Raw genomic sequence first — 57,671 nt, 5'->3', positions numbered from 1 at the left:
CCTATCAGTTTTCGAAAAAAGTAGATATGGGCGTTACCTGGACTTTTGGAACGGGTAATCCGATAACTCTTCCTGAGACCAAATACTATGCTCCCCAGTTGCCTACTGCTGAAGCCAATGGTAATGCAACCTATAATCAATTGATTAATGAGCGTAATAGTTATCGCATGCCTAACTTTCATCGCCTGGATATTGGGTTTAATTTTAAGAAGGAGAAACGATGGGGGAGTCGGTTATGGAGTGTTGGTGTCATGAATAGTTATGGCCGTCAGAATCCATTCTTTTTGTATTTTGCGGACAGTGAGAATGAGCAAACAGGAGAGGTTACGCGTTCATTAAAGCAGTTTAGTCTCTTTCCAATCCCAATTCCTTATGTCAGATATACCGTAAAATTTTAAAATGTTGCTGAAGCGCTTATATATAATATTACTAACTATCGGCGTATTAGCCTGTGAAAAGGACATTGAACTTGACCTTAATACACAGTCTGATAAGTTGGTTATGTATGCTTTTATTTATCCGGATAGTACGCTTAACTTTCATTTAAGTAAAAGCCGAAGTATTCTTTCAGTAGAGGATTTTGGGCAGGTTGAAAAAGGTCGCTTTCAGCTTTTTGTTAATGATAACTTTCAGGGTGCTTACATTCTGCCATCGGATACCACCTGGAGTAAATGGCCTGAATTTACGTTTAGGTCCGGGGATAATTTGCGAATCAATGCGTATGAGCTAAATGGTGACACAGTGAAGGCTGAGTCATACATACCACAAGCAATAAATATTCTGGATCTAGATACATTATCGGTTGTGCAGGATGTGGCTGATAATGGCACAGTACAGATGCTTAAGTCAAAAGTTCGGTTTCAGGATCCTGGAGGTCAGAATAATTTCTATCAGTTATTGGTTATCAGAGAAGGGTGGGGGACAATTGGAAGCGATCCTTATTATACCCGTAAAACCATCATTTACGACAAGGATGATGCTGTGTTTAGCCAGGGCGATCAAAGTGGAAGTCTTTTGCCAGGAATTGATTTTCAGGGTTTATTTACAGATGCGATTATAGACGGTAAAACGTATGAACTAACAATCTATATACCTCGCGACAACTTGTTTTTTGACTATTACGAAGATAAGATACGCATAACTTATTATCTCTATCACCATACATTTGATTACTACAGCTATTTTCGTTCCATTATTTTAGCAGATGGCTATGGGGGATTTTACGAGGGACTGCCGGTATTTGAACCTGTTAAAATTCATACCAACATCCAAAATGGATTAGGTTTAGTATCCGGAATGAACTTTGATAGTGACTCGTTGGTTTTTGAAAAGTGACTTTGCCAATACATCGATTCTAAGTGTCAGTTAGCAGAAGGATTAACTGTCATTATTGCGTGTGAAATGTCATATTTAAGATACGGCACATCTTTTGAAAGGGATGTGTAAAATTTGTAGTTTTACAACTTATTCAGAAATATTAATAATTAGATATTATGGCTCTTTTTGGAAAAATGGAAAACCTGGATGCCCCACAAGATGAGAATAAAGTAATGGGTGAAACAGAAAAGGTTAAAGTATTAATAATTGGTTCTGGCCCGGCTGGTTATACAGCTGCTATATACGCTGCACGCGCCAACTTAAATCCGGTTATGTATGAAGGACTGCAGCCGGGAGGACAGTTAACCACTACTACAGAAGTAGAAAACTATCCTGGATATCCTGAGGGAGTAACGGGGCCGGAAATGATGGAAGACCTAAAAAAGCAAGCAGCGCGATTTGGTACCGATATACGCTTTGGTATGGCTACTGCTGCTGATTTAAGCGAGCGTCCTTTTAAAATTACAATCGATGGTAACAAAGTAGTGGAAGCTGAGGCTTTGATTATTGCTACCGGGGCAACAGCCAAATATCTTGGATTACCTGATGAAACTAAATACGCAGGGTCTGGCGTATCTGCTTGTGCTACCTGTGATGGTTTCTTCTATCGCGGCAAAGATGTAGCTGTAGTGGGTGGTGGAGATACTGCACTTGAAGAGGCCATGTACCTGGCTGGTTTGTGTAATAAAGTATATCTGATTGTACGCCGTGATGTTTTCAGGGCATCAAAAGTAATGCAGGAAAGAGCTTTAAAGACGCCTAATATTGAGGTGTTATGGAAGCATCAAACAAAAGGATTGTTTGGAGACGGAGTGGTAGAAGGTGCTACCTTGGTTAAAAATATGGGTACGCCAGAAGAGGAAGAGGTGAAAATTGCAATTGATGGTTTCTTCCTGGGTATTGGTCATAAACCAAACTCTGACATTTTTGCAGATTACATTGATACGAATGATGTAGGTTATATTCAAACTGTACCGGGAACATCAAAAACAAACGTTCCTGGCGTATTTGCCTGTGGTGATGTGCAAGATGATCAGTATCGCCAGGCTGTTACTGCAGCTGGTTCTGGCTGTATGGCAGCTATCGATGCAGAGCGATTCCTTGCTGAGCAAGAGTAATTGAAGCACTATATATTATGAAAGGGGATGGGTTGTCATCCCTTTTTTTTGTGCGACATTCTTAAGCACAACTGGTATTTCACAATAATTGAATAGATTTTGTGAACAAATGAACAGTATTTATGAAGTATTTTGCTCCTAAAAAGTGATGAATGCAACATTTTGTGTGGTGAATTTTACAGAATTTATTCTAGATTTGTATGATGTATTAAGAAGATTATACTGATGGACGATATTTTTGGAAAAATTGGCACCAGTCAAACGCTCAGTCAAAAGATAGAACGAAAAATAGAGGAAGCAATTCGCACCAAGCGGCTTATACCTGGTACGAAGTTGCCTTCAGAGAAAGAGCTGTGTGAAAGTTTTGCAGTGAGTCGAACTGCACTGCGTGAAGCTTTAAGGCGTTTAAGTGCGCGGGGCCTGATAGAAATTAAGAAGGGCAGCGGAATGTACGTTTCTGAGTTGAAGATTGAGGACGCAATTAAGTCGCTGAATCTTTATTACGATATGAAATTTGATTCGAATCTTATACGCCAGATTATAGAAGTTCGCCGGATTTTTGAGCCTGAAATAGGCCGATTGGCAGCTACTAACAGAACTGATGAGGATGTAAAGATTTTGCAGGCCAATGTGAGGGAGTTGGAATTGTGTAATCCGGATAATACACAGCTTGAAGTGGACTTGATAAATCGCTTTCATATGAATATGGCCAAGGCAACAGGTAATCCCATTGTGATTATTTCAATGGAGCCTATTTATTCTTTATTGCCGCGTATGCGTAATATGATCTACGCTAATATTGAAGGGGAGAAAGAATATACTTTACGCCTGCAGAAAGAAATACTGAACGCGCTTATTGATAAAGATGCTGATCGTTCGTACCAGTATACTGTGGAGCTTTTGGAAAGAAACATGGAGGTATACGATAAGTATTTTAAAAACGTATAGTAGCGAAATAGCATAACCTAAAAAGAAAAGCGGGCTATCAAAGTGATAACCCGCTTTTTGTATGGTATTTATTTAGTGTTCATGAAGCTTTGTGTGCCTCAATGGCTTTTTTAACCGATCCTTGTTTTAGTAGTAGTGCCCGGGCATCTTCATAGGATAATTTAAGCTCTTCCATAATCATGCGCGCGCCTCTGTCAACCAGTTTCTTATTGGTTAGTTGCATATTAACCATCTTGTTTCCCTTAACGCGCCCGAGCTTAATCATGATGGTCGTCGTGATCATGTTAAGAATCATCTTCTGAGCAGTGCCGGCCTTTAGTCGGGTGCTACCTGTCACAAACTCTGGACCAACAATGGCTTCTATTGGAAATTCAGTTACTTCAGCTACTTTACTGTTGGGATTGCAGGTGATGCATCCGGTAAGTAAACCGTTTCTGCGGGCATGTTCAATGCCGCCAATTACATAGGGTGTAGTGCCGGATGCCGCAATACCTATAACAGTGTCTAATTCGTCAACTTTATACGCACTCAGTTCATTCCAGGCTTTATTGGCATCATCCTCGGCCGACTCAACAGCTTGACGAAGGGCTTTCTCTCCACCGGCTATGAGCCCAATCACCATGTTGTTAGGTACGCCAAAGGTAGGAGGTAGCTCAGAGGCATCCAATACACCTAACCGACCACTGGTGCCTGCACCCAGGTAAAAGACCCGGCCGCCTTGTTCCATTCTTTTTACAATGCGCTCAACCAGTTCTTTAATCTGCGGAAGTGCTTTTTGCACAGCCAGGTGCACATTGGCATCCTCTTTATTAATATTGGTAATCAGTTCTTCAACTGACATTTTTTCAAGGTTGTCAAAATGCGATGGGGATTCGGTTATGCTGATTTTCTTGCTCTTCTTTGTCTTTGCTATCATTATTAATGCTTTAATTCATTGTGGTATTGAATAAGTCCCTCCATGGGAGCCTGGTTAACGCTTCCTAAATTTAGCTTATAGCTGGCTAAGGCTTTTCTTAGTTGTTTTGTAAAGTGGAATGCAATGCTGCCTGTAAAATGTATCTCAAGCTGTTCAATATTATTGTATTGTAGTAGGTTACGTTCAATGAACTCTTTAAATGAAACAATTACGAGGCTTTCAAGTTCTGGAATCGCTATATTTTCAGAGATGAATTTAGTGTATTGTGCCAGATATCGGTTAGGAAAAGGCTTTTTGTAAATGTTATCCAGTATTTCAGCCGGTGTTGTATTGTACTTACTAAAGAATAACTCAATAGCAGCCAGAGGGAGCTGCTTCTTTAATATGTCTGCAATCAATTTTTTGCCTAAAACTGCGCCACTACCTTCGTCACCAATAATGAATCCGAGTGGTGAAACATTGTTGATAATGTTCTGTCCATCGTAGTGGCATGAGTTGGAGCCGGTTCCTAATATGCATGCTATGCCTTCATTATTCTGACAGAGCGAATGAGCTGCTGCCATCAAATCGCTGTTAATGTTTATAGGCATTTCGCCAAAGAACTCAAGCAAAGCGTTGTGCACAATATTGTTTTTTTCTTCGTTGGCACAACCGGCTCCATAAAAATGAATGGCTTGAGGCTTCGTATTATTTAATGTATATTCCTCTCTTAAACTTTGCAGGATGTCGGTTGAGCTTTGATAAAACGGATTTATGCCTTTTGTAATACATTTGCCTAAAATGCTGCCATTTGATAGTAAGCACCATTCAGTTTTGGTTGATCCGCTGTCTGCAATTAGTACCATATTGTATATGTATGATATGTATTATAAGTTCGTGTTTAAGCTTATGAATCGCTTGTAGGGTTAGTGTTCTTGATGTATTGAGCAGGTGTTTTTGCCTGAATACGTTGCAAATGTATAAATAAAATAAAAGCAAATCAAGAATAATACGTAAGATGTATGACAAAAATTTGAAACTTTGTAAAATCTTCCTATTTTTGGTTCGTCAAATTGCTATAGAAATGAAGAATAGATATTTGAAAAATATAGTTGCTATTTTAATGATGTGCCTTAATATGATATCTGCCTGGGCACAGGATGTTGAAGTCAAAGACGTTCATGAGTACATTGTTGAGGCTAACAAGAATTGGCAAAATCCTTTAACAGAATGGGCGCATTTAGGTGTTGTAACTCTGGATTCCTTGCAGGTTGATAAGGCAAAGCAAAGTATCAACTACTTTTTTAATAAGCAGTTGTCATACCTCCCTTGGCGTGAAGCAATGGTGGATACTTTTTTTATGAGTTTGCAGGCTAATCATAAAGAGATTGCCGAGGGGTATGAAGCCCAGGTTTATACTAATGGCTATTTACTAAGCGAATTAATTCCTAACCTTTATCGGCATAATTTATCAATAGATGCCCACAGACAGGTAGGTAATAAGAATGCCGGGAGTTATATTAAAAGAGCCGGTGCTGATAATTATACGAGTGGCTTAAGTGGTAATCATATTGCCTTATGGCACAGTCACGGGTGGTATTATGAGTCAAAGCTGGACCGTTGGGAGTGGCAGCGTGCTCGTTTGTATGGTTCGGTGGAGGATTTATCACCAATGCTGTATGTATTACCTTACTTAGCACCTATGCTCGAGAATGCCGGGGCGAATGTGTTTTTACCACGCGAACGGTGCTTTAATCGTAATGAAGTAATTATTGACAATGACTGGTCAACAGAAGGTGCAAAGCTTGAGCTGGCAAAGAGACTTGATTATCAACTGGAAAGTGGCTTTGCCTGGAAAGATACCTTATATAATGGTGATAATCCATTTTTATCAGGAAACTCTTACTTAGTTAGTAATGCTAACGGCAAGGTAGCTGAGTTTAATGCAAGGGTGCCTGAAGCTGGCGAGTATGCAGTGCATGTTGCCTATAAGAGCGATGAAGCCAATAGTGAAGCTGTGACCTATAAAGTGCAGCATAACGGCGGAACAACCAGTTTTGTGCTAAATCAATCTATGGGTGGAGATACCTGGGCCTACTTAGGAACTTTTTATTTTACACCGGAGCAAGAAGCTTTGGTGGAAGTAAGCGGCGATGGCCAGGTATCGGTTGATGCAGTGCGACTGGGTGGTGGCATGGGCAATGTGGCCCGACGTCCGGCAACGGAATTGATGCCCAACAAATGGTCACTCAATAATGACAATCGGAAAGCGGAAAAAGGCGAGACGATTAACCCTGAGCATTTTGAATGGAAAACATCAGAACGTCCGCGTTACATGGAGGCCGCCCGCTATTGGTTACAGTATGCTGGCATGCCTGATACTTTGGTGTATAGCCTTAACGAAAATAAAAACGATTATAACGACGACTATCAGAGCCGGGGTGAGTGGGTTGATTACCTGATGGGAGAACCTAACGGACCAACTAAAGACAGAGAGGCAGCTGGGCTGGGTATTCCCATTGATTTAGCTTTTGCCTTTCATACCGATGCGGGCATCACACCTAATGATTCAATTATTGGAACGCTAGGTATCTACAGCTCGCAACGCGACAGTGGTTATTTTCCTAACGGACAATCAAAGCTGTCAAGTCGCGATTTGACGGATATTATTCAATCGCAGATTGTAAATGATATTCGGGCTAAATACAATGCTGACTGGACACGTCGAGGTATGTGGGATAAGCAATACTCAGAGGCATGGCGGCCTAATGTGCCTACCATGTTACTCGAGTTGCTATCACATCAAAACCTGGCCGATATGCGCTATGGACTTGATCCACATTTTCGATTTGACGTAAGCCGGGCGATTTATAAGGGCATGCTCAGGTTCCTGGCTTTTCAGGAAGGGCGTGATTATGTAGTGCAGCCACTGCCGGTAAGCCACATGGCTATTACAGAAACGGACAAAAGCTATCGCCTGAGCTGGCAGCCGATAATTGACTCACTTGAGGCAACGGCAGTGCCAACTAAGTATAAAGTATATCGCCGGATTGGTACTGGCGGATTTGACAATGGCACTTTGGTGGATGCACCTTATTACGATTTACCCAAGGTTAAAAAAGGCCAGCTGGTGAGCTACAAAGTAACGGCCATCAACTGTGGAGGAGAGAGCTTTGCAAGTGAAATACTGTCAATGGGAATTGCCGGCCGAAAAGCCGAGAAGGTGTTGGTGGTAAATGCCTTCGATCGCATCAGTGCGCCTGCTATTATCGATGAAGGTGATTTTGCCGGTGTTGCTTGGTGGAACGATATGGGCATACCCGATGGTATCGACTATGGCTTTACCGGTAATCAATATGATTTCAACCGTCAGTCACCCTGGCTCGATGATGACAGTCCGGGTTGGGGAGCCAGCTATGCCTCCTGCGAAGGAACTGGTGTTAAGGGTAACACTTTCGATAATGTGATTATTCATGGTCAGGCCATTATGCAGGCAGGTTATTCATTTGTGTCGGTGAGTGATGAGGTATTCGAAGGTAGTAGTTATGATGCGTCAGCTTATAAGGCCATTGACATCATATTGGGTGAAGAAAAGGCCACCTTATCCTACAAGGGGACTGAGGTAAAATATCAGATATACACGCCTGCTTTCATGGAACAGCTTAGGAAAGTGACTTCCAACAAGCAGCATGTATTTATGAGTGGTGCTTATGTGGGCTCCGACTTTCATTTAACACGTGATACGCTGGCCAAAGATTTTGCGGCCGATGTGTTACGCTTCAGGTGGCGAACTAACCACGCGGTGCGAAATGGCCAGGTATATACTACAGATTATGCGCATCCGGTGTTGAAAGGGCATTACACATTTAATACGCAACCTGGACCCGATTATTATGCGGTTGAGGCACCAGATGCCATTGAGCCAATTGGTATTCATGCTGTAACGGCCATCCGCTATGAAGAGAATAACGCCAGTGCAGGCACTCTGTACGATGGAGAATTTAAAACGGTCATACTTGGCTTTCCGTTTGAAACAGTAATGGGGGAGCAGGAGCGTACACAGTTAATGAAGCAGATACTTAGATTCTTTTATATGGAATAGCTATTTTGACTATAGACGAGAATTATATATTAAAAACTAACAAACTGATTAATAAGACTAAATCATAATAAAGATGGGTGAAAATATGACATGCATACTGCCTTATGCTGGTAAGGAAGAGATGATGCCAACACTAAAGGCGTTTCAGGACGCAGGTGTAACAAACATTATTGTGGTGGCCAAAGAGGCTTGTGAAGTAGAAGGTGCTAACGTAATAGTGGCCACTGGCGGCCTGGATGCAACAGCTACCTGGAATCAGCTGTTGAGCGAGGTGAGCGGCGACTATGTGGCTGTTTATACCAAAACAATGGCCTTGAATATTGGGCTGAATGCCTTGGAGCGCATGGCCCGTTGTGGCGATGATGCCGGTGCCGGTATGGTGTATGCCGATTATTACGAGAAGAAAGAAGGTAAATTATCAGCACATCCGGTGATTGAATACCAGGCTGGTAGTTTGCGTGATGATTTTAATTTCGGCTCCTTGCTGCTCTACAAAGCGTCGGCTCTGAAAGAGGCTGTGGAAGCCATGGATGCGGATTATAAGCATGCTGCCTTGTACGATTTACGCCTGCGTGTGTCGCAAAAGCACGAACTGATGCACTTACCCGAATTGCTTTACACCGAGGTGGAGCTGGATACTCGCAAGTCGGGCGAGAAGATGTTCGACTATGTGGATCCGCGTAACCGCGACCGCCAGATTGAGATGGAGCTGGCCTGTACGGCTCACCTGAAAGCTGTTGGTGCTTACCTGAAGCCCGAATTTAAACAGATTGAATTTGCTGAAGGTAACTACCCGGTGGAAGCATCTGTGATTATACCTGTACGCAATCGTGAAAAAACCATTGGCGATGCCATCGAATCAGTATTGAAGCAGCAAACCTCTTTTGCCTTCAACCTGATTATTGTGGATAACCACTCAACTGATAAAACCTCTGAAATTATCCGGTCGTTTAACGATGAGCGTTTGATTCACATCATCCCTGAACGCGATGATTTGGGTATTGGTGGGTGCTGGAATGCGGCAGTAGCCGATGAGCGATGTGGTAAGTTTGCCATCCAGCTTGATAGTGACGATTTGTACATTGACGAAACCGTAATTGAACGTGTAGTGAAGGCCTTCTATGAGCAAAATTGCGCCATGGTGGTGGGTAGCTACCAAATGGTGAACTTCAAGCTCGAAGAGATTCCTCCTGGATTGATTGACCACAGGGAATGGACACCAGATAACGGACGTAACAATGCCTTACGTATTAACGGACTGGGGGCGCCACGTGCCTTCTATACGCCTGTGCTGCGCGATGTAAAAGTACCAAACACCAGCTATGGCGAGGACTATGCGCTGGGTTTGAACATCAGTCGTCAATACCAGATTGGTCGTATCTACGATCCCTTGTACTTGTGTCGTCGCTGGGACGATAACTCTGATGCATCGCTGGATATCGCGAAGATGAATGCGCACAACTTTTATAAGGACAAGATTAGAACCATGGAATTTAAAGCGCGTCAGCAATTTGTGAAAAACAGTCAGTAATAAATAGTCCGCAATCCGGAGTACAAAGTCCGCTGCCGTACGAATTCTTATGCTTAGGGTGTATGAAAATTTATAAATAGTAATATAATACCTCACCTCAATCCTCTCCTTCAAGGAGAGGAAGCAATAACTTAGCAATGATATTATTTTATTAGAGGAATTGCTATGTAAGTAAGGGCACCTTCTCAAGGAGAAGGCCGGGATGAGGTGATGAAGTTATAGATTGTTAGTTTGAACCTTATGCTGCCGCACGAATCCTTTCGTGTGGAATGAATGTCTTCGGACTAAGGGCGCCGAGCTTCGGACTTTAAAAAATAACCAAGCTGTAAATAGCTATCAGCTATCAGTTAAATGCCAGAAGTTAAATAAAATGACCACGTCTCTCAAAACCAAAAAACTAATACAAGGCCAGCTCCGCAATTGGAGCCTGGCCGCCAATAACTACGCCGGTCTTCAAAAGGTGAAAACCAAAAGTGTGCAACTGGATGGCGGCAGCGAAATAAAGGTACAGTTCAATCCCGAGCGGATACGCTCATCGGCGGCCAAGGTCGATACGAAATCCATTCAGGAGCGTCCGTGCTTTTTATGCGAAAAAAATCGTCCGGCCGAACAGGAGGGCATTGATTATGGCGATTATACCATTCTAATCAACCCGTTCCCAATTTTTACCGAGCACCTGACGATTCCGCATAAGGAGCATACATTGCAGTTGATAGCTCCTTATTTTCCATCGATGCTGGAGCTGGCTAAAGAGCTGGATGAATTCACCTTGTTCTATAACGGACCAAAGTGTGGAGCCTCGGCGCCTGACCATTTTCATTTTCAGGCGGGTATTAAAGGTTTTATGCCGCTTGAAGCCGATTTCAGGGGAAAACGATTTGCGCAGCTGCATACTATTCATAATGGGGTGGAGGTGTTTAACTGGGCAGGCTACAATCGTGGTGTGATCACCTTTAAAGGAAGTCATAAAGAGGCTATTGAAAGCTTGTTTGGTAAGCTTCATAAGATGCTGGCTGACAGTCAACCCGATGAGGTGGAGCCCATGCTCAACGTGTTGGCCTATTTTGAAGAGGGGCAGTATGTGGTGCATGTATTTCCACGTATATTGCACCGTCCGGCCTGCTATTTTGCCGAGGGAGATGAACAGATACTCATCAGTCCGGCTTCTGTGGATATGGGAGGTGTATTTATTACGCCTCGTCCCGAAGATTTTGAGAAAATAAGCGCAAAGGATGTAGCGAATATCCTTAAACAGGTGTGCCTGTCAGAAGAGGCGTGCAAAGAATTATTAAATAAGCTGATGGCTAAATAAAAAGTCCCCCATCGCCTGGCGGCACTTCCCCAAGGGGAAGATTGTTTTCGGGAGTTGCTCCGCCATTCTCCCCTTGGGGAGAGACCCGCAGGGAGAGGGGGATGAAGAAAGTAAAGTTAATAAACAAGCTGATGGCTGATAGCTAGCGGCTAGTAGCTAAAATACACTGAGAGATAAACCTTAAAGTCTTGTATCTTTTGTCTTAAATCTTAAGTCTACAATGATGAAATACCCAATTACCCTTTATAACCCCGCCGAAAGAGCTGAACTAACAGCCTTTCTCAATCAAAACTGGGAGTACGATACCATAACAGAAGAGTTGTTGAGCGAAAAGCTCGAAGGCGACCCCTATTGGATGCCCAAAGCCACCTTTGTTTGTAAGGACAAAGAGCGCATCATCGGATTTATGCAAGGCGTAATGCGGCATATCCGCGGGGTTAATTATGCCTATATAAAGCTCATGGCTGTGGATAAGGAGTATCGCCGTCAGGGCATGGCAACCGCCATGTACAAGCAGCTGCAGGAAGTATTTAAGGTCCATAAGGCAGATGTGGTGCGCATCTATGATGTGCCACTCAACTATTTTATGCCGGGTATCGACCCGCGCTATACACCGGCTTTGTGCTGGGCCATGCGAAGTGGCTTCGAGCGCTTTGGCGACACTTCTAACTTAGTGGTTGATTTAAACCAGAATTGGGACATGAGCACCCGCGAGAAGGCTTTAAAAAATGACGGCATTGAGGTGCGCCGCGCCAAGCCGGAGGATAAGCAGGCAGTACTGGATTTTATTAAAGATGAGTGGCTGCTGTGGAGCAACGAGGTGGAGATGGCTTTCAAAGATGAAGTGCCATCCATGCATATTGCACTGCTCAACGGCGAGGTAAAAGCATTTTCGGCACACAATGCCAATAATAAAGGTACCGGCTGGTTTGGCCCAATGGGTACGCACCCCGACCTGAGAGGCAAGGGTATGGGGGCCATCTTGCTTAAGCGCTGCCTGCAGGACATGAAAGAGATGGGCTTGTCGCGCTCAATTATTCCCTGGGTAGGACCCATTGATTTTTACGCCTGGCATGCCAACGCCCGTGTTGAAAGGGTGTTTTGGCGTTTCGAAAAGAAATTGAACTAAATCAATACGGTCTGTTTCAACGGAAGCAGGCTTTGTATGAGTGACAGATCGGTGTGTAAGCGAGACAGAGGCGTATGTAAGGCCGACAGTGTGGTATGTAAGCGAGATAAAAGCGTATGTAAGGCCGTCAGCGTCGTATGTAAGCCTGATAGAAGCATATGTAAGAGCGTCAGTATCGAATGTAAGCGTGATAGATGCGTATGCAAGACCATCAGCGCCATATGTAAGCCTGATAGGAGCCTATGTAAGAGCGTGAGCATCGAATGTAAGTGTAACAGAGACGTGCGTAAAACAACCAGTGTCGTATGAAGGATGGTCAGCATCGTATGTAAGCTTACTCTTGTGAAATTCCCCCATCGCCTGGCGGCACTTCCCCAAGGGGAAGATATCATTAAGTTGGCAGCTTTCCCCGCACTCACCCTTTAGGGGTTGGGGTAATATTTTGGGGTAGATAGAGGAATTTATTACCCTTAATTTAGTGATTCTCCCCTTGGGGAGAGACCCGCAGGGAGAAGGGGAAGAAAAGTGGCTGGAGAGCAAGCACTACGCACCATGCACTCATAACTGAGCTTCGGACTTCGGGCAATCATACTTCGGACTATAAAAAAATACATCAAGCATCGTGCACAGCGCACCATGCACTAAAAATAACAACAGCTTCGGACTCCGTGCAACGGACTTCGACTAAAGAAAATATTATGAAACAAATTCCGCTTATACAGGTAGGTATTCAGTTTAAAGAAACCATCGAATTTACTCTGCACGGGCAATATAAAACCAATGCAGGTATTGCGCTTGCCGGGCACTATAAGGCCGTTAAAACAAATGGTGGTATTACGCTGTCCGATGGCTCAGAGGAGATTAGCCTTCAGTCGGGAATTGGTATTAACCCCGAGTCGCCCGATGCCTATTTTACCCTTCATAACGTCACTATTGGTATAAATTTCCATTGGGAGCGTGACGAGGATCAGTCGTTTAAGGGCGGATTGAAGCTCATACTCGAGAATGATAAGATTACAGCCGTTAATGTGTTGCCGGTTGAGGATTACCTGATGAGTGTGATTTCATCGGAGATGAGTGCCACATCGTCGCTGGAGCTTTTAAAGGCTCATGCGGTGATATCGCGCAGCTGGTTGCTGGCACAAATTGAAAAGAACCAAAGCCTGCAAAGTAATGCAAGCGAATACCAGTCGGTGTTCGAATCCGACGATGAGTTTATTAAGTGGTACGACCGTGAGGATCACCTGAACTTCGATGTGTGTGCTGATGACCATTGCCAGCGCTACCAAGGCATTACCAGGGCTACCACCGAAGAGGTGGAAAAAGCCGTGCGTGCTACCTGGGGCGAAGTGCTGATGAATGGAGATGCCATCTGCGATGCCCGCTTCTCTAAATGCTGCGGTGGCATGGTTGAAAAGTTTGAGAATGTATGGGAGCCGGTTAATCATCCCTATCTGCAGGCCTTTGTCGATAATGATGCCGATCCTGCAGGCTTTAAGTTCGATTTAAAAACAGAGGGCAATGCTGAAGAATGGATGCGGGGTACACCCGATGCATTCTGCAATACCACCGACAAGGAGGTGCTGAGCCAGGTGCTTAATGATTACGACCAGGAGACTAATGATTTCTACCGGTGGGAAGTAAGATATGTGCAAAGTGAAGTGAGCGAATTGATCAAAAAGCGCACAGGCATCGACTTTGGAACCATACAGGAGATGGTACCTGTGGAACGAGGAGATTCGGGTCGCTTGATAAAGCTAAAAATAGTTGGCGATAAAAAGACCCTGACGATTGGTAAGGAGCTGGAAATTCGCAAGGCACTATCGGAGTCGCACCTTTACAGTTCAGCTTTTATCATCGAAAAGGAAGAGGCTGATGGACAGCTCACTTTCGTGCTGAAAGGAGCCGGATGGGGCCATGGTGTTGGCCTGTGTCAGATTGGAGCGGCCGTTATGGGTGCCAAGGGTTACGATTATAATGCTATCTTAATGCACTATTTCAGAGGGGCTGAATTAAATAGAAAATACTAGGAATATTCTACTAAAAGCGATGAGAGTAGAGCGATGAGATGGTTCATTTGCAACTCCTTAAATTCTCTTCTCAAATCTCATCTCTTTTATGCACCGTGCACGATGCACTAAGTACAAAAAATATGAAACAAAAATCGACATCTCCCTGGGCTTGGGTGCCCACTCTGTATTTTGCCGAAGGCATCCCTTACGTGGTGGTGATGACCGTTTCGGTAATCATGTACAAGCGCTTGGGTATCTCCAATGCTGACATAGCTCTGTACACCAGTTGGCTCTATTTGCCTTGGGTAATTAAATTTGCCTGGAGTCCGTTAGTGGATATATTAAAAACAAAGCGCTGGTGGATTGTGGTGATGCAGCTGTTGATTGGAGCCGGATTGGGGGGCGTGGCGTTGACCATTCCTGTGCCGGACTTTTTTCAGTATACGCTGCTATTTTTCTGGTTGCTGGCCTTTAGTTCGGCTACGCACGATATAGCGGCCGATGGCTTTTACATGCTCGATTTGGATGAGCATAAGCAGGCCTATTTCATTGGTATCCGAAGCACTTTCTACCGTTTGGCAATGATTACCGGACAGGGCTTGTTGATTATTTTGGCGGGTTTTATTGAGTCGTCAACAGGTCTGGAGCCGGTAGAATTTAGCGTTACCACGCAATCGACGCACACCGAATGGGTGGTTCCGCAAGCTAAAAGTGTGACTACCGGTGGCGAAAATCAGTTTGTTGTAACGCAGGCTGATGTGGTGATAGGGCTGAATAAGCTCAATAAGATTCAGGCCGATTCCATTAAAGATTGGGCACATAAGCAAAACCTCAGCAATGGGTTTGTGATAAAGGAGGTGCAACTAGAGCAAGCACCCGGATGGTGGTCATCAAACGTGGCTACGCCGCTTAAAGAATCGTTGAAAGAGCGTTTTGGTAAGGAAGATAAATCGGCCATGTTCAAGGGCGAGGTGCAGGGCAATATTGCGGCCTTTGGTATCAGGCTGGCACAGATGCCCGAAGAGGGCGAAAATGTTGTGCTAAACCTCGACAGACAAAGCGGAGCCAAAGATTTATCGCTGGTTGAAGGACATCGGCTGACCTTTAATAATCAGAACTGGGATCAGCAAGCCTGGGTACTGGTGCAGGCCGATCCTAAGCTTGATACAGCTGTGTCGGCCGACTTTAGGGGCTTATCTGGTAATATTCCTTTTGCCTGGTCGGTTACCTTTTTTGTGCTGGCCATTCTGTTTGTGGTGTTCCTTATCTACCATCGCTTTTTTCTTCCACGCCCGGCTGCTGATAAGCCGGTTGCCGAAAGTAAAAACATGCTCAATGAGTTTGTTGAAACATTCGTATCCTTCTTCAAGAAAGAGAACTTTGCCATCGGGCTACTGTTTATTCTGGTATTCCGTTTAGGCGAAAGTCAGCTGGTTAAATTGGCTTCGCCCTTTTTACTCGATGCACGTGAGGCAGGCGGACTGGGGTTAACCACCGGCGATGTGGGTTTGATATACGGTACCATTGGTATCATTTTTTTAACCTTGGGCGGTATTATTGGAGGTTATCTGGCCTCGCGCAATGGATTGAAATATTGGATTTGGTGGATGACATTGGCCATCAATCTGCCAAACCTCACCTATGTTTACTTATCGTATGCCACCCCCGAGAGTATGTGGATTGTGGCCTGCAGTGTGGCGGTTGAACAGTTTGGATACGGCTTTGGGTTTACCGCTTACATGCTTTATCTCATTTACTTCTCCGAAGGAAAGAGCAAAACTGCACATTATGCCATTTGCTCCGGCCTGATGGCTTTAGGTATGATGATACCGGGCATGATATCAGGATGGTTGCAGGAAATAGTCGGCTATCAGAACTTCTTTATCTGGGTGATGATTTGTACTATTCCCGGCTTCCTGATTATTAAGTTTCTTAAGATTGACCCTACATTTGGTATTAAAAAGCAATAAAGAAGTGGTCCGTGCCACAATTCCCGGTGCGGACCACTCTTTTAAACTCTCAACCCTCAACTTAATACATTAAACTCCTTAACTAACAAAATAATGACGAAGTCAACACGCTATCTGGCCCTTGATGTGCTCAGGGGCGTTACTATCGCAGGCATGATACTGGTTAACACTCCCGGAAGCTGGTCATATGTTTATTCGCCCTTGCGGCACGCGGCCTGGCACGGATGCACCCCTACCGATTTGGTGTTTCCTTTCTTTTTATTTGTCATGGGCGTTTCCATGTATTTCTCATTTTCAAAATATGGCAACTCATTAAATAAGCAGTCGCTCATTAAGATTGGCCGACGCTCTTTGCTGATATTTGCGATTGGTTTATTCCTTAACTCTTTCCCGCAGTGGGATGTTGATTTCTCCAGACTGAGAATCATGGGCGTTATGCAGCGGATAGCCATCGTTTATGGCATTAGTTCGCTGTTGGTTCTGGCCTTTAAATACCGAACGGTTCAATGCATTGGTGCCGCTATTCTGCTGGTTTATTGGGCGATTCTTTATTTCTTTGGCGGAACCGATCCCTATAGTTTAGAAGGTAATGTGGTGGCAGTAGTGGATAAATGGATACTGGGTGAGCAACACATATACAAGGGCTTTGGCATGGCTTTCGACCCTGAGGGACTGTTGAGCTCCTTGCCCGCCATCGTAACCACCCTTATTGGCTATTTGGTTGGGCGCAGCATCAAAACCATTGAAAAATCTAGGTTGCCTCTGCATTTATTGATTGTTGGAGCTATTCTGACATTTGCCGGGTGGATGTGGGATTTTGTCTGGCCAATTAATAAGCCTATCTGGACTGGCTCATATGTGGTGTACACAGCCGGTTTAGGCACGATGTTTCTGGCTATTCTTATCTGGGTCATCGATATCAAAGGCTACAAAAAGTGGACTTCCTTTTTTGTGGTTTTCGGCATGAATCCTTTGTTTATTTATGCCTTGTCTGGTCTGTGGGTTAAAAGCTTATATAAGCTTGTTCAGTTTAAAAGCGATGAAGGTGTTGTAAACGGATACCGTACTTTGTATGAGTCTGTTTTTGTGCCGCTGGCCGGAAATATGAATGGATCATTACTGTTTGCTTTGGTACACATTGTTTTCTTTTGGTTGATTGGTTGGGTACTTTATCGGAATAAGATATTTATTAAAGTATAACAGCAATTGTTGTTATGCTGTTGTGTTTGTGTGTATCAATAATAAGAAAGCTGCCTCGTTTCGTAGGCAGCTTTCTTTTTTTTATCAAAGTTGTTTGAGGCTCATTAATACAGAAAGTATTTGCTGGCTTTCTTCTTAAATGGTTTAATGTCTTTATACCAGAGTTCTTCAATGTCTTTTACCAACCAGCGCTTGGTAAACTCTTTTCGTATTTTGTCACTGCCACTAACTTTATCAAACATGCCAAGGCGGGCTGGTTCACAAAGTTCAAATACATTGTGTTCGGGCCACAGCTTATGAGCTTCCTGTAGTACGTAAAACTGTATAAGGGAGAGTGGCGCTGTATTGTAATCGGTAAAATGCACCTGCACACCATGTATCAACTCACCTTTTGAAACGCTGTAATAGGGTTTGTAGTGAACCGGTCTGAAGTGCAGACCTTCAATGTGCAAGGTATTTAGGTTGTTGGACAGGCTGTCTGCATCTACCCATTCTGCAGCGAATAGCTGGAAAGGCAGTGTGTAGCCCACACCAATGCTCATAACGTATAGTTCGCCCAATATACCACTGACCGGATAGAAACTGGCTGAGTGAGCATGTGGGATGTGTGGCGAAGATGGTACCCATGGTAAACCGGTTTCTTCAAAAGTCATGCTGCGTTGCCAGCCTTCCATTTTAATCACTTCCAAATCACATTGCACGCCATCTTTTAGCAGGTGTTCGCCATTTAAGAATAAGGCCAGCTCGCCCACTGTCATACCATGCACATAGGGTATGGGAAACTGACTGACGAAAGAGATAAATTCAGGTTCGGTAACCATGCCTTCCATTTTGATTCCTCCAAGCGGATTAGGACGATCGAGCACAACCATTTTGATGTTATTCTCGGCTGCTGCTTCCATGGCAAGCCCAAGTGTACTGATATAGGTGTAGGAGCGCGAACCAATGTCCTGGATGTCATACACCAATACATCAATGCCTTCTAGCATTTCTGACGTTGGTTTTTTGTGTTTGCCGTGCAGACTGTATACCGGTACATTGGTTTTGGGGTCGGTAAAGAAATTTACTTTGTCGCCCGCTGAGTAATCGCCGCGCACCCCGTGTTCAGGACTGTACATAGCTTTAAGTGTAACATTGGGTGCCTGGTGCAGAATGTCAATGCTTGATTCAAACTGGCTGTTTATGCCTGTTGGGTTGGTAATAAGGCCAATGCGCTTATGTGCTAGTTGTTTGAAATTGTCATTTTGTAATACTTCTATGCCTGTTTCTGTTGTTTGCCCTATTATAGAGTTGCTTATCAAAATAAGTATGGCAAAAAAAAGGTTTTTTCTCATCGCAATAAATATTAAAAAGAATTTGAGGAAATCTATTTGATTGATACATTTGTAATATGTAATACAAATATAGACGCTATATTTTGTTTTCCTACTAAATGAGCTAAGTTATGCAAAAGACTCTGATGATATTCTTAATTCTTGCTGCTTTTTGCAGCGGATGTGTTAATGATACAAATCAAAAGGTTGAAACAGATTGGAGTAAGCCAGAGCAATTCCTGGAAAATGGTCAGTTATTAGCATTGAGTACTTGGGTTGATTCTGCTCAGCATGCCGTGCCAATGTATTCTGAATTGTGGATGAAGCTTGATTCGTTTAGGCAAATAGCCAACAGGGTACAATTGGAATTTAGTTTGGATGAAGGAGCTGTTCGTGAGCAGTTGAATGCACGCATTGATGATGATTATACACAAGAGGAGTTAGAGGGGTGGGAGCACAATGGGAAGCTGGAATATAAAGTAATTAATGGTGAGAAACGTTACTTTAAAAGGGCGGCTTCCAATCTGGCTTTGTTGCTAAACAAAGGAGATGGGTTGATTGATGCTGCACTGGATAGTTTTTGCCTGGTGCACACCAATGAAGTGATTCGGGCAATTGATACTGCCAATACTTTTTTAGCCGAACCTCAAGTGTTTGAAGTGCAATTTGATGTGCGTTTGCAGGCTGATGTCGTACCTGCAGGTGAGATGGTGCGTTGCTGGCTGCCATTTCCTAAAACTTCGCATGGGCGTCAACGCGATGTGGAGTTGGTATCTGTTTATGAGCCATCCTATCTGCTGGCAGATGACTCGTGTGTGCACGGTTCTATTTACATGGAGAAGCCAGCGATTGCCGGAAAGGAGACTGTTTTTAGTGTTGCCTATAATTTTCAATCATATGCTGAGTATTATGATATGGGCAAGTTGCAAGTGTTGCCCTACGATACGTCAACTACTCTTTATAAACAATATACAGCACAGCAGGCGCCTCATATTGTATTTAGCAAGGAGATGATGCAGCTGTCAGATAGTATCTGTGGTAATGAGGTGCGACCTCATGAAGTGGTGAAAAGGTTGTACTACTGGATTGATGAAAATATTCCATGGGCGGGTGCTCTTGAGTATGCAATCATGCCTGATATTCCCAGGTATGTGCTGAATAACAGGAAGGGTGATTGTGGTATGCAAACCTTGCTGTTCATGGCCATGGTGCGCTATAAAGGTATTCCGGTTAAATGGCAAAGTGGCTGGATGTTGCATCCGGATGCTATTAATCTGCATGATTGGTGCGAAGTATATTATCAGGGCGTTGGTTGGGTACCGCTAGATATGTCTTTTAGCTTGCAAAAGTCAGATGATGAGCGTATTAAAGAGTTTTATATCAGTGGTATTGATGCTTATAGACTCATTATTAATGATGATATTGGTGCTGATTTTCATCCGATTAAGCGGTTTATGAGAAGTGAGCCGTGGGATTTTCAGCGAGGTGAGCTTGAGTGGTCTGGTGGGAATATTTACTTCAATCAATGGACTTATGAACTCACTCTGCTTTAGCTAATTATTAACCGTTTTTCCTAGGTGTGTTTGCGTTTCAGGATTAATATGTCATATATGTTATAAAAATATCAAACTTTGTTTGAATTTGTTAAAACAATTTCTAATTTTGACATGTGTAAGATGTAATACAACATACCTAATAAAATGAAAAAAAATCTTTTACTTCTTTCATTAGCTGTTATTGTTCTTTTGTATGCTTGTGAAAAAGCTACAGTCAAACAGGGGTTGATAATAGAGCAGGTAGAAGCCAAATGGGTGCCTGATTCAAGAGTGGATGTCTTTGATGTTGAGTTAGTGTATTCTCAAGGTACTTTGCTTGTGAAAGGCGAAACTACTATAGCTGAGGCCAAAGACGAATTACTTGCAAAATTAGGGCAAACAGATAAGTTGATAGATAGCCTTGTGGTGTTGCCCATCTCCAGCATCGAAAAAAAATGGGCCGTTACAACTTTGAGTCTTGCCAATTTACGGGATGAGCCAAAGCATTCGGCGCAGTTGGTGTCACAAACCATCATGGGAACGCCGGTAAGGATTCTGAAGCAAAAAGGAGGTTGGAGCCTTGTGCAATCACCTGATGGCTATATCGCCTGGACCAATAATTCTTCTCTGGCATTTATGAATGAAGCAGAGTTCGATGCATGGCGTTCTGCCAAGCGGGTGCTCGTTTTAAGTGATGGTTGGTTGGAAGATGGATTTGGTCATCATGTTTCAGATTTGGTTAAAGGGAGCCTGCTGACCGTGGTGGAGAAGCAGAAAGATAAGGTGATCATAACACTGCCCGATGGACGAAGCGGATCGGTCGAATCGGATATCGTCAGGGAGTTTGATATGACGGGTGACTTACCGGCTTTAAAAGGGGAGAAACTTATTGAAGTATCAAAAGAGTTCATGGGCTTGCCTTATCTGTGGGGCGGAACTTCCTCAAAAGCAGTTGATTGCTCCGGTTTTCTCAAGAACATTTACTTTTTGAATGGCTACATTTTAGCGCGTGATGCTTCTCAGCAAATCAAATATGGTCAACCTGTACCACTACAGGTGGAAGCTTTGCAAGTGGGTGATTTGCTATTCTTTGGCGATGCAGAATCGAAAAAGGTAACACACGTCGGGATGTATATTGGTGATACAGAGTTTATTCATTCGTCGGGTCGTGTAAAGGTTAATAGTTTGGATGAAACGCGGGAGAACTACAGTGGTTACCGCAGAGCATCCTGGTTGGGAGCTTAGCGCTATATCGGACAAAAACCTGGGGAAGGATTGATGCCTGTCAATCAGCATCCTTGGTATGTGAATGATAAATAAGGGGAATTAGTAATGAATACCAGAAGAATTTTTCTAAAAAATACTGGCTTACTGGCTGGAGCTGCTCTGCTTGGAGGAACACAGGGCTCTTGTGGCTCAGGCAAGGCGAAAGGGAATCCGCTTTGGGGCGCTAAAATGAAGCTGCGCTATAAAGCTTACGATTTACAGCTAAAGCATACTTTCACCATTGCCTCCAATTCAAGGACTACTACACCGGTAATGTTAGTTGAGATAGAGTATGATGGTGTGGTGGGATTTGGAGAGGCGTCAATGCCACCGTATTTAGGTGAATCGCATGAAACGGCTGCTAAGTTTTTGTCATTGCTGAACCTGGAGCGGTTTGAGAGCCCGTTTTTATTGGAAGATATATTGGCGTATGTGGATGGGGTGATGCCTGGGAATTACGCAGCTAAAGCTTCGCTTGATATTGCTTTGCACGATTTATTAGGCAAGCTGGTGGGGCAACCACTGCATAAAATATGGGGATTGGACCCGGATAAAAGCCCCAACACCAGCTTTACCATTGGTATTGATACAGCTAATGTAGTAAGGGAAAAAGTGGTCGAGGCATCGCCATATAATATCCTAAAAGTGAAACTGGGCGGAGGGAACGATAAAGAGATGATCAATACGATTCGTTCCATTACTGATAAACCTTTATGCGTAGATGTTAACCAGGGCTGGAAAGATAAGCATGCCGCTCTGGATATGATACATTGGCTGAAAGAACAAGGGGTAGTTTTTGTAGAGCAGCCCATGTCAAAAGCTAAGGATGCCCGGGATGATATGGCCTGGCTGACGGAAAACAGTCCGCTGCCAACTATTGCCGACGAGGCCTTGCAAACGGTGGAAGATGTGTTGCCATTAAACGGCATTTACTCAGGTATAAATATTAAGCTGATGAAGTGTGGTGGCTTACGGGCGGCCCGTAAGATGATGACCTTGGCTCGTGCCATGGATATGAAGGTGATGATTGGATGTATGACTGCCACTTCGTGCGCTATTTCTGCCGCCTCACAAATATCGCCACTGGTTGACTGGGCTGATTTAGACGGAAATCTGCTGATATCAAATGATGTGTTTGATGGTGTCAAAGTGATTAATGGTAAAGTGACATTAAATGATCGCCCCGGAATTGGTGTTGTCAAATTGTGATAGAAAGAATGGGCACGAAAGGTAACATAGAATTTTTTAAAAGGCAGATTGTCCGTGAATTGGGCAAAGATCAGGTGTTTAGCCGATATATCGATCGCTATGCCAAAGGGACGGATGCAGGTTTTTACCGTTTGGTGCCACAGTTGGTGGTGCTGGTTAACTCTGAATTGGAGTTACAGGACGTGATAAAAGCTGCAAGTAGCCATTTTGTGGCCATCACATTTAAGGCAGGCGGTACGAGCTTATCGGGTCAAACAATTACCGATTCGGTGCTGGTAGAGATTGGGCCTGAATTTAGTCAGCTGAATATACTGGATGATGGCAAGCGTATAAAAGTTCAGCCCGGTGTAAGAGGTGGTTTTGCCAATGCACAGCTGGCCAGGTATGGCTATAAAATTGGGCCTAGTCCGGCTTCAATTAATTCGGCCAAAATAGGCGGAATTGTGGCTAATAATGCCAGTGGTGCCAGTTATGGAATCATCACAAACAGCTACAATACCATTGGATCCATGCGCATAGTGATGGCTGATGGTACCCTGTTGGTGACTGATGATGCGGCTAGTCGTCAGAACTTCCAGGAAACGCATAAGGAATTATTGGATGAATTGCTTTGTATAAAGCAACAGCTTGAAAATGATTCGGAGGTGTATGCTAAGATTCAGTCTAAATATCAGCTGAAAAACACCACTGGCTATGGGATGAATGCCTTTGTGGATTTTGATGATCCGATTGATATTTTAATGCATCTCATGGTGGGTTCAGAAGGAACTTTAGGGTTTATTTCGGAAGTGACCATGCGCACGATTCCTGATGAAGCACATAAAAGTTGTGCATTAATCTTCTTGCCCAATATTCAGGAAGCGGCAAAGTGTATTATTCCTTTAAGAAGTTGTTGTGTCAGCGCAGCAGAGCTAATGGATCGCAATGCGTTACGGGCAGTGGAGGATGTTGATGGCTTACCTTCTGAGCTGAAAGAATTACCAGATGGGGCGGCTGCTCTGTTGGTGGAGACGGCAGCAACAAGTGAAGCGGATTTAAAAGGCCATCAGGAGGAAATTCTGGCTAAATTATCAGGGATTCAAAAGCTGTTTCCTATCAACTTCACTGATAATGCTAAGGATTACAATACATTTTGGAAAGTGCGTAAGGGGCTATTTACCTCGGCTGCAGCCACACGCCCAAGTGGTACAACCTGCATCATCGAAGATGTGGCTTTTCCGGGTGAGGTGCTGGCTGAGGCTTTGCCGGCTTTACAAAATTTACTGGATAAGCACCATTACGCAGGCTCAGTAATGTGGGGCCACTTGCTCGACGGGAATATACACTTTTTAGTAATGCCTGATTTCGGCCAGGACTGGCAGATGGATAACTATAAGCTGTTTATGCATGCCTTGGTTAAGTTGGTTGTGCATCAGTTTACCGGGAGCCTAAAAGCCGAGCATGGAACAGGTCGTAATATGGCGCCATTTGTTGAATATGAATGGGGACATGTGATATATGAATTGATGAGGCGGGTAAAACGCGCGATTGATCCGCTGAATATTCTAAATCCTGGCGTTTTAATTAATGACGATCCGGAGATTTATACTAAAAATATTAAGCAGCTGCCTCAAAGTCACCCCTTGGTTGATGCCTGCATCGAATGTGGTTTTTGCGAGAGCAGTTGTCCATCGCGTGATTTAACATTAACACCTCGACAGCGCATTACTGTTTTCCGTGCTTTGAACGCTGATGCTTCAGAAATATCACAGAAAGATATGAAGGCACTTGCTAAAGCATTCGCGTATAAGGGCGAAGAAAGTTGTGCAACCGATGGCTTATGTGCACTTAATTGTCCGGTTGGGATTAATACCGGTAAGCTAATTAAAGACTTACGATTTGAATCAAAAAGTCGCTTGTCAAATACTGTGGCCACTTATATAGCCAATCATTATGGGGGAACCAGTGCAGTTGTTAAGGGAGCTTTAGGTGCTGTTGGCGCACTGCAGAAGGTATTGCCGTTAACAGTAATGGAAAAAGGAGGCCATTTTGTGCATAAAGTTTCTGGTCGAAATGTGCCTCTCTGGAACCGGTATATGCCACATGCGGCAGCAAGAGTTGATGTGGTATCTGATGTAAAGTCAGACCATAAGGTGGTGTACTTTCCGGCTTGTATCAATCGCATGATGGGCAATGATGCCAGTATGAAAGATAAAGATTCACTAACTAAGGTGACTAAAAGACTGCTTAATAAAGCAGATTATGAAATAATTTATCCTGAGAACCTGTCCGGCCTTTGCTGTGGAATGTCATTCGACAGCAAAGGATTTCATGGACAGGGAATGATGAAACTTAAAGAGTTGGAGGATGCTTTATTGGAAGCATCTGATTATGGTCGTTATCCGGTTTTGTGTGATATGAGCCCTTGTTTGTTGCGCATGAAAGAATTGATGGATACGCGATTAGAGCTGTATGAGCCTATCGAATTCACCTTAAGCTTTCTGAAAGATAAGCTGCAGTTTACGCAGAAGGATGAAACGGTGATGGTGCATGTGACTTGCAGTAGTACTAAAATGGGACTGGATGAGCAATTGGTGCAACTGGCTCAGCTGTGCGCAAAAGAAGTGATTAAGCCTGAAAAAACGGGATGCTGCGGATGGGCAGGCGATAAAGGATTCAATCTGCCGGAATTAAACAAATCAGCTTTGCGCTACCTGAAAGAAGAAGTGCCGGAACGAGCAGTGGCTGGCTATAGCACCAGCCGTACTTGTGAGATAGGACTGTCGGTGCATAGTGGCCTGACGTACCAGTCCATCTTGTATTTGGTGGATAAGGCGACTGAAAACTTAACTCAAAACAGATAATCAATGAAAATTTTTTATACGCTGATATTAATCGTATTAACGAGTTTGGGCACTGCTGCACAATGTGATAAAGTGATTTCTTCGGTAGAGGATCCTGGGCCGGCACAAGTGACTGGCTCTACATTGCCTGTTGATGCAAAGGAAATGGATTGGTTTTTTCCGGCAGACTACACGCGCTTGGTGGCTTTTGGCGGGAGTGTCGGCAGTAAAGCTTCACATGAAGGTGTAGATTATGTACATGAAAACAAGGAGCAACCACACGTTTATGTGCACTCAATAGGTGCAGGAGAGGTGGTTTATGTGCGCGAAGGATGTCCAGAAAGCAGTTTGTTTGCCCACAACAATTACAGCCGTGAGTGCGGAGCTGGTTGGGGAAATCATGTGGTTATTAAACATGGCTCAATTTATTCGAGATATGCGCATTTGCGCAAAGGAACGGTGCAGGTTAAAGTGGGAGATGTCGTGTTTGGAGAGCAGCTGATTGGTGAGATGGGTAATTCAGGACGAAGTGAGTTGCGTCATTTACACTTTGAAGTAGGAACGCGCACGCAGTTATTTGATCCATGCGGCATGTCTCAAAATTTCGACTATGTCTATAATCCATCACAGCTTAATTATAAAAAAAGGACAGGCATTGATGATGAACTGGCTGAAGATACGGCTAAGGTGGTAGTGTATCATGAAAGAAATGCAGAACATATAACCGTTGAGATGCCTGCAATGCATAAGCTGGGACAAGTAAAGTGCATCGAGCTGTATGATGCTTTAGGCAGAAAACTTTATGAAGTTGTAGTGTCTGGATGTAATGCCAATAGTGTCTATCGCCTGCCTTTTTTAGCACGCCAGCAGCCGTTAATCTGCCGGATTGTAACCACTAAGCTAAGTTTTACACGAAAGTTTATGAGTTAAATAATTTCCAATTTATCTAATGCAAAATCAAAATCTATGAAAAGAAATGTATTGTTATTCGGTCTGGTAATGATGGTTATGGGACTGTTTCAGTCGTGTGATAATGACGAAACAATCAATCGTTATTACCCAATTAGTTGGATGCCGGTTGTTGATTCGGATGGTGAAATGTTAAAGTCAACATATCTGGATGGAACGGAGCTGGAGTTTGTAGTGCCATTTAAGGTGCATAATGGCAATGAAGTAACGTTTATTGAGTTAAGTACTGCAATTGTTGATCCAACAAGCGGCGAAGTGAGTCAAAAGACAAAGGTGAAAGAGTATGCTCCATCTGATTATGAATATGTAGCAGAAGAGTTGCATTACAAGGTAGATATGAGCTATACAATACCATCTGATTTGTTGGATAAGAAAGTGCAACTGCTCGCCGATTTTTATACGCAGAACGGCACATCTCAGGAGCGATTTGTTGCTGAATTTCAGGTGGTAGAGTTTAAAAATGTTATTGGTGGTTTGCCATATTTTTATATGTGGAATAACGGAAGCTGGTCGGCTCAAGGTTTTGAGGCTGAGCATTCAGCAGGTTATTCGGCTTTAAATATGGTCATGAATTTTTATGGATTCGATCCTGATAATGCCAATTTTCAAAATGATATGGGAGGCAATATTGCAGTTCATGATGTTGATTTTGTTACCTGGTATTATGTGACCCAATTGTCATCTCCAATTTTTGCGCAAACAGTAGATGAGGTGAATGAAGTTTATAATACTGAAGCCCCATGGTATGGTGGTCCTAAAGTGTTAGAAGGTACAACAACAGGGACATATGAAGCTATTGAAGAGGCCATTAATAATGGTTCTCCGGTAATTGTGCATGGTAACTTCCGTAATGTTGATTATTTGCACCAAATCGTTTTGGTAGGTTCTAACGAAACTGAATTTATGGTACTCGATCCGGCTGGTAAATGGAATGGAGCCGTTAAGGGCAACTATGAAAAGACAGAAACGATAGGTATGTACACTAAATACTTAAAAGCAGATGTGTACGCGGCCATTGGTGATGATGGTGAAGTGCATATGAATACGCCTTTTTAATCTGAATAACTCGTACTATTTAAATAATTAAATCAATGAAAAAGTATCTATTAAGTCTATTTTTCTTGTGCTCTCTCATAGTCTATGGGCAAGCACAAATAACCGTTACCGGAACGGTTACGGATGATCAAAATTTACCCTTACCCGGGGTTAATGTGGTGATGAAAAGCGATCCATCGCAAGGTACAATTACTGATATTGATGGTAAATATTCATTACAGGTTGCTGAAGGTGAAACAATCGTGTTCACATTTATTGGAATGAAATCGCAGGAAGTGCCTGTGCAAGGGCAAACCACCATCAATGTCACTATGGAATCGGCATTCATTGGATTAGATGAGGTAGTGGCCGTTGGTTACGGTGTGCAGAAGAAGAGTGATATTACCGGAGCTGTTGCTTCTGTAAATGCTGAGGTGTTAGATGGACAGCCAGTGGCAAGTGCAGCTACCATGCTGCAGGGACGAGCTTCGGGTGTTATGGTAACAGAAACATCAGGTGCACCAGGTTCTGGTTTGTCGGTGCGTATTCGAGGAACAGGTACTGTTAATAATTCATCGCCTTTATATGTGGTGGATGGTATTTTATTAGATGATATAGGTTTTCTTAATCCATCGGATGTGGCTAATATGGAGGTGTTAAAAGATGCTTCTGCCACAGCTATTTATGGTTCTAGAGGTGCAAATGGTGTTATATTAATTACAACCAAGACGGGTAGCACAGCTGATTCTAAAGTGCAGTTAGAAGTTAGTGGAGGTGTTCAGGAAGTATGGAACAAGCCAAACTTAATGAATTCTGAGGATTGGTTGGATACGTACAATATGTCGCAAATGAATGCAGCTAGCTTTACTGGTTCGAGCGCATATAAGCCACTTAACCTGCAAGCGCCATCTGATGATGTAACGCGCACAACCAATTGGTTTGACGAAGTTGTGAGAACGGGTAAGGTCTATAAAGTCAATGCGACTATTTCGCGAGGTGATGAAAAATCAAACTCGTTGATTAGTGCAGGTTACTTCCAAAATGAAGGTATTGTTTTGAATTCGATGTATGAGCGTTTCAATGCCCGTATTAATAACAATTATTTTATGGGAGACAAGTGGGAAGCTGGCTTTAATATTGCTGTTTCGCATGAGGAGACAGATGCAATTACGGGAAATGCGATCAATGGTATTTTAACATTGGCGCAACGCATGGATCCATTAACACCTGTTTATCAGGATAACGGCGAGTATGCATCAACACCATATTCTGATTTGGGCAATCCCGTAGCACAGTTAAATAGGGATGTTTATAAAGATAAGGAGTTGAGTGTTTTAGCACGAGCTTATGTGCAGTTTGAACCGATTAATAATTTGTTCTTTAAAACAGCTGTCAGCCTTAACATGTATCGTGATAAAAGCAAAACGTATTATCCTGCTTATGACTATGGTAATGAGTTGAGAGCCGTAAATAATATTTCTAAGACGTATAGCGATACTGATGGTATATTAACTGAAAACACCATTAACTATATCTTCTCCAGAGAGAAGCATAACCTATCATTATTAGGTGGTTTTACGGCAGAGCAAACTAAGTACGAATACCTGGGTGCATCGCGAAATAATGTGCCTAATGATATTGAAGAGTTGCAATATATTTCTGCTTCGGCTGATATTGAAAGTACTAATGCCTGGAACTCAGGTACTGATGTGCGTATGTACTCATACCTGGCCCGTGTCAATTATGACTATGCTGATAAATATTTCTTAACGGCCTCATTCCGTCGCGATGGTTCGTCGGTTTTCGGTCCTGATAAACGCTTGGGTAGCTTCCCGTCAATGTCTTTAGGATGGAAACTAAGAAACGAGTCATTTATGGACTGGTTATCATACGATGTGGTGAACCGTATTAAGGTAAGAGCCGGATGGGGACGTGTTGGTAATGCTAAGATTCCTCCCTATTCATTTACATCAACCGTTCAAACCAAAGATAGTCGTGTAGAGTATAGTTATGTGTTTGGTGGACAGGAGCAGCCCGGTGCAGCACCAGTAAGAATGGCCAATACAGAGGTTCAATGGGAGACTGTTGAGTCAACCAACTTTGGTATTGATATGGCATTCTTGGGCGATAAGATAAGTTTATCGGCTGACTATTTTATTAAGGAGACCAAGGATATGTTAGTGCAGGTCCCAATTGCACAGTATGCCGGATATGACGGAAGTCCTTATGTGAATGCTGGAAACGTAGAAAATAAAGGTTTTGAGATTGACCTTGGCTATCGCGGTAAGATAGGTAGTGACTTGAAATTTGCGCTTAATGTAAACGCATCGCATGTGAAAAATGAAGTAACCGATTTAGGTGGTGGACAGCCTATTTATGGCGGTTCAGTTAGTCTGGTTGGTTCTGTAACACGCACGATGGAAGGTCTGCCAATTGGTTCTTTCTACGGATATGAGGTGGAAGGTGTTTTCCAAACGGATGAGGAAGTAGCCAATAGTCCGCAGTCGGCTGATCCGATTGGAGCCGGTGATTTCCGCTTTAAAGATCAATGGACCGATAAAGACAATGATGGCGTATTGGAAGAGCCGGATGGTGTCATTGATGCCAATGACCGCACCATGATTGGAAATCCGATTCCAGACTTATTTTATGGTATTAACCTCGATCTGGAATATAAAAACTGGGATATGTCCATATTCTTCCAGGGAGTTCAGGGTAATGATATTTTTAACGGTTTTAAGTATTATAACTATGCCGATTACAAGCGCTTTGCTCTAACGGAGGACTATAAGAAGCATTGGACACCACAAAACGGTTCCAACTCAATGTTTGGACTTAATGCCGCAACAACTGAGTATAACCTGAAGCAATCTGACTTTTATATTGAAGATGGTTCCTATTTGCGTTTAAAAAACTTGCAGATAGGTTATACATTCAGAGATGTAGCTCCTTGGTTATCAAGTGTGAGGTTATACTTCTCAGGCCAGAATTTACTCACCTTTACCAGCTATTCGGGTTTAGATCCTGAAATTGGTGGAGGAACCCTTTCTCAAGGAGTTGATTATGGAACTTATCCTCAGTCAAGAACCTATTCATTTGGCGCAAGTGTAAACTTCTAATCGTAAACGACTATGAAAAATATTAAAAACATATTATTAGCCGGACTATTGGTCTTTGCTTTCGGTGCATGTAGCGAAGATTTTCTGGACACAAAAAAGATTGGAGAGCAAACTGAAGATAGTTTCTACTCCAATGATGCTGAGTTGATTAAGGCAGCTAATGCTTGCTATGCGCCACTTTGGGAATACCACTACAACTGGGGCCGTACCTCAATGAATAACTCAAGTACTGATGATGCTGTTGACCGCGAGGATCTACAATTGCGCGAGTTTACCTATAATGCCGGTCATTTCCTGTTTTTGTACAATTATCGCTATAACTACAGGGGGATTTTGATTGCCAATAAGCTTATTTACAATGTGGAAGGTGCCGATATCCCTGGTGTGAAAGATAAGGATCTTCAAAAGCGTGTAGTGGCTGAGGCTAAGTATATGCGTGCTTATTACTACTACGATTTGGTGAAAATGTTTGGTGATGTGCCACTTATTACGGTGCCGTTGTTAAAGGATGATCTAACACAAACTCGTGAAAGTGCTGATAAAGTATTTGAACAAATTGAAAAAGATTTGCTTGAAGCTGCAGCCGACTTGCCAACTAAAGCTGAGGTGGCAGATATGGATGAGTTAGGCCGTGCTACTAAAGGAGCTGCCTATGGTCTTTTGGCCAAAGTGTGTATGACTCAGGCAAGTTCTGGTTACTCAAGTCAGTCGTTTTATGACGATTCAAAGTGGGCAGATGCCAAGAAATATGCCGGTGAGGTATTTAAATTAGGATATGATTTGTACCGCGGTGATTATCATGATATTTTCACAGAGGAAGGTGAAAATGGCATTGGGTCTATTTTTGAAGTGCAGTTTTATGATTCGCCATTGGATGATGGTGCATTTACCAATAACGGTAACTTTACTACATTCCTGAATATGCCATGGTTGGGTGCAGCCGATCCTTATGGTCGCTATCAGGCTACATACGATTTGTACCTGGAGTTTGAAGATGGTGACCCTCGTCGTGAGCAGTCGTTAATGAATTCATTGACTTTTGGTGAAGAGTGGGCCTATGAAGATAGTGAAGGAGAAACGGTTATTCCTGTTGTTAATGAAGATTTGACAGGATTTAGTAACTACAAGCATTATCTGTCAAGGGAGCGTTACTTTAGTCTTGGTAACTTCCGTAACTCGCCAATCAACGAGCGTATTATCCGACTGTCTGATATCTACCTGGTATATGCAGAGGCTTGCTACCATACAGGCGAAGAAGGTATAGCGAGGACGTATTTGAATTATGTACGTGAGCGAGCTCGCCAGGGCAATGAGGCTGTTTTGCCAGATGTTACAGTTGGTGGTGCTGATTTGTTAGAGGCAATTTACCACGAGCGCAGAGTGGAGCTGTGTGGTGAAGGTCATCGTTTTCATGATTTGGTACGAACAGGTCGCCTGGAGCAGGAGTTGAAGGTGGATGGTTATAAAGTAAAGGCTGCGTTGACCAAGGAAGATGATGGTTCGATAACTGTTTCTGATTCTGGCGAGCCAGTGTTTAAGGCAACAAACTTGCAGATGCCTAAAAATATGTTCTTCCCAATACCGCAAAGTGAAGTGGATAATACGGGTGGTGTTATAACGCAAAATCCCGGATATTAAGGTGTAATTAAATAAATGGGATAAAGAGGGTGTAATGCCCTCTTTATTTTTTTTGTACTGTTAATTATGAAATATTTCATTGGTATACTATTGTTGTTTGTTGGACATATGTTGCATGCTCAGGAACGATTTGTTTCAGCTGGTCATGAAGCTTTTTATTACTCAGGCCGTGTTGATTTATCTCAATCGGATGTTGCAAGGTTTGACTGGCCCGGGGTGTCTGTTAATTTTCAATTCACAGGAGAAACACTGGATTTGTGTTTAAACGGTGGTGAGCGCAACTATTTCAATGTTTTTATTGATGGACTGTTGCATGAGGTGATGCATGTGCCTGCTGATACGGTTTATCCGGTCAGGGGTATAAATGGTCAGGGGTGGCATTCGTGCCGTATTCAAAAACGTACCGAGGGTGAAATGGGAATGGTTGTATTCAAAGGTGTTCATTTGGAAAAGGAGGCACAAATAAGATCTGTGGAGCATCAGCAATGGCGCAAAATAGAGTTCATTGGTAATTCTATTACCTGTGGCTATGGCACTGAAGGTAAATTGCCCGAAGAAGATTTCTTGCCGGAGACAGAGAATATCAATAAATCCTATGCTTTTATTGCGGCACGAGCATTCAAGGCAGAGTGCTACGTAACTGCACATTCTGGGCTGGGTGTGGTGCGTAATTATGGCGATAAAGAACCAATATCTACCAAATTGGCAACCTTGCCCAATCGCTATCATCAGGTGTTTGATATGGACACGTCTTTGGCATGGGATTTTTCCCAATGGCAACCCGATGCAGTGGTCATTAATTTAGGAACTAATGATTATTCCACCGATGTAGCACCTGAAAAATCGGTTTTTGTGCAGCGCTACTTGCGGTTTATAAAACAGTTGAGAGATTGCTATGGCGATATCCCAGTGTTTTGTGTTAATGGTCCTATGCGCGATGAGCCTGCTTATTCAAATGTAAAAGAGGTGGTTGAGATAGCTCGAAGTGTATATGGCGATAAGCACATCTACTTTATCGGTATTCCTGCCAGCTTATTAAATAAAAGTTCCGATTTAGGCTCTGATTACCATCCGTCGTATCGCGGACAGTTAAAGATGGCACGCCATATTATTCCAACTATTGCGAATGTAATGAATTGGGAATTTGATGACAGTGAGTATGAGGCTTTGAGCTATTAGTTACTCTTTCCTTGTCTTTTGAAGTAGTGTTTCGAATCGCCCCATTCACTATAGCCAATTTCTCGTCCGGCCATCTCTACACGGATGCTTAAACAGTTGGAACAATCCTCGGCACCTTCGTCAGTACAGGGTTTATTTTCGTATAGTGTGTAATCCTTACGATGCAGAGTAGGTGTTATATTGGGCATAATCACATTGGCACCATAGCGTAGAGCTTTTTCGCGGCCCATCGGATCGATTGCCTGGAGGGCTGTCGCAGCTGCAATATTAATGTCGGGCATTAGTAATCGTAAAGCAGCGATCATGTTCAGGGAGACATCGAAACGTCGCTGAAGTGGCCAGAGGATGTCTTTATGTGCGTATAACGGTGTTTCGGTATGCTCGATAAATGGCCCCATGCCTACCATATCAATATTCATATCTTTGAAAAATAATAAATCGTCAGCCAATTGCTCATAGCTCTGAAGTGGCAAGCCAATCATGACACCAGTCCCGGTTTGGTAGCCAATCTTCTGCAGTGTTTTTAAACAGTTGATGCGCGTTTCAAAGTTGTGTTTCTCATCCTCAGGATGAATCTTGTAGTATAATTCCTTATTCGAGCTTTCAATTCGTAAGAGGTAACGATGAGCGCCTGCTTCAAACCACTCTCTGTATACTTCTTCACTTTGTTCGCCTAATGAAATAGTGATGCCCAATTCTCCGTTGGTAGCTTTTTTGATAGCTTTTAATAGATTGGTAATGCGCGAAGTAAAGGTTGTGTCGCTTCTTTCACCTGACTGTAAAACCAATGAACCGTACTTGTTTTCATGAGCAAAAATAGCAGCTTCGATTATGGCTTGGTCATCTATATCGTAGCGTTCAGAGTGGTTGTTGCTTTTTCTGATGCCACAGTAGTAGCAGTCCTTGGTGCAATAATTTGAAAATTCAACCAGTCCCCTGAAATACACCTTTTTTCCGAGTGTTTCAACGTATTTATTTCCCACCGACTTCAGAAAATAGTCGCGTTCAACGCCTTCTAAACTAATTAAAAAACTCAGTTCGTCTCTTGTAAGTGTTTCTTTTACAAGTAAATTATCAATCTTATTGCTCACGGTTCGCTTCTTTTTAGACTGCGTAAAAATAACAAAAAATCATTGGCTGATGGTTTGATAATTGAATCATTCGTGTATTTTTGCGCAGGTAACAGATTGTTACTAAAAATTATTTGCTGTAAGTTGATGGTTGTGTTAGTGTCTTTGTTTATAGGCATTTTGGTAACTTATGATTTTCATCATATTATTACATGACTTTCGGTAAATACCCAATGGAGAATAGTTAGACAGACAAAATAATACACAAATGATAAACGAACAGCTGCTAAATCCTAAAAGCATTGTGGTGGTGGGAGCCTCCGATGATGTTATGAAGCCCGGAGGAAAGATTCTTAAAAACATTGTTGATGGCAATTTTAAAGGTGATTTGTATGTTACCAACCTGAAGAGTGATGAGGTTCAGGGGATAAAGTCCTATCGTGATGTGGCTGATTTACCCGAAAATGTTGATCTGGCAGTGTTGGCTATTGCTGCCAAATTTTGCCCGCAAACTGTTGAGGTGCTGGCTAAGCAAAAAGGTACCAAGGCTTTTATTATTATTTCTGCAGGTTTTAGTGAAGAAAATGAAGAAGGGGCTGCGTTAGAGCATCAAATTGTTAATACAATTAATGAGGTAGGGGGCTGTTTGATTGGTCCTAACTGTGTGGGGATGCTTACTACCAACCATAGTAGTGTGTTTACAACGCCAATTCCGGCATTGGAGCCAATGGGAGCTGATTTTATTTCAGGTTCCGGTGCAACGGCTGTGTTTATTATTGAGGCTGGAATGGCCAAGGGCTTGAAGTTTAATAGTGTTTATTCGGTAGGTAATAGTGCTCAAACAGGTGTGGAAGAGGTACTGGAGTATCTGGATAATACCTATGAGGAAGGGAAGAGTTCGAAGATAAAACTGCTATATCTCGAAAGTGTGAACAAGCCTCAGAAACTTCTGAAGCATGCTGCATCCTTAATTAATAAAGGCTGTAAAATTGCGGCTGTGAAAGCTGGTAATTCAGAAGCAGGTAGTCGTGCGGCTTCTAGTCATACGGGTGCCTTGGCAAGTAGTGATTTGGCAGTTGATGCCTTGTTTAAAAAAGCAGGAATCGTTCGTTGTTATGGGCGTGAGGAGTTGGCCAATGTGGCAGCTGTTTTCATGGTCGAGGAGTTGAAAGGGAAGAATGTTGCAGTGATTACCCATGCGGGCGGACCAGCAGTGATGTTAACCGATGCATTGTCTAATGGTGGTCTGGAAGTACCGGCCATTGATGGGCCAAAAGCTGAGGCATTGTTAGAAAAGTTGTATCCCGGTTCGAGTGTGGCTAATCCAATTGACTTTCTGGCAACCGGAACGGCTGAGCAGCTGGGTGATATAATTGATGCTTGTGAAAATGACTTCAATCACATCGATGCTATGGCTGTTGTATTTGGTAGTCCGGGTTTATTCACTAATGAGGAAGTTTACAAGGTGCTTCACCGTAAAATAAGGGAGTGTAAGAAACCAATATATCCGATTTTGCCGTCCGTAGTTAACGTGAAGGATGATATTGAGATGTTTATTAATTTGGGAAATGTTAACTTCCCGGATGAAGTACTGTTTGGTAATGCGTTAACGAAGGTTTATAATACGCCTAAACCTGTTGTGATCACTGGCGGTGAAGAGGATCTGGATGTGAAGGCGCTTCGTCGGATTGTTGAAGCACAACCTGATGGGTACGTTTCGCCTGAAGTTGTTCAGGAATTGCTTGATGTGGCCGGGGTGCCACGGGTTAAAGAGTTTGTGAGTGATAAAGTTGAAGATTTACTGGCGGCAGTAGCTGAGGTTGGTTATCCGGTTGTGATGAAGGTTGTTGGACCGGTTCATAAGTCAGATGTTGGTGGAGTTGTACTTGATGTTAACTCTGATGAGCAACTAAATGCTGAATTTGTGCGTATGATGCATTTAGCAGATGCTACAGGTGTAATGCTGCAACCAATGATTACAGGGAAGGAGTTGTTTGTTGGTGCAACTTATGAGCCAGGTTTCGGACACATGGTATTGTGTGGAATGGGCGGTATCTTTATTGAAGTGTTAAAAGATGTTAGCTCTGGTTTAGCGCCTGTTAATCAGGGTGAAGCTCTCGAAATGATTCGGGACTTAAAGAGTTATAAAATTATTGAAGGAGTGCGTGGGCAAAAAGGCATTGATGAAAACAAATATGCCGAAATCATTGTTCGTTTATCATCTATGCTGATGCATGCTCCTGAAATTAAAGAAATGGATATAAATCCGCTATTGGGTGACGGTGAAAAAGTGATTGCTGTAGATGCCCGGATACGGATTCAAAAGTAACTGTTTGTGTATTGATAATGATGAAAAAGTCGGCTCTTCAAAGGAAGGCCGGCTTTTTTATTGTTGCGATGTAAATTAAAGAAAAAAATCATTAAATAATATACTGTGGCTATGAATGGGTGGGTTTCTAATGGATGATTTTTTTGTTTTAAAGAAAAAATACCTTAAACTTGATCTAAATCATTATTGGGGATGCATTAATAATAATAAATCCTGTTATTTTTGTGAAGGCTTATAATTTGAAATAGTGCCTAATGAATTGTTTAATAGGGTTTAGTGTGTCTTTTGTGTGGGTGGTGGTGTAAGTTGTGTTAGAGATTGATATCAAGCCTGTTGGATAGAATGGTATGAGTAGGAAATTGACGATTGATATATTTTTTTGCATGTCTTTAGTGGTGTTTTTTGCACCCTTCTTTTTGAGTGCAACTCTATTTGGCTGGTACGAGGGATTTAATCTTAACCATCCAATGGTAATGAGTTTTCTTAAGTTTGCGGTGCTGGCTACTCTTGGTGAAGTTATTGGCTTACGAATAAAGACAGGCAGATACACAGCTGATGGCTTTGGGATACTACCCCGGGCGGTAATCTGGGGATTGTTGGGGCTAACCATTAAAATGGCGTTTGTGATATTTGCATCGGGTGTGCCTGTTTTTCTTGAGAAAATGGGAGTTGAAGGAGCGCTTGGTGTGATGAGTCAATCTTTCACTGCTGAAAAGTTACTCGTGGCATTTTGTATTAGTGCAGCCATGAACCTCATTTATGCGCCGGTTATGATGACTTTGCACCGCATAACAGATACGCATATTATAATGAATAATGGCAGTTTGGCCTGTTTGTTAAGGCCTGTCGCTTTTGGTAAAATTATGAAAGAGATGGACTGGGGTGTGCAATGGAATTTTGTGTTTAAAAAGACGATACCGTTCTTTTGGATACCGGCACATACAATCACATTTCTGATGGCACCTGAATATAGGGTGTTGTTTGCTGCCTTGCTGGGAATTGTATTGGGCGTATTGCTTGCAATAGCAGGAAATAAGAAGCCTTCGGCGAGCTGATAGGTTGCATATCTCGGGTAAAAAAAGCATATTTGAAGTAATAGAAACCTCTGTAAAAATCAATAACTATGTCTAAGATTGGTATTTTTTATGGTCCTGAGTTGGGTAGCGTTGAGAAAGTTGCTCATGTTATCGAACAAAAGTTAGGAGCAGATAAAGTAGAACTAATTGCTGTTAAAAAGGCTGACGAATCAGTATTGGAACGATTCGATAAGCTGATTTTCGGTATGTCTACAATTGGTAAAACAAATTGGGATTCTGAATATAAAGATACTGATTGGGATGAGTTTGCTACGTGTTTTGGCAAAGTAAACTGGGAAGGTAAAAAGATTGCCATGTACTGTTTGGGAGATCACATTCAGTATCCGCAACATTTTGTCGATGCTCTTGGGTGGGTGTATGATCGATTGGAAAATACAGCTGCTGAAGTGGTGGGTTTTTGCTCAACCGAAGGATATACCTATGAGGAGTCAGAAGGTATTAAAGACGGTCAGTTTTTAGGCTTGCCAGTTGATGAGGATAATGAAGCGGATAAAACTGATGTGCGCGTCGAAAATTGGATTAACCGACTCATAAACGAGTTTGGTTTTTAAATGATATCTAATTGGGTGGTGCGCTGTGCCACCCTTTTTGTTTTCAATCACAAAGAGCTATCAGCTCACGATGTAAAATTAATCTAATGCAATCACACACAAATACACCAATTGATGCCAAAATAGTTGATAATGTTCTGGCTAAGTATCAAATTGGCGATCTTAATAATGCAACTATCCGGGAGATTGTTTCTATTGTAAATGATATTGAAGAACAGAGTGGTGAGAAGTTTATTCGGATGGAAATGGGTGTTCCCGGGCTGATACCTTCTGAAATAGCTACTAATGCAGAGATTGGTGCACTTAAAAAAGGGGTGGCATCTAAATATCCGATGTTAGAAGGCATTAAGTCGCTTAAGGATGAATCAAGTCGATTTGTCAAAGCCTTTCTGAACCTGGATATCCCTTCAGAGTGTTGCGTGCCAACAGTGGGTTCTATGCAGGGATCATATGCAAACTTTCTGGTATGTGGTCAGATATATAAAGAAAGAGATACGCTTTTGTTTATTGATCCTGGATTTCCGGTGCAAAAGCAGCAGCTAGACGTACTTGGGTACAAGTACGATTCTTTTGATGTATATAATTACAGGGGAGAGGCACTGCGGGAAAAGCTGGAGTCATATTTCAAAACCGGTAAGATTTCGGCGGTAATATACTCGAACCCGAATAATCCGACATGGGTATGTTTTACTGAGTCGGAATTACAGATAATTGGTGAGCTGGCAACAAAATATGATGTAGTAGTTATTGAGGATCTGGCTTATTTTGCAATGGATTTTCGTCAGGATCTTTCTAAGCCATTTGAGCCACCATACCAGGTCTCTGTTGGGCATTATACGAATAATTATGTGCTGCTTATCTCAAGTTCTAAGGCCTTTAGTTATGCCGGTCAGCGCATAAGTATGACATGTATGTCAGAATACTTGTACAATCGTCGCTACAAAAACCTTCAGGAAAGGTTTGGGGTAGATAAATATGGTCAGGTACTGGTGACTCGCGTATTGTATGCTTTGTCTTCAGGTACTTGTCATTCGGCACAGCATGCCTTAGCGGCCATGTTAAAAGCTGCCAATGATGGTGAATTTAACTTCCTGGAGGAGGTTAAGGATTATAAGGAAAGAGGGCATGTGATGAAGGAGCTGTTCCTGGCTAATGGTTTCAATCTGACATATGATAAGGATATCGATCAGCCTCTGGCCGACGGTTTTTATTTCACAGTATCGTATAAGGATATGACGGGAGGGCAGTTGCTTGAAAAACTACTTTACTATGGAATTAGTGCTATAACCCTGGGAAAGACCGGTAGTAAGCAGGAGAGCTTGCGGGCTTGTGTGTCGCAAACAGGAAAAGAACGCTTTGAAGACTTAAGGATTCGCTTGGAGGCTTTTAGAGCTGATAATCCATAGATTCAATATATTGGTGATAATTTGTAAGCTTGTTTATATCCTTTATAAACAAGTAAATACTGATAGTCGTCATGTTGAAAATCGATACTTAAGTTTAAATTTGTAATATCTATTAAAGACTCTATAATATGGCAAAAGCAAAAGGTGCAATTGTGGTGGATACAGCAAGGTGCAAAGGCTGCGGCGTTTGTACAACAGCATGCCCCACAAAGGTAATTGAATTAGCTGCCGAGGTTAACGGCAAGGGGTATCACTATGCCTACATGGCAAATCCTGATGCCTGTATCGGTTGTTCTAATTGCGGGATAGTTTGTCCTGATACTTGTATTACTGTTTATCGCGCTAAGGCAGGAGCTACTGCTTAATGTAAAACTCATAAAGGAAATTAGTCACACATGAGAGAATTAAAACTAATGAAAGGTAATGAGGCAATTGCTGAAGCAGCTATCCGTGCTGGTGTGGATGGTTACTTTGGTTACCCTATTACTCCCCAGTCGGAAGTAATGGAAACCCTCATGGCCGAAAAGCCTTGGGAGACAACCGGGATGGTTGTTTTGCAGGCAGAAAGCGAAATCGCATCTATTAACATGGTTTATGGCGGAGCCGGTTGCGGTAAGCGCGTAATGACTTCTTCTTCAAGTCCTGGCGTGAGTTTAATGCAGGAAGGTTTAACATACCTTGCAGGAGCTGAACTACCTTGTGTGGTGGTAAACGTTGTGAGGGGAGGACCTGGTTTAGGTACCATTCAGCCTGCACAGTCTGATTACTTCCAAACTGTTAAAGGTGGTGGACATGGTGATTATAAATTAATCACATTGGCACCTGCTTCAGTGCAGGAGATGGCTGACTTTGTTGAAACAGCCTTCGACCTGGCTTTCAAATATCGTAACCCGGTAATGATTTTATCTGATGGTGTAATTGGTCAGATGATGGAGAAGGTGGAATTGAAGGAATTCAAACCACGTTGGACTGCTGATTACATTGAGCAAAACCATCCCTGGGCGACAACCGGAAAGAAAAAAGACCGTGCTAAAAATATTATCACTTCAGTGCAGTTAGAAGCATCTGTTCAGGAAGCTTTTAACCATAAATTACAGAACAAGTATCAGCAGGTTGAGGAAAACGAAGTATTGTTTGAAGAAACAATGTGTGATGATGCTGAATACTTGGTTGTAGCCTATGGTTCCAGTGCACGTATCTGTCAGAAATCAGTTGAGCTGGCGCGTGAAAAGGGTATCAAAGTAGGTATGTTACGTCCAATTACACTTTACCCATTCCCAACCAGGCAGCTGCAGGAAAGAGCTAAGCAGGTAAAAGGTATTTTATCAGTTGAGATGAGTGCGGGCCAAATGGTTGAGGATGTTAAACTAGCTGTAGAATGTAAAGTGCCGGTTGAGCATTATGGACGTTTTGGTGGTTCGGTACATTCACCTGGTGAAGTGGTTGAGGCACTTGAACAAAAACTAATTGGAGGATAAGCAATGTCAGATATAAACACAATTATAAAACCTGAAAACATCATCTATAAAAAGACGGATGTTCTTTCAGAAAACGAATTGCACTATTGTCCCGGATGTAGCCACGGTACAGTGCACAAATTAATTGCCGAGGTAATCGAAGAAATGGGTATTCAGGATAAAACCATTGGTATTGCACCTGTTGGTTGTTCGGTATTGGCCTACAATTACCTGGAGATTGACTGGCAGGAAGCAGCTCATGGCCGTGCTCCTGCATTGGCAACAGCTGTTAAGCGTTTGATGCCTGAGAACTATGTGTTTTCATACCAGGGTGATGGTGACCTGGCTGCAATTGGTACAGCTGAAACCATTCATGCTTGTAATCGTGGTGAGAACATTGTAATGGTATTCATCAACAACGGTATTTATGGTATGACAGGGGGCCAGATGGCGCCAACTACATTACCAGGCATGCCAGCTTCTACCTGTCCGGCAGGTCGTGATGTTAGCCACGATGGTGCACCTATCAAGATTTCTGAAATTCTGGCACAATTGCCAGGTACTTGTTATGTGACCCGTCAGGCAGTTCATACGGCTGCTAACGTTCGTAAGACAAAGAAGGCACTGAAGAAGGCTTTTGAAAATCAGGCAGCTAACAAAGGCACATCATTGGTTGAAGTGGTTTCAACTTGTAGCTCAGGCTGGAAAATGACACCAACAAAGGCCAATGAATGGATGGAAGAAAACATGTTCCCATACTACCCTCTTGGTGATATCAAGGACGAGTAGTTCGGTTTAATCTCTTAAAATTTGAAGAAATGAAAGAAGAAATAGTAATAGCCGGATTTGGTGGACAAGGAGTACTTTCAATGGGTAAGATATTAGCTTACTCAGGCGTAATGCAGGATATGGAAGTATCGTGGATGCCAGCATACGGACCGGAAATGCGTGGTGGTACAGCTAACGTAACAGTTATCCTTAGTGATGAACGTATTAGCTCGCCTATCTTACACGAATATGATACTGCCATCATTCTTAACCAGCAGTCGATGGATAAATTTGAGAAGGATGTGAAGCCTGGTGGTACCTTAATTTATGATGGTAATGGTATTACGCGTCATCCTGAGCGTACCGATATCAATATTTATCGTGTAGATGCTACTGAAGAAGCAGCACGCATGCATGCTGTTAAAACATTCAATATGATTGTATTGGGCGGATACCTGAAAGTGAAGCCAATTGTTAAGATGGAGAATGTTATCGCAGGACTTAAAAAGTCATTGCCAGAGCGTCACCACCACCTTATTCCAATGAATGAGAAAGCGATCACGCGTGGAGGTGAAATTATTAATGAAGTTTCGTTGGTTGAATAACCCAACTTGTTCATAAAGTTAAAAGAGCGCTTCTTTTTGGAAGCGCTCTTTTAGTATCAGATAACTTTGAATCATTTAAAAGTAGCTTGAACCATCCCAGCAATGTGTGCATAATTTCTCTTTAGGTAAGCCAATGGCCTCAACCAGGTCATCCAGCTTTTGGAATTTCAGTGAAGTTAAGTCCAGTGATTGGCGAATTTCCTCCACCATTGCTTCATACTTCTCCGAATTATTGTCCGAATACTCCTTCATATCAACGTCTTCACGTCCTTCGAGCTTGCAGGCTGCCTTGATGGTTGCTAAATCCATGTTTGAACGCGAACGGCTGAAATTTAGAAATTCGCAAGGATAAGTTAATGGCGGACAAGCAATGCGCACGTGCACTTCCTTAATGCCTGCCTTATGCAAGTCCTGCACGTTATCTTTTAGTTGTGTGCCTCTTACAATAGAGTCATCTAAGAATATACCACGTCCCCCTTCTATCAATGCTTTATTGGGTAGTAGCTTCATTTTAGCCACCAAGTCGCGGGTTTTCTGGCTTTGTGGCATAAAGCTGCGTGGCCATGTAGGCGTGTATTTCGAGTACGGGCGCTTCAATGGGATACCTGTAGCATGGCTATAGCCCATGGCATGACCCACACCTGAATCAGGAATGCCAGCACAAAAGTCCGCCTCGGTGCCATTGCTCTTTGCTAAAGCAGCTCCGCAGCGGTAGCGACTTTCATCAACATTGATGCCTTCATAAAATGATGGTGGGTAGCCATAATAGACCCATAAAAATGAACATACCTGCATCTTTTCATTGGGCTGGCGAAGTTGCTCATATCCATCACTGGTGATTTTTACAATCTCCCCAGGTCCCAGGTATTTATCAATTTCATAATCAAGGTTAGAGAAGGCACAAGTTTCAAATGAGGCCGCGTAAGCACCTTGTTTCTTTCCAAGGATAATTGGCGTTCGGCCCAGTTTGTCTCTCGCTGCCATCAAACCATCTTCGGTTAGTATCAGCATCGAACACGAACCTTTGATGCTGTTGAACACATTTTCAATACCTTCCTTAAATGATTGACCTTCGGCAATAAGCATGGCCACCAGCTCGGTTGGATTGATGCTGTTCTGGCTTGTTTCGGAGAAGGTGCGGTGTTGTTTAATGAAGCGTTCTTCCAGCTCATCGATGTTGACGATTTTAGAAACAGTAGCAACAGCAAATCGGCCTAAGTTGGAGGTGACAATTATTGGCTGTGCCTCTGTGTCGGAGATCACACCAATGCCGCTGGTGCCTTCAAAGTTCTCAATATCTGATTCAAACTTGTTTCTGAAATAGCCATCTTCAAGACTGTGTATGGCCCTTTGAAAACCTTTTTTAGGTGAGAAAAATGCTAATCCGGCTCGTTTGGTTCCCAGATGTGAATGATAATCTGTCCCATAAAAGACATCTGTAACGCAGTCAATTTTCGAAATGCTGCCAAAAAATCCACTCATGTTGATTGTTTATTATGTGATTGAGGTACTAGGTGAGCTAAATTAGATATTTCCATGAAGTTTGCCTTGCTTAAATCGGCTTCTTGTCTTATTTGTTTTTGTTCTAAATGGTTGTTTATCAGTATTGATAGTGATATTATAGTAAATTAAGAGGGTGCAAATATCTGTATATAAACATAAGTGTAGATGGACCGTTTGGTCTAATTTTTTGTTCTTCGTTGATAAACACCTTGCAGAAGTTTGAGGTATATATGTTGCATAGCAACAGGGTATCTTGCATGAAATAAAAAATATCTGTTAGATTTGCGTCGTGAATTCTTTATCCGGTTATAAGAAACAATCAGTCATTTGCGTATTCAAAAAGTGGAGCCGTAAAGGGTATGCTATTTTTGGGTCGCTGGGTAATGTTGTGCATATTGGCCGGCTGTCTGTCGACCTGGTACAATGGATTGGTCAGGTTGTGTTGCATGTTGAAACAGAGCTTCAGCATGCATTAAAAACAGAACAGGATGATGATGAAACTTTCAATGAGATAAATGAGGATGTGTTACAGGTATTAGCATTAACTAATGATGCTGTAGCATGTGATGTAATAATAAACGAACATTATTAACAACCGTCAGCAGGGGTAATCCTTGTTGGCGGTTTTTTATTTTATGCATATGGTACAAGAAATTAAGGAACGAATTCTGGAAGGTGGTTTTGTTACACAGGAGGAAGCATTGGATTTAATCAATTTGGTGAACAAAGAGGAGCTTTATGAGGCAGCTGATGAACTTCGTCGTCATTTTAAGGGCGATTTTATGGAGATGTGCTCCATTATGAATGCAAAGTCGGGCAAGTGTACGCAAAACTGTAAATGGTGCTCACAATCCATGTTTCATAATACCAATGTGGAGGAGTATGAATTGGTTGACTTAAAGGAAGCCGAGCAACTGGCCGAAGAAAATGCCAGCAAAGGGGTTTATCGTTTCTCGCTTGTAACCAGTGGAAGAGCTATTTCCAATGGTAACCTTGATAAATTGTGTGGTGTTTATAAAAACATCCAGCGTAAAACGCCAATTCACCTCTGTGCGTCAATGGGCTTGTTAAACCGTTCGCAGCTGGATAAGTTGCGGGAAGCTGGTGTGGGCCATTATCATTGCAATATTGAAACGGCTCCTTCGTACTTTAAACAAGTGTGTACCTCACATACCATGGAGGATAAGATTCGTACCATAAAAGCGGCTCGCGCTGCAGGCATGGGTATTTGTTCGGGCGGAATCATTGGCATGGGCGAAACTATGGAACAGCGCATAGAGATGGCGTTTACCTTATCTGAATTGGAGATTGAGTCCATTCCGCTTAATGTGCTGATGCCCGTGGAAGGAACCCAGTTAGCTGCCGCCGCACCTTTGTCTGATGAAGAGGTGCTGACCACTTTTGCACTCTTCCGCTTTATTAATCCTAAGGCTAACATCCGTTTGGCAGGTGGCCGTAACCTGATTAGTCATATCCAGAACAAAGCCCTAAAAGCAGGTGTGAGTGCGGCATTGGTAGGCGATTATTTAACAACAGTAGGAACCAATATCAACCAGGATAAAGAAGCCTTCACGGGTGCCGGTTTTAAGCTTGATCATGAGCTGCTTGAAGAAAACACATACTGTAAAGCTTAATTGCAATTGAAATGAATATACATCAGCTGATAGATGTTGACTACAAACATGTGTGGCATCCATATACTTCCATGGTCAATCCGTTGCCTGTTTATCCGGTGGATCGTGCCGAAGCCTGTACTATTTACCTGAAGGATGGTCGCGAACTGACAGATGGCATGTCATCATGGTGGGCGGCTGTTCACGGCTATAATCATCCGGTGTTAAATGCGGCTGTTCAAAAGCAGATGAAAAGCATGTCGCACATCATGTTTGGCGGCTTAACACACGAACCGGCTGTTGAGCTTGCCTCTCGATTGATCGAGCTAACTCCATCATCTTTGCAGAAGGTGTTTTTTTGTGATTCAGGTTCAGTTGCAGTTGAGGTGGCTATGAAGATGGCCCTTCAGTATTGGATTGCACAAGGGAAAAGTGAGAAATCAAAATTTGCTACCATTCGTTCCGGTTACCATGGTGATACCTGGAATGCCATGTCGGTATGCGATCCTGTAACTGGTATGCATCACATTTTCAGTAAGGCTTTGCCGGTACATTTCTTTGCCGATCAGCCAAGATGTCGCTTTGGTTCATCTGATATTCAGACTGATATAGATGCGATACACGCAATATTAAAAAAACACCAAAGCGAAATAGCTGCGGTTATACTTGAACCAATCGTTCAGGGGGCCGGAGGTATGTGGTTTTATTCAGCCGATTACCTGCGCGAATTGAGGACCTTGTGTACACGTTACAATGTGCTTTTAATAGCTGATGAGATTGCAACCGGATTTGGACGTACAGGTAAACTTTTTGCTTGCGAGCATGCAGGTATTGAGCCCGATATAATGTGCCTGGGTAAGGCCATTACAGGAGGCTACATGAGCTTTGCAGCGACTTTAGCTACAAGTCAATTGGCTGAAACTATCAGTAATGGTCAGCCGGGGGTATTTATGCACGGGCCAACTTTCATGGGTAATCCATTGGCTTGTGCAGTGGCCAATGCCAGTATTGATCTGTTGTTGAAATCAGGTTGGCAAGAACAAGTACAACACATTGAAGCTGAACTGCTAAAAGGACTGAGTGTTTGTAAGCAATTATCCAATGTCAAAGATGTACGTTGTCTTGGCGCAATTGGTGTGGTTGAACTGGAGCAGCCGGTTGATATGGCCATTGTACAGAAGCGTTTTGTTGAGTTGGGTGTTTGGGTGCGTCCGTTTGGACGAAATGTGTACCTGATGCCACCTTTCATTATTCGTGATGATGAGCTGAATAAGTTATGTGCAGCTGTTTATCAGGTTGTAAAAGAGGAGGGCGTAAAATGACTTATGATGAACAACTGGCTGGGATTGAATCCGCCGGATTGCTGCGCAAGTTAAGGGCTGTTGAGCCCTTGCATGGTGCCTATTGTCGTTACAACAATAAGCAATTACTCAACCTGACATCCAATGATTATCTCGGATTGGCCAATAATTCACAGTTGCGAGAAACATTCTATAAGCAACAGGTAGAAGCTGGAACAGGGCAACTGGGAGCCTCCTCCTCGCGCTTGCTTACAGGTAATACTGCGCTGTATGATGAAGTGGAGGATTTGTTAAGGTGCAATTATATGGCTGAGGCAGCTTTGTTTTACAACAGTGGTTATCACGCCAATACGGGCATCTTGCCGGCTTTAACTGAAAAGAAGGATTTGATACTGTCTGATAAGTTATGTCATGCCAGCATCATTGATGGTATTCGCTTGAGTGATGCAGAACATGTTCGTTACCGTCATCTTGATTACGAGCAACTTTCTTCCATCTTGAATAAGCGGAGGCATTTTTATCAACGGGTTTTTATTGTCACCGAGTCGGTGTTTAGTATGGATGGTGATGCGGCAGACCTGGAGCAACTTGTGGCAATTAAGGAGCAATACGGCTGTGTTTTGTATGTTGATGAAGCCCATGCTGTGGGAGTGTTGGGTGATAAAGGTTTGGGATTATGCGAAGTACAGCAGGTAATCAATCGTATCGATATTATTGTGGGTACCCTCGGGAAAGCTTATGCTTCCGTTGGGGCATTTGCAATTGTAAACACTACCATTAAGCGTTTATTGGTAAACAAGTCGCGCACCCTAATTTACACAACCGCTTTACCACCTGTTAATATGGCTTGGACGAAATTTGTCACTGAGAAAATGGCTGATTTTACTGATGAACGCAAGCGGCTGGAGGCTTTGACTGAGTTTATGTATAAGGCCCTGTTCAGTAAAGGCTATCCGGTGCACCAGAGTCATATAATGCCTGTTTTGGTCGGGGCCAATGATGTGGCTGTGCAATTGGCCGAACATCTGCAAAACAAAGGTTACCTGGTTTTTCCTATTCGGCCGCCAACCGTGCCGGTTAATACAGCACGACTTAGGATTTCATTAATATCTGATATGCAGCAGGCCGATATGGAGCGAATGTTACAATACATACCAAATAACAACTTGTGATGGAATATAAATGGTTACATAAAAGTGATTCAAAAAAGCTAATTCTGTTTTTTAATGGTTGGAGTTGCGATGAACAACCCTTTAAAACTGTAGGTTCAGATGGCAGTGATGTATTAATGGTATATGATTATCATGATTTAACCTTACCAAAGCAAGTGATAGAATCCATCCATCTATATGAAACGGTGTCTGTAATAGCTTGGTCATTTGGTGTTTGGGTGGCGCAATTGGCGCTTTATCCGCTTAAGAATATGCTGAGTCGTACAATTGCAGTTAATGGCACCGTAAAGCCTGTTGATAAATATTCTGGCATTCCGGCTCCAATTGCAATGGGTACCTTATCGGGGCTCAACGACAGAAACCTGGAGAAGTTTCAGCGTCGAATGTTTTCAGAGCAAGAACAATGGGAGTGCTTTAATCAGAACAAGCCACTTCGCCCTTTTGCCGAGGTTAAAAATGAGTTATTCCTCCTGTTGCAGCATTTTAGGGGTCAACGGATGAAGGATGATTTTTATGATACAGCGCTAATTAGTAGAAGTGATTTAATATTTCCAAGTGCTAATCAGTATCATTACTGGGAAGGAAAAGCAGACATCATTGAACTGAATCACGGACATTTTTGCTTTTACGGCTTCGATAACTGGGAAGAACTAATCCATTTAATTGATATATAATGAGTGAGTTATTGCAGGTAGAGCTACGGATAGATAAAGTGTTGCTTAAGAAGCGCTTCGAATCGGCTGTATCAACCTATTGTGCACATGCCAAGGTACAACATGAGATGGCCCTTCGCCTGGTTGATATGGCCAGAAATTTTTTGCCAGCCAAGCAGGAGCGAGTATTGGAGTTTGGATGTGGTACAGGGTTATTGACCCGGCAATTACTTCAGCATTTCTCTGTAATAGACTATACTTCAAACGATTTGGTTAATAATGTGGAAGGGGGAATTCAGAGGATGCTGAAAGGGAATGTTGTCAGGCAACAGTTTATAGCGGGTGATGCCGAGTGTACTAAGTTTCCTGAAGATCTGAATAGCATTTGGTCGGGGGCTACGATTCAGTGGATTAACCAAATTGAGCCATTTCTTCATAAACTATCTGATCTACTGAAGCCGAAAGGTTTTTTGGTAATGTCGTCATTTGGACCTGATAACTATCGTGAGATAAAAGCTACTACGGGCAATGGCATCAATTATAAAACAAAGGAGCAGATAATTTCAGCAGCAAGTAATTATTTTGAGATGATCGATTTTAAAGAGTGGCACGAGCATCTCTGGTTCAAGAGGCCTGTCGATGTGTTAAAACATATGCGCAACACGGGTGTCAACGGTGTATCAGCCTGTTCGTGGAACAAACGTAAATTAAACGAATATTGTGAAGCCTACGGTCAATTTGTCGAATTAAAAGGGTATCCCTTAAGCTATCATCCTTATTTAATGATTTTTAAAAAGAAATAGATATGTCAACTTATTTTGTTACCGCTATAGATACAGATGCTGGCAAGACCGTGGTGACAGGCTTGCTCGGAAAATATTTGAAACAGTTGGGACAAGATGTCATCACTATGAAGCTGTCGCAAACAGGCTGTGAGAGTTTATCTGATGATATTGCTGTGCATCGTCAGTTAATGGGAATGGAGCTGTTGGAGGATGATATAAATGGCTTAACGTGTCCTTATTTGTTCAGATTTCCGGCCAGTCCACATCTTGCGGCAGCGATGGAAAATGTAAATATATCGGAAGATAAGCTGGTAAAGGCAATTGAATGCATCCATGAAAAGTATGAACATGTGCTCGTTGAGGGAGTAGGTGGCCTGATGGTGCCCATAAATGAGGAATTGCTGGTGGCAGATTTTATACAAAACCACCACTTCCAGGTAATATTGGTTACATCTGGTCGTTTGGGCTCCATTAATCATACCCTCTTGACATTAGAGGTGTTGAAAGCACGTAATATTCCAGTATATGGGATTATTTATAATCATTATCCTGTTACTGAGGTTCAGATTACTGCTGATTCGGCTAAGCTGTTGAGGCGTTATCTTCAGTCTTATTATCCTCAAGCTTTGTGGGGCGAGGTGCCAATAGTTCATGAATCTGCAACAGAGAAACTGCAATTGGAATTACCCGGTTGGTTCGAATAGGTAATGCAGTTGTGGCTGCAATAGCATAAAGCAACATTGTTTCTTTCAATATCAGTTGTAGTGATATTTCCAAATTTTATCCAGAATTATGCTGCTTTTTCTTTCTTTTTTTGCTAACTTTTTAAGGCTAATGATTAAAACCTTACGGCATGAAAGGGGGAAACATCAACTTAATGGATCTCGATTTTGAATACAAGATCTGGAAGAATCGATTGAAACTATTTATAAATGAGATTGATATTCTGAAGAATCGGAATGAAGAAGTGAAAGATGAAGAATTTATTTCGGAGCTTAATACCGTTGAGCTGATGGTGCTTGATGAGCATACTGATCAACTGAATAAGCTGTTCAATCGTATTAAAGTGCAGGAGAATGAACTGCAGTTTTATAATAAAGACTTTCCTATTACACCAGCCCATCAATATTACCTCGATCATGAGGTGCTAAGGGGAAAGATGCAGGATATATCCAATATTCATTTTTACAGAGTAGCCGATTTAATTAAAGCTTTGGGCATATAAATGTATTATCAGAAATGGCTTGGACAAAGAACTTGTAACGCTTCTGACTGTTGCAAGTTCTTTTTGTGTAAAAATTGTGTTTTGCAACATTCACCAAAGTGATTTTAGTCAATTTTTAGCGTATTAGCATTCAATAATTTTGCAACGAAAATAATAGGTACAACAGCCTCGATTACATTAACATTTAGTTAACTATAGAAGCGCTAATTATATCATGTTGCAGCCATCAATAACTGAAATACAGCATAACCGAACGGTTCATGCTATTTTTTTTAGTCCTGCCAGATCTACCAAAAAAGTAGTTGAAGCCATTGCCTCCGGAATACCCGGAAAGGTTGTTAGTTATGATATTACGCAAGGCCTTCAGAAGAAAATTAGTATTGCTCCTGAGGATGTGGCGGTTGTAGGAGTGCCAGCATACTCGGGCAGAGTGCCGGAATTGGCACGCCAATACCTTGAGCAGATCAACGGTAATGGAGCAAGAACTGTAATTACTTGCGTTTATGGGAATAACGATTATCAGTACACCTTGGATGAGTTGGTTCAGGTATGTAGCGATGCCGGTTTTATTCCGATTAGTTCAGGCGCTTTTGTCGCCAGGCATTCAATTTTCCAGGAAGTGGCAAAAGGGCGTCCGGATAAGAAGGATCTTGATAAAGCCAGGCAATTTGGTAAGCAAAGCGTTAAGCATGCCAGGCTCACTACCGACGGCAAGTTAAGGTTAAAAGGACATCATCCCAACCATGTGGCAGGTGAAGTGCCGATTGCAGCACGAGCTAATTCAAATTGCAACTTTTGTGGAGCTTGTGCACGTTTATGTCCGGTTGGAGCTATTGATCAGGATAATCCTAAGAGAACCAATAAAAAAGCATGTATTGCCTGTGCACGCTGTGTGGAAATGTGTTCGTATAATGCCCGTAAATTCAGTGGTTTATTATACTACATGACTCGCAAACGTTTTGAGGAACAAAGTCAGGAACGTAAAGAGGTGGAAGTATTTATTCCTTTGTAATAGGTTGGTTGGGAGAACGATCTGAACTACTCTCCCAAAATTGACAATTTTGCAATGCATTGGTTCAACAATTTTGCTTTCCTTTGTCTAAAATTTGATACCATGTATAAAGATTTCAAAACACGTATTAAAGTCAAGGCTGAAATGGAAGATGCTTTTGCGGCATTTATCAATCCGTTTACCATAGAGCTTTGGAGTGGTTATCCGGCAGTGATGAGTAGTGAGGCCGGCTCAGAGTTCTCGCTGTGGGAGGGCGATATTGTTGGACGTGTTTTAGAAGTTGAAGAAGAAAAGAAAATAGTGCAGGAGTGGTATTTTGGCGAACAAGATGAACCTTCAATTGCAACCATTAAGTTCTTTCCTCAGGGAGGCGGCAAAGTGCAAATTGATTTGCTACATACCAATATTCCAGAAGAAGCCTATGACGATATTGTAGAGGGGTGGAATGACTATTACCTGGGAGCCATTAAAACCTTTTTGGAGGTTGAATAAGGAGCAACTCATCTAAGTTTGCTTATCGGTCTTTAATCTTTTGATTATATGTTAGTCAGATAAAAAGAGCATTATAAGGAAAGTTTCCTTCCGAATTTATGAATGTGCTGGTGTTCTGAGCATATCCATGGATATTGCACAATAATTGCTTTAGAAACAATCAATACGATTTGCAGTGGCATGGTGCATCGTTCAGCTCTAATGAACATCTTTTTATAGGCATGCCCTTTTGTGTTGATAGCTATTGTTTTAGGTCAATTCCCATCGTCTTGTAAAATTACCACTTCGTTTTTGTTATTCCCAGGTTTGTTTTTGCTGAAGGTGCCTACAAATCTCTCATTGGATCCCTATTAATACTGACAATTGTCATGTTTGCAGCTATTGATACCTGTCCATTTTTAACTCCCACTTTCGGCAGAGCAATTTTTTTAAGTGAATCTTTAAAAAAATCAAGTTTTATAGTCTGTTTTTTTGAAAAGTAAATTGAACAAAATATATAGCTTTTAACACATGATAAGTGGCATTTTAAAATTAATGAAATGCTGAAATGAGTTGAGTTAGTATGTTCGTAACATCTTATATAGTACCTCATTGTTATTTGAGGAGCCATTTAGTTTGAGTATTATTTCTTCCGATTTAATTTGCCTGAGGGCATAACTATCCAGGTAGTAAGTGTTAAATATTCCTATTTCTTGTTTGAATGTGTTGTGGCTGATCAGTGTGGCAGTATAGGGATTTCTACTGATAAGGCGCTCATACCCGAAACCTACATTTGTATCAACCCAGGAGAATTTTTGATACATGAATCATAGACGCGAAGGCAGTCAAACGTGGCTGTTAGGTTTAGATTAATATACTAGGACAAAAGGAATGCTCTGGCATTAGTTGCTTAGCAGTTGGTCAGGCATTCTTTTTTTATTCAAGTCCCGGTATCGTCCCGATTCGTTAATAATCATTAAATGGTCACAACTATGAAAGTCCTTAGTATAATCGTTCGTTTATGTCCTGCCTTTGTTGGCTTATTACACAAGTCAATGCCTTGGACTTATGTTGGTAATTACCCAATTGCCGGTTAGTCTGTACTTGATCTATATATATAAATATATCAGTTCAAATTTTATCAATTAAATCTTTATTTGCGTATGAAAAAAGTAGTTTTATCACTTACTGTGATGTTCTTGTTTGCATGCCATATAATGGCTCAAACAAGCGTTCTCAAGGGAACCGTGACTGATGAGCTGGATGGGAGTCCAATCCCCGGCGTATCAGTTTTTGTTAAAGGTACCACAATTGGTACTGTTACAACACCAGACGGAAGTTATACCTTAAATGTACCTGGCAATGCATCTACTATTGTGTTTTCGTTTGTAGGCATGCAAACCAGCGAAGTGGCATACACTGGGCAGTCTACCATTAATGTTGCGCTTAAAAGTGAGTCAATGGATGTTGACGAAGTAGTGGTGGTGGCCTATGGTACAGCTAAGAAATCGTCATTTACCGGTTCGGCAGCCACTGTTAAAGGTGACAACATTGCCAAGATGCAAACATCATCAGTAACACAAGCTTTAGCTGGTACCGCAGCAGGTTTACAGGTAGCCGGAACAGGTCAGCCGGGCAGTGATGCTTCGATTCGAATTCGTGGTATTGGCTCGATTAATGCGGCTAGTTCACCACTAATTGTTGTTGACGGAGTGCCTTATACCGGTACCATCAGTTCTATTAATCCGCAGGATATTGAATCTCTTTCAGTATTGAAAGACGCGGCCTCTGCAGCACTGTATGGTTCGCGTGCTGCCAATGGTGTTGTTATGATTACCACCAAAAAAGGTAAGCAGGGGAAAATGCAAGTAAACTTCGATTCTCGTGTTGGTGTCAACTCACTTGGAGTACCAATGTATGATGTAATGGAAGATCCCGGTGAGTACTACCTTAAGTCGTGGGAGGCTCTTGGAACTCAATTGGGCGATAGAGCATTAGCTTCTCAGCGATTGCTTTCTGAATTGGGTGGTTATAATGCCTATGGTGGAAATGTAACTCAAATTGTATCGCCTGATGGTGTGTTGACAGATGCGCCTTATCTATATAATGATAATTGGTTTGATGAAATGTTCTCACGTGGTATACGTCAGGAGTATAATCTAAATTTTAGTGGTGCCAATGATCAAACCAAGTATTTTATGTCATTGGGTTATCTGAATGACGAAGGTATTGTAGCCAATACAGGCTATGAGCGTATTTCAACCCGTGCCAATATTGAGCACAATGTAACAGATTGGTTCCAGGTAGGCAGTAATATTTCTTATTCGCGCGGTATCCAATCTCAACCTCGTGCAACTGGGAGTTCAAACTTCTCTAATCCATTTATGTTTGCCCAGAATATTGCGCCAGTATATCCGGTGTTTGTATATGACGGTAATGGAGATAGACAGTATAGCGATAGCGGAGAGCTTTTGTATGATTTTGGCAGTGGTAAAGGGCATGATATGGGACAGAGACCATGGGGAGCCAATACCAACCCGGCATCTTCATCTCAAACCGATTTGAATGAAACACTGAATGATAACCTGAGTACACGTACTTTCGTTAAGTTTGATATTTATGATGGTTTATCGTTTACGTCTAATCTGGGGTATGATGTGCGTAACCGTTTAAACACCACTTTTTATTCACCATTGCACGGTGATGCGCAGAATGTTAATGGGCGTTCGTATAAATATTCTTATCGATACGAAACCACTACTTTCAACCAGTTATTAAACTACAACAAAACATTTGGTAAGCATACCATTAGTGCTTTAGCTGGTCACGAGAGCTATGGTTATAAGATGAATTATCTGATGGCATCAAAGATTCAGTTTCTGGATCCTAAAAATCACGAGTTGAATAATGGTGCGGTAATGAACGATATGGGTTCATACACCAATGTGCATTCTATTGAGAGTTATTTAGGACAGTTAACTTACGATTATGGTGGTAAGTATTATTTCTCAGCCAGTATACGACGCGATGGTTCTTCTAAATTCCACCCTGATAATCGCTGGGGTAATTTCTGGTCTGTTGGTGGCTCGTGGCGTATTAACCAGGAAGGCTTCCTGGCCGATGTAGATTGGCTGGATAACCTGAAATTGAAATCATCTTACGGTGTACAAGGTAATGATGGAATATTGGATAATGCCGGCAATGTTGTTTATACACCATACATGGATCTGTATAATGTGATTAATGTGGATAATAAACCTGCCTTGTCATTGTTCTACAAGGGAAATCCTGATTTGACCTGGGAAACCAGTCATAATTTCAATATTGGGGTGGAGATGAGCGCATATCGTAACCGCTTAAATGTGGAGTTTGAATACTTCGTAAGAAACACTTATGACCTGTTATTTAATAACCCGGTACCTAACTCAACCGGTATTGCATACGTTCCTGAAAATATTGCCGATATGGTGAATAAAGGGATCGACTTTACTGTAGGTGGTGATATTATTCGTCGCGGTGGATTTACCTGGAACATGTCGTTAAATGCTACGCATTACAAGAATGAAATCACACGCTTGCCGGAAGATAAACGTGAAGAAGGCATCATTCGTGGTTCTAAAATATTACAGGAAGACGGCTCAATTTATGATTTCTACATGGTTAAGTATGCCGGTGTAGATGAAACCAATGGTGATGCGCTGTATTGGATGAAATCAACCGACACTGAGGGTAACACTGTATGGGAAACAACTAATGAATATGATGATGCATTAGCTTCTAGCCGTGAAGTGGTAGGAACTTCTTTGCCTGATTTAATTGGAGGTGTTAGTACCAGCCTAAACTATAAAGGTTTTGATTTATTTGTACAGACAGCTTTCCAGATTGGAGGCAAAGTCTATGACTCAAACTATGCAGGCATGATGAGCTCAGGTAGGGCTGGTGCTAACTGGCATACAGATATTCATAACTCGTGGACACCTGAGAATACAAAAACTGATGTACCTCGTGTGGAATATGGTTATCAGGAGGCTAATCAGCAGTCAGATCGTTTCCTGACAGATGCTTCTTATTTTAATATTCGTAACATAACATTGGGCTATACTTTTAAGCCTCAGCTGCTGAATCAGATGAATATTCAGTCATTGCGTGTGTATATGGCAGCCGATAATGTGGCCTTATTCTCCAAGCGAAAAGGACTTGATCCACGTCAGTTTTTCGATGGTTCAACAGAGTATAAGTACAATGCCGTTCGAACTATGTCTTTAGGATTAAACGTAACGTTTTAATTAATTAAATGAGAACTATGAAATTAGATATCAAACTTCTATTAGCCTTGTTGCTTTTTGTAACAGCCTGTTCTGATGATTTCCTGGATGCTGATCCAGATAGATACCTGTCATCAGATAGAGCGGATGAACTATTGAAAACAAACCCCGATAAAATTACTGAGGGATACTTGTTGGGGATGTACTACGATTTGTTCAAGTACAGGGATTCGCACGACGATTTTGGTTTGAGGGCTATGATGCTGGCTACCGATATGATGACCGATGATATTGCCTATAATATTACACAATGGTTTAATTTTGACTATCAGCTAGATAATAGAGGAGCTCCATACCGCCGTCCAAGAAGCGCATGGCGTACCATGTACGATGGTATTCGTGGTGCTAATACGGTTATTGGTTTAATCAAACCACAAGATGGTGAAGAGCTGGAAAATGCAGTTTCGCGTAACGCAATTGGTCAGGCTTATACAGCCCGTGCCTACTTCTATTTTTGGTTAATCAATATGTACCAGCACCCCTACCAGTGGAATAAGGACGCACCTGGTGTGCCAATTATTACAGAAGATGAAATGAAGTTGGCCCGTCAGCCGGTAAGAGATGTATATGACTTAATATTGAGTGATATTGATAAAGGCTATAACTATTTAAAGGGAACCAATTCTGCAAGTGGAAGGTTGAATCAATA

45 protein-coding genes (2 of these 45 cut by a window edge) are annotated in these 57,671 nt (G+C 42.3%); 40 read left to right on the top strand and 5 right to left on the bottom strand.

Annotated elements, in window-relative coordinates; genetic code table 11:
- The 4 genes from KEM09_RS11030 to KEM09_RS11015 all read left to right on the top strand — a co-directional run.
- A protein-coding gene (locus KEM09_RS11030; protein ID WP_212228299.1) for a TonB-dependent receptor crosses the window boundary here: on the top strand, positions 1-398 show its 3' end. It extends 2,266 nt beyond the left edge of the window; 398 of the gene's 2,664 nt are visible here — the last part of the coding sequence; its start codon lies off the left edge, out of view; its stop codon occupies positions 396-398.
- 1 nt (position 399) lies between these two features.
- Positions 400-1,335 carry a DUF4249 domain-containing protein gene (locus KEM09_RS11025; protein WP_212228297.1) on the top strand — a complete coding sequence of 312 codons (936 nt, stop codon included), beginning with the start codon at positions 400-402 and terminating at the stop codon, positions 1,333-1,335.
- A gap of 158 nt (positions 1,336-1,493) precedes the next feature.
- Entirely contained in the window at positions 1,494-2,495 is a 1,002-nt protein-coding gene (trxB, locus tag KEM09_RS11020) for a thioredoxin-disulfide reductase (protein WP_212228295.1), read from the top strand.
- A gap of 225 nt (positions 2,496-2,720) precedes the next feature.
- Positions 2,721-3,443: a FadR/GntR family transcriptional regulator gene (locus tag KEM09_RS11015; RefSeq protein WP_212228293.1), complete on the top strand. Its 723-nt coding sequence runs from the start codon at positions 2,721-2,723 to the stop codon at positions 3,441-3,443.
- Positions 3,444-3,522: 79 nt separating this feature from the next.
- Here KEM09_RS11015 and murQ read toward each other — a convergent pair whose 3' ends face one another.
- Both murQ and KEM09_RS11005 read right to left on the bottom strand, forming a co-directional pair.
- Positions 3,523-4,359: an N-acetylmuramic acid 6-phosphate etherase gene (murQ, locus tag KEM09_RS11010; protein WP_212228291.1), complete on the bottom strand. Its 837-nt coding sequence runs from the start codon at positions 4,357-4,359 to the stop codon at positions 3,523-3,525.
- 2 nt (positions 4,360-4,361) lie between these two features.
- The gene (locus KEM09_RS11005) at positions 4,362-5,204 is read right to left on the bottom strand and encodes an ATPase (RefSeq protein WP_212228289.1); all 843 of its coding nucleotides are present in this window, start codon (positions 5,202-5,204) and stop codon (positions 4,362-4,364) included.
- A gap of 218 nt (positions 5,205-5,422) precedes the next feature.
- On the opposite strand from KEM09_RS11005, the gene KEM09_RS11000 reads away from it, so the two are divergent.
- From KEM09_RS11000 to KEM09_RS10970, 7 genes are all read left to right on the top strand, one after another.
- Positions 5,423-8,440 carry a golvesin C-terminal-like domain-containing protein gene (locus KEM09_RS11000; protein ID WP_212228287.1) on the top strand — a complete coding sequence of 1,006 codons (3,018 nt, stop codon included), beginning with the start codon at positions 5,423-5,425 and terminating at the stop codon, positions 8,438-8,440.
- A gap of 73 nt (positions 8,441-8,513) precedes the next feature.
- Positions 8,514-9,971: a glycosyltransferase family 2 protein gene (locus KEM09_RS10995; protein ID WP_212228284.1), complete on the top strand. Its 1,458-nt coding sequence runs from the start codon at positions 8,514-8,516 to the stop codon at positions 9,969-9,971.
- 370 nt (positions 9,972-10,341) lie between these two features.
- Complete coding sequence (locus tag KEM09_RS10990; protein WP_212228283.1) at positions 10,342-11,283, top strand: DUF4922 domain-containing protein; 942 nt, start codon at positions 10,342-10,344, stop codon at positions 11,281-11,283.
- A 220-nt stretch (positions 11,284-11,503) separates the two neighbouring features.
- The gene (locus KEM09_RS10985) at positions 11,504-12,412 is read left to right on the top strand and encodes a GNAT family N-acetyltransferase (protein WP_212228282.1); all 909 of its coding nucleotides are present in this window, start codon (positions 11,504-11,506) and stop codon (positions 12,410-12,412) included.
- A gap of 698 nt (positions 12,413-13,110) precedes the next feature.
- Positions 13,111-14,442 (top strand): SpoIID/LytB domain-containing protein, encoded by a 1,332-nt coding sequence (locus KEM09_RS10980; protein ID WP_212228281.1) that lies wholly within the window; start codon positions 13,111-13,113, stop codon positions 14,440-14,442.
- A 122-nt stretch (positions 14,443-14,564) separates the two neighbouring features.
- Positions 14,565-16,394, top strand: coding sequence for an MFS transporter (locus tag KEM09_RS10975; protein WP_212228280.1), 1,830 nt, complete (start codon positions 14,565-14,567; stop codon positions 16,392-16,394).
- Between the two features lie 93 nt (positions 16,395-16,487).
- The gene (locus KEM09_RS10970) at positions 16,488-17,594 is read left to right on the top strand and encodes an acyltransferase family protein (protein ID WP_212228279.1); all 1,107 of its coding nucleotides are present in this window, start codon (positions 16,488-16,490) and stop codon (positions 17,592-17,594) included.
- 104 nt (positions 17,595-17,698) lie between these two features.
- Here the strand turns inward: KEM09_RS10970 and KEM09_RS10965 are convergent, their stop codons facing one another.
- Positions 17,699-18,928, bottom strand: coding sequence for an exo-beta-N-acetylmuramidase NamZ family protein (locus KEM09_RS10965; protein ID WP_212228277.1), 1,230 nt, complete (start codon positions 18,926-18,928; stop codon positions 17,699-17,701).
- A 110-nt stretch (positions 18,929-19,038) separates the two neighbouring features.
- Here KEM09_RS10965 and KEM09_RS10960 point away from each other — a divergent pair, with 110 nt between their 5' ends.
- The 9 genes from KEM09_RS10960 to KEM09_RS10920 all read left to right on the top strand — a co-directional run bounded on the left by KEM09_RS10960 (position 19,039) and on the right by KEM09_RS10920 (position 33,679).
- Positions 19,039-20,460, top strand: coding sequence for a transglutaminase-like domain-containing protein (locus KEM09_RS10960; RefSeq protein ID WP_212228275.1), 1,422 nt, complete (start codon positions 19,039-19,041; stop codon positions 20,458-20,460).
- Positions 20,461-20,607: 147 nt separating this feature from the next.
- Positions 20,608-21,687, top strand: a complete 1,080-nt coding sequence (locus KEM09_RS10955) for a C40 family peptidase (RefSeq protein WP_212228273.1) — start codon at positions 20,608-20,610, stop codon at positions 21,685-21,687.
- An 87-nt stretch (positions 21,688-21,774) separates the two neighbouring features.
- Entirely contained in the window at positions 21,775-22,917 is a 1,143-nt protein-coding gene (locus tag KEM09_RS10950; RefSeq protein ID WP_212228271.1) for a dipeptide epimerase, read from the top strand.
- An 8-nt stretch (positions 22,918-22,925) separates the two neighbouring features.
- On the top strand, positions 22,926-25,760 hold the full coding sequence (locus tag KEM09_RS10945; protein WP_212228269.1) for an FAD-binding and (Fe-S)-binding domain-containing protein: 2,835 nt from the start codon (positions 22,926-22,928) through the stop codon (positions 25,758-25,760).
- 3 nt (positions 25,761-25,763) lie between these two features.
- On the top strand, positions 25,764-26,669 hold the full coding sequence (locus tag KEM09_RS10940) for a M23 family metallopeptidase (RefSeq protein WP_212228267.1): 906 nt from the start codon (positions 25,764-25,766) through the stop codon (positions 26,667-26,669).
- Positions 26,670-26,705: 36 nt separating this feature from the next.
- The gene (locus tag KEM09_RS10935; protein WP_212228265.1) at positions 26,706-27,764 is read left to right on the top strand and encodes a C39 family peptidase; all 1,059 of its coding nucleotides are present in this window, start codon (positions 26,706-26,708) and stop codon (positions 27,762-27,764) included.
- 35 nt (positions 27,765-27,799) lie between these two features.
- The gene (locus KEM09_RS10930; protein ID WP_212228264.1) at positions 27,800-30,862 is read left to right on the top strand and encodes a SusC/RagA family TonB-linked outer membrane protein; all 3,063 of its coding nucleotides are present in this window, start codon (positions 27,800-27,802) and stop codon (positions 30,860-30,862) included.
- A gap of 12 nt (positions 30,863-30,874) precedes the next feature.
- Positions 30,875-32,500: a RagB/SusD family nutrient uptake outer membrane protein gene (locus KEM09_RS10925; RefSeq protein ID WP_212228263.1), complete on the top strand. Its 1,626-nt coding sequence runs from the start codon at positions 30,875-30,877 to the stop codon at positions 32,498-32,500.
- 66 nt (positions 32,501-32,566) lie between these two features.
- A complete protein-coding gene (locus tag KEM09_RS10920; protein ID WP_212228262.1) occupies positions 32,567-33,679 on the top strand; it encodes an SGNH/GDSL hydrolase family protein in 1,113 nt (370 codons plus the stop codon).
- On the opposite strand, the gene hydE is transcribed toward KEM09_RS10920, so the two are convergent.
- Entirely contained in the window at positions 33,676-34,770 is a 1,095-nt protein-coding gene (hydE, locus tag KEM09_RS10915; RefSeq protein ID WP_342344003.1) for a [FeFe] hydrogenase H-cluster radical SAM maturase HydE, read from the bottom strand. The two genes, KEM09_RS10920 and hydE, sit on opposite strands and share 4 nt — an antisense overlap.
- A gap of 247 nt (positions 34,771-35,017) precedes the next feature.
- Here hydE and KEM09_RS10910 point away from each other — a divergent pair, with 247 nt between their 5' ends.
- The 8 genes from KEM09_RS10910 (at position 35,018) to KEM09_RS10875 (ending at position 42,962) form a co-directional block, all read left to right on the top strand.
- Positions 35,018-37,078, top strand: coding sequence for an acetate--CoA ligase family protein (locus KEM09_RS10910; protein ID WP_212228261.1), 2,061 nt, complete (start codon positions 35,018-35,020; stop codon positions 37,076-37,078).
- A 347-nt stretch (positions 37,079-37,425) separates the two neighbouring features.
- Positions 37,426-38,133, top strand: a complete 708-nt coding sequence (locus tag KEM09_RS10905) for a hypothetical protein (protein ID WP_212228260.1) — start codon at positions 37,426-37,428, stop codon at positions 38,131-38,133.
- 68 nt (positions 38,134-38,201) lie between these two features.
- Positions 38,202-38,726 (top strand): flavodoxin, encoded by a 525-nt coding sequence (locus tag KEM09_RS10900; protein WP_212228258.1) that lies wholly within the window; start codon positions 38,202-38,204, stop codon positions 38,724-38,726.
- An 86-nt stretch (positions 38,727-38,812) separates the two neighbouring features.
- Complete coding sequence (locus tag KEM09_RS10895) at positions 38,813-40,132, top strand: aminotransferase class I/II-fold pyridoxal phosphate-dependent enzyme (RefSeq protein ID WP_212228256.1); 1,320 nt, start codon at positions 38,813-38,815, stop codon at positions 40,130-40,132.
- Positions 40,133-40,260: 128 nt separating this feature from the next.
- Positions 40,261-40,497, top strand: a complete 237-nt coding sequence (locus KEM09_RS10890) for a 4Fe-4S dicluster domain-containing protein (protein ID WP_212187887.1) — start codon at positions 40,261-40,263, stop codon at positions 40,495-40,497.
- 30 nt (positions 40,498-40,527) lie between these two features.
- Positions 40,528-41,610: a 3-methyl-2-oxobutanoate dehydrogenase subunit VorB gene (locus KEM09_RS10885; protein WP_244824965.1), complete on the top strand. Its 1,083-nt coding sequence runs from the start codon at positions 40,528-40,530 to the stop codon at positions 41,608-41,610.
- A gap of 3 nt (positions 41,611-41,613) precedes the next feature.
- Positions 41,614-42,378: a thiamine pyrophosphate-dependent enzyme gene (locus KEM09_RS10880; RefSeq protein WP_212228254.1), complete on the top strand. Its 765-nt coding sequence runs from the start codon at positions 41,614-41,616 to the stop codon at positions 42,376-42,378.
- Between the two features lie 29 nt (positions 42,379-42,407).
- Entirely contained in the window at positions 42,408-42,962 is a 555-nt protein-coding gene (locus KEM09_RS10875) for a 2-oxoacid:ferredoxin oxidoreductase subunit gamma family protein (protein WP_212187885.1), read from the top strand.
- 75 nt (positions 42,963-43,037) lie between these two features.
- On the opposite strand, the gene KEM09_RS10870 is transcribed toward KEM09_RS10875, so the two are convergent.
- A complete protein-coding gene (locus KEM09_RS10870) occupies positions 43,038-44,444 on the bottom strand; it encodes an amidophosphoribosyltransferase (RefSeq protein WP_212228252.1) in 1,407 nt (468 codons plus the stop codon).
- Positions 44,445-44,754: 310 nt separating this feature from the next.
- On the opposite strand from KEM09_RS10870, the gene KEM09_RS10865 reads away from it, so the two are divergent.
- The 12 genes from KEM09_RS10865 to KEM09_RS10810 form a co-directional block, all read left to right on the top strand.
- A complete protein-coding gene (locus tag KEM09_RS10865) occupies positions 44,755-45,057 on the top strand; it encodes a hypothetical protein (protein ID WP_212228250.1) in 303 nt (100 codons plus the stop codon).
- Between the two features lie 49 nt (positions 45,058-45,106).
- The gene (gene bioB / locus KEM09_RS10860) at positions 45,107-46,099 is read left to right on the top strand and encodes a biotin synthase BioB (RefSeq protein WP_212228248.1); all 993 of its coding nucleotides are present in this window, start codon (positions 45,107-45,109) and stop codon (positions 46,097-46,099) included.
- A gap of 11 nt (positions 46,100-46,110) precedes the next feature.
- Entirely contained in the window at positions 46,111-47,400 is a 1,290-nt protein-coding gene (gene bioA / locus KEM09_RS10855) for an adenosylmethionine--8-amino-7-oxononanoate transaminase (RefSeq protein WP_212228246.1), read from the top strand.
- Entirely contained in the window at positions 47,397-48,551 is a 1,155-nt protein-coding gene (locus KEM09_RS10850; RefSeq protein WP_212228245.1) for an aminotransferase class I/II-fold pyridoxal phosphate-dependent enzyme, read from the top strand. Before bioA ends, KEM09_RS10850 begins: the two co-directional genes overlap by 4 nt.
- Positions 48,551-49,225 (top strand): pimeloyl-ACP methyl esterase BioG family protein, encoded by a 675-nt coding sequence (locus KEM09_RS10845; RefSeq protein WP_244824970.1) that lies wholly within the window; start codon positions 48,551-48,553, stop codon positions 49,223-49,225. The genes KEM09_RS10850 and KEM09_RS10845 overlap by 1 nt, the downstream gene beginning before the upstream one ends.
- Complete coding sequence (gene bioC, locus KEM09_RS10840) at positions 49,225-50,007, top strand: malonyl-ACP O-methyltransferase BioC (protein WP_212228243.1); 783 nt, start codon at positions 49,225-49,227, stop codon at positions 50,005-50,007. Before KEM09_RS10845 ends, bioC begins: the two co-directional genes overlap by 1 nt.
- A gap of 2 nt (positions 50,008-50,009) precedes the next feature.
- Positions 50,010-50,693, top strand: coding sequence for a dethiobiotin synthase (gene bioD, locus KEM09_RS10835; protein ID WP_212228242.1), 684 nt, complete (start codon positions 50,010-50,012; stop codon positions 50,691-50,693).
- Positions 50,694-50,842: 149 nt separating this feature from the next.
- On the top strand, positions 50,843-51,214 hold the full coding sequence (locus KEM09_RS10830; RefSeq protein ID WP_212187876.1) for a hypothetical protein: 372 nt from the start codon (positions 50,843-50,845) through the stop codon (positions 51,212-51,214).
- A gap of 214 nt (positions 51,215-51,428) precedes the next feature.
- Positions 51,429-52,226, top strand: a complete 798-nt coding sequence (locus KEM09_RS10825) for a 4Fe-4S binding protein (protein ID WP_212228241.1) — start codon at positions 51,429-51,431, stop codon at positions 52,224-52,226.
- A gap of 102 nt (positions 52,227-52,328) precedes the next feature.
- Positions 52,329-52,718, top strand: a complete 390-nt coding sequence (locus KEM09_RS10820; protein ID WP_212228240.1) for an SRPBCC domain-containing protein — start codon at positions 52,329-52,331, stop codon at positions 52,716-52,718.
- A 1,142-nt stretch (positions 52,719-53,860) separates the two neighbouring features.
- A complete protein-coding gene (locus KEM09_RS10815; protein ID WP_212228239.1) occupies positions 53,861-56,983 on the top strand; it encodes a SusC/RagA family TonB-linked outer membrane protein in 3,123 nt (1,040 codons plus the stop codon).
- A 17-nt stretch (positions 56,984-57,000) separates the two neighbouring features.
- A protein-coding gene (locus tag KEM09_RS10810; RefSeq protein WP_212228237.1) for a RagB/SusD family nutrient uptake outer membrane protein crosses the window boundary here: on the top strand, positions 57,001-57,671 show its 5' end (the start). Its footprint extends 841 nt past the window's final position; 671 of the gene's 1,512 nt are visible here — the first part of the coding sequence; it begins with the start codon at positions 57,001-57,003; the stop codon falls past the right edge of the window.

This window comes from Carboxylicivirga mesophila (assembly GCF_018271975.1).
GTDB classification, from domain to species: domain Bacteria; phylum Bacteroidota; class Bacteroidia; order Bacteroidales; family Marinilabiliaceae; genus Carboxylicivirga; species Carboxylicivirga mesophila.
This window is presented reverse-complemented; position numbering and strand designations above follow the sequence as displayed.

What these genes read in the sequence shown, in the direction of transcription:
- KEM09_RS11025 (WP_212228297.1), top strand. Translation starts at nt 400, where the DNA reads ATGTTGCTGAAGCGCTTATATATAATATTACTAACTATCGGCGTATTA.
- trxB (WP_212228295.1), top strand. Translation starts at nt 1,494, where the DNA reads ATGGCTCTTTTTGGAAAAATGGAAAACCTGGATGCCCCACAAGATGAG.
- KEM09_RS11015 (WP_212228293.1), top strand. Translation starts at nt 2,721, where the DNA reads ATGGACGATATTTTTGGAAAAATTGGCACCAGTCAAACGCTCAGTCAA.
- murQ (WP_212228291.1), bottom strand. Translation starts at nt 4,359, where the DNA reads ATGATAGCAAAGACAAAGAAGAGCAAGAAAATCAGCATAACCGAATCC.
- KEM09_RS11005 (WP_212228289.1), bottom strand. Translation starts at nt 5,204, where the DNA reads ATGGTACTAATTGCAGACAGCGGATCAACCAAAACTGAATGGTGCTTA.
- KEM09_RS11000 (WP_212228287.1), top strand. Translation starts at nt 5,423, where the DNA reads ATGAAGAATAGATATTTGAAAAATATAGTTGCTATTTTAATGATGTGC.
- KEM09_RS10995 (WP_212228284.1), top strand. Translation starts at nt 8,514, where the DNA reads ATGGGTGAAAATATGACATGCATACTGCCTTATGCTGGTAAGGAAGAG.
- KEM09_RS10990 (WP_212228283.1), top strand. Translation starts at nt 10,342, where the DNA reads ATGACCACGTCTCTCAAAACCAAAAAACTAATACAAGGCCAGCTCCGC.
- KEM09_RS10985 (WP_212228282.1), top strand. Translation starts at nt 11,504, where the DNA reads ATGATGAAATACCCAATTACCCTTTATAACCCCGCCGAAAGAGCTGAA.
- KEM09_RS10980 (WP_212228281.1), top strand. Translation starts at nt 13,111, where the DNA reads ATGAAACAAATTCCGCTTATACAGGTAGGTATTCAGTTTAAAGAAACC.
- KEM09_RS10975 (WP_212228280.1), top strand. Translation starts at nt 14,565, where the DNA reads ATGAAACAAAAATCGACATCTCCCTGGGCTTGGGTGCCCACTCTGTAT.
- KEM09_RS10970 (WP_212228279.1), top strand. Translation starts at nt 16,488, where the DNA reads ATGACGAAGTCAACACGCTATCTGGCCCTTGATGTGCTCAGGGGCGTT.
- KEM09_RS10965 (WP_212228277.1), bottom strand. Translation starts at nt 18,928, where the DNA reads ATGAGAAAAAACCTTTTTTTTGCCATACTTATTTTGATAAGCAACTCT.
- KEM09_RS10960 (WP_212228275.1), top strand. Translation starts at nt 19,039, where the DNA reads ATGCAAAAGACTCTGATGATATTCTTAATTCTTGCTGCTTTTTGCAGC.
- KEM09_RS10955 (WP_212228273.1), top strand. Translation starts at nt 20,608, where the DNA reads ATGAAAAAAAATCTTTTACTTCTTTCATTAGCTGTTATTGTTCTTTTG.
- KEM09_RS10950 (WP_212228271.1), top strand. Translation starts at nt 21,775, where the DNA reads ATGAATACCAGAAGAATTTTTCTAAAAAATACTGGCTTACTGGCTGGA.
- KEM09_RS10945 (WP_212228269.1), top strand. Translation starts at nt 22,926, where the DNA reads ATGGGCACGAAAGGTAACATAGAATTTTTTAAAAGGCAGATTGTCCGT.
- KEM09_RS10940 (WP_212228267.1), top strand. Translation starts at nt 25,764, where the DNA reads ATGAAAATTTTTTATACGCTGATATTAATCGTATTAACGAGTTTGGGC.
- KEM09_RS10935 (WP_212228265.1), top strand. Translation starts at nt 26,706, where the DNA reads ATGAAAAGAAATGTATTGTTATTCGGTCTGGTAATGATGGTTATGGGA.
- KEM09_RS10930 (WP_212228264.1), top strand. Translation starts at nt 27,800, where the DNA reads ATGAAAAAGTATCTATTAAGTCTATTTTTCTTGTGCTCTCTCATAGTC.
- KEM09_RS10925 (WP_212228263.1), top strand. Translation starts at nt 30,875, where the DNA reads ATGAAAAATATTAAAAACATATTATTAGCCGGACTATTGGTCTTTGCT.
- KEM09_RS10920 (WP_212228262.1), top strand. Translation starts at nt 32,567, where the DNA reads ATGAAATATTTCATTGGTATACTATTGTTGTTTGTTGGACATATGTTG.
- KEM09_RS10910 (WP_212228261.1), top strand. Translation starts at nt 35,018, where the DNA reads ATGATAAACGAACAGCTGCTAAATCCTAAAAGCATTGTGGTGGTGGGA.
- KEM09_RS10905 (WP_212228260.1), top strand. Translation starts at nt 37,426, where the DNA reads ATGAGTAGGAAATTGACGATTGATATATTTTTTTGCATGTCTTTAGTG.
- KEM09_RS10900 (WP_212228258.1), top strand. Translation starts at nt 38,202, where the DNA reads ATGTCTAAGATTGGTATTTTTTATGGTCCTGAGTTGGGTAGCGTTGAG.
- KEM09_RS10895 (WP_212228256.1), top strand. Translation starts at nt 38,813, where the DNA reads ATGCAATCACACACAAATACACCAATTGATGCCAAAATAGTTGATAAT.
- KEM09_RS10890 (WP_212187887.1), top strand. Translation starts at nt 40,261, where the DNA reads ATGGCAAAAGCAAAAGGTGCAATTGTGGTGGATACAGCAAGGTGCAAA.
- KEM09_RS10885 (WP_244824965.1), top strand. Translation starts at nt 40,528, where the DNA reads ATGAGAGAATTAAAACTAATGAAAGGTAATGAGGCAATTGCTGAAGCA.
- KEM09_RS10880 (WP_212228254.1), top strand. Translation starts at nt 41,614, where the DNA reads ATGTCAGATATAAACACAATTATAAAACCTGAAAACATCATCTATAAA.
- KEM09_RS10875 (WP_212187885.1), top strand. Translation starts at nt 42,408, where the DNA reads ATGAAAGAAGAAATAGTAATAGCCGGATTTGGTGGACAAGGAGTACTT.
- KEM09_RS10870 (WP_212228252.1), bottom strand. Translation starts at nt 44,444, where the DNA reads ATGAGTGGATTTTTTGGCAGCATTTCGAAAATTGACTGCGTTACAGAT.
- bioB (WP_212228248.1), top strand. Translation starts at nt 45,107, where the DNA reads ATGGTACAAGAAATTAAGGAACGAATTCTGGAAGGTGGTTTTGTTACA.
- bioA (WP_212228246.1), top strand. Translation starts at nt 46,111, where the DNA reads ATGAATATACATCAGCTGATAGATGTTGACTACAAACATGTGTGGCAT.
- KEM09_RS10850 (WP_212228245.1), top strand. Translation starts at nt 47,397, where the DNA reads ATGACTTATGATGAACAACTGGCTGGGATTGAATCCGCCGGATTGCTG.
- KEM09_RS10845 (WP_244824970.1), top strand. Translation starts at nt 48,551, where the DNA reads ATGGAATATAAATGGTTACATAAAAGTGATTCAAAAAAGCTAATTCTG.
- bioC (WP_212228243.1), top strand. Translation starts at nt 49,225, where the DNA reads ATGAGTGAGTTATTGCAGGTAGAGCTACGGATAGATAAAGTGTTGCTT.
- bioD (WP_212228242.1), top strand. Translation starts at nt 50,010, where the DNA reads ATGTCAACTTATTTTGTTACCGCTATAGATACAGATGCTGGCAAGACC.
- KEM09_RS10830 (WP_212187876.1), top strand. Translation starts at nt 50,843, where the DNA reads ATGAAAGGGGGAAACATCAACTTAATGGATCTCGATTTTGAATACAAG.
- KEM09_RS10825 (WP_212228241.1), top strand. Translation starts at nt 51,429, where the DNA reads ATGTTGCAGCCATCAATAACTGAAATACAGCATAACCGAACGGTTCAT.
- KEM09_RS10820 (WP_212228240.1), top strand. Translation starts at nt 52,329, where the DNA reads ATGTATAAAGATTTCAAAACACGTATTAAAGTCAAGGCTGAAATGGAA.
- KEM09_RS10815 (WP_212228239.1), top strand. Translation starts at nt 53,861, where the DNA reads ATGAAAAAAGTAGTTTTATCACTTACTGTGATGTTCTTGTTTGCATGC.